This window comes from Microbaculum marinum (assembly GCF_037855135.1).
In the GTDB taxonomy this organism is placed as follows: Bacteria; Pseudomonadota; Alphaproteobacteria; order Rhizobiales; family Tepidamorphaceae; genus Microbaculum; species Microbaculum marinum.
On the sequence record NZ_JAZHOF010000004.1, the window covers coordinates 1 to 56,599 of the forward strand.

Sequence of the window (56,599 nt, forward strand, 5' to 3'; positions counted from 1 at the left end):
GGACATGACAAACTCCTTGCGGAGCTTGAATCATCCTTCACCCTGCGCCGCTACCGATTTATGAGTTTGCGTCCTAGTCGCCAATGCCGGCAGGACCGAAGGCCCGAACGCGCCCGCAATATCGGCCTCCCGGGAATGGAGGTTCTCCACGCGCGCTTCGTCGAGTTCATCAAGAACATCGAGACCTACCACCACGGTTACCGGGCCGCCTTCGACTATGACCGCGATGCCCGGTTTGCCGCGGTCGAGGCTCCGACGCTGGTAACCTGCGCCCGACCAGATTTTGCGTATCGGCATCTCGAAGTGATCGCAGCGATGTTCCCAACGCCGCACCTGCCGAAACTGCAGGGACGGCAACTCCGCAGCTTGCAGACGAGAGCGCGGCAATCCTGAGCGGATTCCTCCTGCGCGGTCGGGGCGGCTAGTCCGGAAGCCCGACCGATAGCCTGTCAGCCGAACAGCGACGCGTAGGCCATGGTCGCCGGCACCCCACGGCGTGCCCCCTCCTTCAGCGAAGACCGGCCCGAAACGTGTCAATGGTTCCGGTGGAGCTTTCAGTTGGCGTAGTTGCGAACGCCTATACTGCCGCCCCTATGGACCCGCCAGGACTGAACGGCGCCCGGAGCCCCCTTTGCTCCAGAAGCGGCATGACGCCGGGAATGAAGCGGCCTAGCCCGTCGTCGAAATCCACGAACGAGCACAGTATTCCGTCGAGGCCAGCATCGCACAGGTTGTGCATGGTCTCGGCGATCCGCTCGGCGTCGCCGACGATGATGTTGCCGCCGGCCCCCGCAGCGATCCGCTTGCGCATCTCCTTCATCTGCTCGCGCGAGGCGATCTGCGACTGGCCGCCAACTCCCGCAGACCAGGCGTCTATGCTCTCGGTGTCCTCCATCTCGACGGCATAGTAGTCAAGGTAGGCTTCCGCTTCCTCGTTGGTGTCGCGCTGGACCACCGGGCAGTAGGTCCAGACCTTCACCTCGCGTCCGAAGGATCGGGCCGTCTCCTTGTAGAGATCGATCTGCCGGCGCCATTCCGCCGGATCCTCCGACCTCAGGATGACGAAGCACATGTCGGCGTTGCGGCAGGCGAACTCCATACCGCGGGGCGAGCCGCCGGCGTTCATGATCGGCGGCGCGGGCTTCTGGACCGGCTTCGGCATAGAGGCGCCGCGCCGCACGGAGTAGAACCGGCCGTCAAAGTCGAACTCCTCGGTCTGCGTCCACATCAGCTTGATCACGGCGAGCCATTCCTCGAGCTGCTCGTAGCGCTCGTCGTGCTCGCGCAGCGGCGCGCCGAACATCTCCAGCTCGTGCCTGTTCCAGCCGCCGACGATGTTCAGGCCCAGCCGGCCGCCGGAGATGAGGTCGATGGTCGCGCACTGCTTGGCACAGGTGATCGGATGGATCGTCGGCGCATGCGAGGTCGGCATGATCGCCGAATAGCTGGTCGCCTGGGCAATGCCGGCGGACCAGGTGAACGGGTCCAGGGCGAGCCCGCTCGGATGGTCGGGCTTGCCCGGCATGTAGGCTTTCCACCGGGCATAGGCGACGATCGCCTCGAATCCCGCCCGGTCGGCGACCTGCGCGGTCCGCACCGAATTTTCCCAGGTAGGCTTGTAGAGCTCGGGAACACGCGTCTGCGAGCCGCCCTTGCCGTTGGTGCCGAAGATGCCGAGCTTCAGTCGATTGTCGTTGAACAGTGGATTGGTCATGCGGCCTCCGGTCGTCACGGGTCTTCGCCATAGTCGGGGATGTTGTCGAGCCTGCCGCCGAGCGAGGCGATGACGCGGCGCGCGATCTCGATTTCCGCAGCGGTATAGCCGGCAAGCTTCGCGGCTTCGGCGGACCGGGCGACTTCGCCCAACCGAACGTTCTGCCGCCGGCCCTCGGAAGTCAGTTCCAGCGTCCCGTCGACGCGGCGGCCGATCCATCCCCTGTCTTCGAGCGCCGAGACGCCGTCCTTGGCGGCGTCTACATCGAGAAGCGCAACACGCGCCAGATTCTCAAGCGTCAGACCCGGACTGACCGCAAGGTGATAGGACAGGCGGCTCTGGTTCATCGTGAAGCCGACGGCGTGCGCCTCCTCGCGAAACTCCGATGCTCGGTGCAGGAAGGCGCGGCGCAGCATCGTCAGGAAGGTGGGGCGATCCTCCGCCGAGGCGGCGGCGACTGCCTGGTCAATTTCCTCGTGGTCGATCGCAACGCTGAAGCGGCCCTGGGTGAACACCAGCGGACGCCGATCGAAACGGCTGAAACGTGTCACTTCTCCGACGACGATCAGGTGGTCGCCACCCTCGTACTCGTAGCGTCGCTCGCATTCGAACCTGGCTGTGACGTCATCGAGCAGAGGAGCGCCGGATGCCCCGTGACGCCAGCCGACCCCGCTGAACTTGTCCGTGCCCGACCGGGCAAACTGCGCGGCCAGAGTCGACTGCCCGACCGCCAGGACGTTGACGGCGAAGGATCGTGCCGCGGCAAACACCGGCCAGCTGGTGGACGTCTTCTTGACCGACCAGAGGATCAGGGGTGGATCGAGCGATACGGAGTTGAAGGAGTTGGCCGTGATACCGGCCAGACTGCCCCCCGCGTCCGCGGTGATGACCGTGACGCCCGTCGAGAAATGGCCGAGTGCACGGCGAAACGCATCGGTATCGATCGCCGCGGTGCCGCTCTCGATGGCATATTCTAGGTCCGTCCGCGTTATGTCGCCCTCCCCCGGCGCCGTCGCCGAAGCTTCGGAGTCCTGTGCCGTCCTGGTTGCGGATCAGACCGATGGGACTGCCGCTTGGCGCAGACGCTAGGGCGGGCGAAACAGCGAATCCAATACCGAATGCTTTCACCAGCAGAGAGTGAAATTTATAGCGGGACGAGACCGCCGGTGCCGGACCACGCGCTGCGCAGACATAAGCCAAACTCACACCACTCATATGCCGATTGTTCTAGACCCCGGGCCGCCGGGATAGGAGCGTTCCGGTGTGAACCCTCGATGAGCCCCTCATGCGGGCCGGGCAGATACTGGGATGGAAAATGACGAGTGAGGCTCCGATTGCTCCGTGGCAATGGCCGGACGAAGAATGGCGGCGGCTTGTCGGCCGCGTCCGCGCGGGACGACCGCTGCGGCCGAGCAAATGGAAGGATGGAGCCCGGCTCGCGGTGGCGCTGTCGTTCGATTCCGACCACGAGACGAGCGAACTTCGCGAGGGCGGCCGCTCGATCGGCCGTCTCGCCTGGGGTCAGTTCGGCAACCGCGTCGGCGTACCGCGCATCCTCTCCATGCTAGAGAAGTACGACGTACCGGCGAGTTTCTACGTACCGGCGGTGACTGCCTTGCTGCATCCCGACGAGCAACGGCGCGTGGTCGACTCCGGACACGAAATCGGCATCCACGGCTGGATCCACGAGCTGAACTCGGTGCTCGAGATCGACGACGAACGCGACCTCATGCTGCGCTCGCTCGATACGATTGAAGAGATCACGGGCAAGCGGCCAACCGGCCTCCGCTCTCCATCTGCAGACTTTTCGGAGAATACGCTTCGCCTGCTGTGCGAACTGGGCCTCGCCTACGATTCCTCGCTTGGCGCGGATGAGGACTGTTACGAGCTGTTGATGGACGGCAAGCCGACCGGGGTGGTCGAGATCCCGTTCGAGTGGGTGCGCGACGATGCGGTATATTTCATGATGAACCGCTTCGAGTCACTGCGACCCTACACGCCGCCGTCTCAGGTTTTCGACATCTTCAAGCGGGAGCTCGATGCCGCCTATGAACAAGGCGGCCTCTTCGAGCTGACGATGCACCCCCACATCATCACCTACCGGTCGCGGATCTGGATTCTAGAAGAGATCATCCGCTACGCACGAAGCCTGCCGGGGGTCTGGTTCGCCAGGCACGACGAAATCGCTTCGTATGCACTGGAAAACGCCGAGTGACATCCGTAGCCCGCCCCGACCACACCTCTCAACCGGACGACCGCTCCCGCGCGGTCGCACGAGCGGAATCACTGATCGACGACGGCTCACTGTTCGAGACGCTCCGCCGCCGGGTCGCCTATCGCACACAGAGTACCGCCGGCGGGGACAAGCTCTCGACATATCTCGACGAGGAGATCGCTCCCGAACTGGCGTCTATGGGGTTCGTCTGCGACGAGGTCGAGCATCCCGGTTCCGCCAACCCGATGCTGATCGCCCGCCGGGACGAACAGGAAGGCCTGCCGACCATCTTCGGCTACGGTCACGGCGACGTCGTGGAAGGGGCGCCGGAGACCTGGAGCGACGGACTGGATCCGTGGACGCTCACCGAGCGCAACGGGGCATGGTACGGCCGCGGCATCGTCGACAACAAGGGACAGCACTCGATCAACCTCACCGCCATGCGCACCGTCCTGAAGGAACGGGGCCGCCTCGGATTCAATGCCGTATGGCTCGTGGAGATGGGCGAGGAGATCGGGTCGCCGGGCCTTCGGGAGATTTGCCGGGCGGAGGCGGGGCGGCTGTCGTCCGACGTGCTCGTTGCTTCCGATGGGCCGCGCGTCAGCGCCGACAGGCCGACGCTCTATCTCGGCACCCGCGGAGCCGTGAACTTCACGCTCTCGATCGAACGTCGCGACACCGGCCACCATTCCGGCAACTGGGGGGGCCTGCTCGCAAATCCGGCGATCGAGTTGGCACACGCGATCGCCTGCATCGCGTCGGTCACGGGCCGCATAAGGGTGCCTGGATGGGCCCCGCCGTCGGTCCCGGAGACCGTCCGGGCGGCGCTGTCCACGATCCAGGTGAACGGTGGGCCGAACGGCCCGTCCATCGAGCCGTGCTGGGGCGAGCCCGGCCTCTCCGCCGCGGAACAGCTATACGGCTGGTCCTCATTCGACGTCCTGGCGATGACCAGCGGTGATCCTCAGCACACGGTGAATGCCGTGCCGCCGAAGGCGATCGCGAAGTGCCAGCTTCGGACCGTCGTCGGGGTCGAAGAGGACGAGGTCGTCGAAAACCTGCGAGCTCATCTCGATGCGCACGGCTTTTCGATGGTGGCCATCGAGAACGCCACGGTCGGGTTCCGGGCGACGCGGCTCGATCCCTCGGACGCCTGGGTCCGCTGGGTAGGCGACTCCATCGCCCAGACCACAGGCAAGCCGACCGCGGTCCTGCCCAACGTCGGCGGCTCACTGCCGAACGACGCCTTCTCGGAGATCCTCGGGATGCGGACCATCTGGATCCCGCATTCCTATCCAGGCGCGCAAAACCATGGCGGCAACGAACATCTGCCGGTTGCCGTCGCACGCGAGGCGTTGCGGATCATGACCGCCGTCTACTGGGACCTCGGCGACCCGGCGACCCATCCACCGCCCGTTTGAACCGACCCGATCGCAACCAACGGAGAAAGAAGGCACCCCATGAACGACGATGTGAAATCCCTACTCAATCGCTTCTCGTCCCGGCCGTCCCGGCGCGCGATCCTGCAGGGCCTCGCCGCCATCGGTGCCAGTGCAGCGACCCTCGATCCGCTGGCGCGGGCTCTCGCCCAGGCCTCCGACGAGGAAGTCAAAAGCATCACCGTACTGACCCAGGGCGGCCCGGTGGTCGATGTCCTGCGCGAGTTCGCCGAGCCGATGTTCGCGAAGGAAGTGCCGGACACGGCAGTCGAGCTGGAGGTCTCCTCCAACAGTGTCACCTATCCAAAGATGATCGCCACCCGTGACGATCCAATCGTGGCCGGCGGCATGTTCAACGACCTCTTCTCCGCCCGGGGCATCGTCGACAAATTGTGGACCCCACTAGAGTACGAGAACATGCCGAACGCCGAGGCGGTACCGGAGGAGATCCGCGCCGACGACGGCTTCACCAAGATCTTCCAGCAGACGCCGTACGGGATTATGTACAACCCCGACAAGGTCGAGAAGCCGACCTCCTGGAACGACCTCTACAAGCCGGAATACAAGGGCCGCGTGTCGATGTGGGCCTCGAATTTCGATGCCTACGCGATGGCCGGCGTCGCCGCCGGCAAAGGCTTCAGCGTCGCCGCCGGAATCGAGGCCTGGGTGCCCCACAAGCAGAATATCGGCGCCTGGGTTACCTCCCCGGTCGCGGAAGAGGATCTCGTGGCCCGCGGCGAGATGTGGCTCGCTCCGCACTGGGGCGCCTGGGCGGAACAGGCGCGCGCCAGTGGCAAGAACGTCGCCTTCACGATTCCCGAGGAGGGCGGCACGCTGTGGTCGAACCACGCCTGCTGCGTGACCGGCATGTCGCCGAAGAAGACCCAGCTCACGCAAGCCTACCTCAACACCTGGTTCGCCGAGGAGATCCAGCGCGAGTGGCTAAGCCGCACGTTCATCTCGCCGGCCGTCGGCACCGTCGAGATTCCAGAGGAACTCCTGTCCAATCCGGCGGTCGTCACGCCCGAGGAGGCCGCCAAGCTCTATCGCCTGCCGGCGGCCGAACTTGCCTCCGACTTCAAGCGCTACAACACCATGATCACCCGTCAACTGCAGAGCTGAAGGCGTGGCAGCCGGCATCGGAATCAAGGGGGACGGGGTTCCCGTCTCCATCGAGAAGGTATCGAAGTCCTACGGCAGCTATCTCGCCGTCCGGGACGTCTCGATATCCGTCGAGGCCGGCTCCATCGTCAGCCTGCTCGGACCGAGCGGCTGCGGCAAGACCACAGTCCTGCGGATGGTCGCCGGTCTCGAGACCCCCGATGCCGGCACCATCCGCGTCGGCGACCGCGTGCTCAACGACGTGCCCGTCTGGAAGCGGGGTGTCGGCATGGTCTTCCAGAGCTACGCCCTGTTTCCGCACATGAGCGTGGCGGAAAACATCGCCTTCGGGCTCCGCATGCAGGGAATGCGGGGCCCGGACGCGCGGGAGCAGGTCCGCCAGGCTATGGACCTGACCCATCTCACCGGCATGGCGGACCGCCTGCCCTCCCAACTTTCCGGCGGCCAGCAGCAGCGGGTCGCGCTGGCGCGCGCGGTCGTCAACTCGCCCAAGATCCTGCTGCTCGACGAACCTCTGGGCGCCCTGGACAAAAAGCTGCGCGACCAGATGCAGGTCGAGCTCAAACAGCTCCAGCGGCGCGTGGGCATCTCCACGATCATGGTTACCCATGATCAGGACGAGGCGCTGACCCTGTCGGACCAGGTGATCGTCATGTCCAACGGACACGTGGAGCAGGCGGGCACGCCGAAGGAAATCTACCGGCACCCCGGCAACGCATTCGTCGCAGACTTCATCGGCGCGGCCAACCTGCTACCGGCAGTAGTCAGCGAACGCACCGGGGAAGGCGCAACGGTGCGCATGCCGTCCGGCCAGGCGATCCGGGCAAGCGAAGCCGCGAACGACTGCCCTCCCGGATCAGACGTTCTGGTGATGGTCAGGCCGGAGAACATCCGCCTGCTCGCCGCACCGGACGCCGCTTGGAACACCCTTCCGGCACGTGTCACCAACACGCTCTTCTCCGGATCCAACACGACCTTCGTAGTCGACTGCGCCGGCACCGAGATCACCGTCGCCGTGCCCGGAGGAGCCGGCGCCACCGACGTCTCCTACGTCGTTGACGACCCGGTCCATCTCGCCTGGTCTGCTGAAGACACGATTGTTCTGCCGACCCGGCCGAAACAGTGAGGGAGGAGACCATGAGCGGCAAGATGACCGACCCGACGACCTTCAAACTGGGCTTGTTCGGCTACCTCCACGAGGGCGGAAACTGCTTCACCACGGTTCCGGAACGGTGGCCTGCAGACTGGGCGTCGATCGAACGCATGGCCCGGATGGCAGACAGGGGCGGCCTCGACTTCCTCATTCCGATCGCACGCTGGAAGGGAGTCCCCGGCGCCATGATGCAGCGCCTGCACTCCTTCGACACGCTTACCCACGCTGCCGCACTCGGCGCGATCACAGAGCAGATCCACATCATCTCGACGGTGCACACACCGATAATTCATCCGGTCGTCGCGGCGAAGGCGATGACCACGATCGACCACGTCACCAACGGACGCTGCGGCCTCAATATCGTGTGCGGCTGGAATGTCGACGATTTCGAGATGTTCGGCCTGCATCCATTGCCCCACAAGGTCCGCTATGCGCAGGCACAGGAATGGTACGACATCTGGTCCCGCCTCGTGGCGGGCGCGCCGGAGCCGTTCGACTACGACGGCGAGCACTTCGAGGGGCTGAAGCGGCTCTCGGCCCTCCCCGGCAGCGTGCAGAAGCCGCATCCGCTGGTGATCTGCGCGGCCGCCTCGCCGGAAGGCAGGGACTTCGCGCTCCGCACGTCGGACGTCCTGTTCACGCTGATCGACGAACTAGACAACGGCTCTGCCCAGATCCACCAGATCAGCGAGAAGGCCGCCGAAATGGGCCGGTCAGCGCCGGAAGTCTTCGCGGTTTCCTACGTCGTCTGCCGCCCGACGCGATCGGAGGCCGAGGAGTTCCACGCCTACTACGCTGAGGAAAATGCCGACCAGGGCGCCCTCGACTACTACTTCAAGGGCCGCAGCGGATTGGCCAGTCTGCCGTCGGAGGACCAGGCCAAGCTTAGGCTGCGCTTCGCGGCCGGCAATGGAGGCTATCCGCTGGTCGGAACCCCCGACGACATCGTCGAGCAGATCGTCGCCATGTCCGAGGCGGGCTTCGGCGGCGCCTCCATCACCGTCCTCAATTTCGAGAAGGACCTTCCGCCGATCGTGAACGAGATACTGCCGGCACTCCAGAAGGCCGGAATCCGCGGGAACACAGCGAGTGCGGCATGAGCGGAACGGCGATCATCACCGGAGGCGCGCAGGGAATTGGAGGCGCCACTGCCCTGAGGCTGGCGCGACGCGGATGGCACCTGCTTCTCGTCGACCTAGACGAGACAGCGCTTGCCGGCCAGGCGAGCGCCTGCGCGGAGGCCGGCGGCAGCGCCGAAACGCTCGTCGCCGACGTTCGCGACCTCTCCGCGGCCCACGACGCCTCGGAGCGCCTCATCGAGGTGCGCGGCGGCATCGACGCGCTTGTCAACGCCGCCGGCATCTCAATGCCCAAGACAATCCTCGAAATCACCGAGGAGGAATGGGATCGGGTCATGGACATCAACCTCAAGGGGGTGTTCACCTGGTGCAAGGCAGTCGCCGCGCACATGGCGAAGGGCCCCTCCAAGCGCATCATCAACATCTCCTCGGTGAACGCGCACACCGGCGGCAGTCCAACCGCCGTCAGCAAGTTCGCCTATGCAGCGTCTAAATCCGGCGTGCTCGGACTGACGCGCGGGCTGGCGCAGGAGCTCGGACCGGGGTGCGCCGTCAACTGCGTGTGCCCTGGCCTGATCGAGACCCGGCTCACCCGCGAACTGATCGGGCGCGTCAGATCGCAGATGGAAGAGGCGACCCCCCTCCGCCGCGTTGGCAAACCAGATGACATCGCCGTGGTCATCGAGTTCCTGGCTACGGTCGAGCCGAACTACATGACCGGGGAGATCATCGACATCGACGGCGGGCGCTGGGTCAATTGAGCGCGCGGCACGCCAAGAACGCGCTTGTCGCGGCCGCAAATCCGGTGAGTCGCCCCAACACGCGCCGGCAGCTGCTGATCGCCGGCCTGCTCTCGCCTGCCCTGGCTCTCGGCATCGCCGTCGCCCTGACCTTCCTGCTGATGGCCTACGTCTCGGTGCAGGAGCAGTTCCCGGGACCGGCCTCCTTCGCGCTCGAGCACTATCTGGCGTTCTTCTCCGATTCCTATCTCATGGAGGCGGCCTGGCGAACGATCGCGCTCGGGGCGGTGACGACGATCATCTGCGCAGTCCTGGGATATCCGGTGGCCTGGTATCTGGTGATGTTGCCCTCGCGATACGCCTACATGGTCTTCATCATCATCCTTACGCCGCTGCTGGTCAGCATCGTCGTGCGGACGATCGGCTGGACCGTCATCCTCGGCAACGAAGGGCTGATCAACGCCGCGCTGACCTGGCTCGGCATCGTCGAGGAGCCGGTCCCCCTGATGCAGAGCTTCTGGAGCGTCGTGGCCGGCATGGTCCATGTGCTGCTGCCGTTCATGGTTCTGTCGATCTCGGCAGTGCTGTCGCGCATGGACAAGGACGCGATCGAGGCCGCCCTGACGCTCGGCGCTACGCCGAGGACCGCGTTCCGCCTGATCATCCTGCCGCTGTCCATCCACGGCGTGGCGACGGGGTCCGTGATCGTCTTTTGCCTGACGGTCGGATCCTACCTCACGCCGCTGTGGCTCGGCCGGGGATCGGTGCCGGTAATGGCGCTGACCGTCCGTCAGCAGGTGCTCGACCTCGGCGACTGGCCGGGCGGCGCGGTCCAGGCCCTGATCCTCGCCGTCGGCGCACTGGGGCTGATCGGCCTGTTCTCGATGGCCGTCGCGCGGATGGCGAGGCGGTGAGGCGGTCATGAACAGCAGCGGCAACGGCCGGATGATACTGAACACCTACGTGGTGGCGGTGATGGTGTTCCTGTTGCTGCCGATCGTCATCATCGTGCCGCTCGCGTTCTCCTCCGACGCCTCGATGGCCTTTCCGCCATCGGGCTTCTCGCTGAAATGGTTCGAGGCGGCTCTGTCGCGTCCCGAGTTTCTCGACGCGTTCTACCTGAGCACCCGCCTCGCCGTCGTCACCACCGCGATCTCCCTTTCCATCGGCGGGCTCGCCGCCTACGCGCTGGTGCGGTTCCGCTTTCGCGGCCGGGCGCTCTGCGAGGCGCTGTTCCTGTCGCCGCTGATCATCCCGACGGTGGTCATCGCCATCGCACTGACCATGATCCTCGGCCAAATGGGACTTTTGCGGAATTTCTGGGGGCTCGTCATCGCCCACACGATCATGACCCTGCCCTACGCGGTGCGCGTCCTCGCAGCGTCGCTGTCCGAGATCGACCGCGACGTCGAGGAGGCCGCACTGGTGCTCGGCGCAACACCCGCGCGGATGCTGTTCCACGTCCTGCTGCCGCTTCTGCGGCCGGGCATCCTGGCGGCCAGCATCTTCGCTCTGATCATCTCGTTCGACGAATTCACGGTGACGCTGTTCGTGGCGGGGCCGGGCTACTACACCCTGCCGATCGAGATCTTCAACTACGTCGAGTTCTATTCAGATCCGACGATTGCCGCGATCTCGACACTGCTGGTGGCGCTGTCCTGCGTGGCGATCGCAATCATCGAGCGCATCGTCGGAATCCGCAACGTCTTCAAGTAGGCGCTCCGACTTTGGTAGGCGTCCTGTCTCGAGGCAGGCGCCGGTGCGTCAGACCTGGAGTTCGTGCGAGCCGGCGAACGCCGAGGACGGGGCTAGGTCCCGTTCCTCGCGGATCGCATCGTTGATCAGCTTCAGCACCTCGCCCTGGGCGTGGGATATCGGATGCGCGCGATGGCTGAAGACCAGCGCATGGCGCAGCAGATCCGGATCGACCACCCGTCGCGCAGAAAGCCGACCCTGCTGGCACTCCCTGCGGATAGATGACCAGGGCAGGATCGTCTCGCCCTTGCCGTCCTCGACCAGGAGCTTGACGACCTCGACGGAGGGGTGGACGGCGGTGATGGAGACCTCGCGTCCGGTCGCGAGCACCGCCGCCTTGATCTTCTTCTGCACGAGGCCGCTGCGCATCGGATCAGCGAGCAGGATCTGCCGGCCGGCGAGTGAGCGGAACGGTATCACCGCCTCCTCGATAGGCTTCGACTGCCTGCCGCTGCCGACAAGATAGAGCGCCTCGCTGAACAGCGACTGCTCGCGGACGTCGGGATGCGGTTCATCCTCGCAGCCCATCGCCAGATCTATCGAGCGTTCCGCGACCCATTGCTTGAGAAGCGGGCTGGTCGATTCGATGCACTCCAGGTCCACACCCGGCAGCCGCTTGGCGGCGAGGCTCATCAGCGGCTCGGCAAACAGCACGCTGAGGGACGGCGCCAGCCCGAGCCTCACCTTTCCGTGCGCCTCGGCCGAGCAGTCCCGCACCGCCTGGGCCAGTTGGTCCATCTCGGCGAGGATGTTACGCGCGCTCTTCAGGAGGACTTCGCCTTCGCGCGTCGGTTCGACACCGCGGGAATGGCGGACCAGCAGCGTGACGCCGAGTTCTTCCTCGAGCTTGCGGACCTGGAGCCCGATCGCCGGCTGCGAAATCAGCAGCGTCTCAGCGGCACGGGTGAAACTCCGGCTTTCGACGATCCGGACGAAGTATCGGAGTTGGCGGATATCCATGAGTCCCTCGCTCGATAGAAGCCAAGCTCACGGCCATTCTCACCAATTCCTACGGCAAATGCCAGAACGAGAAAACGAAGACGGGGTTCGTCGGTTGCCGTTCACTACGAAATCAGGACAACGTTGCCATCCGACAGTTGTCGCCTCGGTGGGCACCTCCCGGAAACAGTGCCGCTGGGCCGCGCCCCCCAGCAAAATTACTCTCGACAGTCCCGTGGCCTGCAGCATCGATTACATATGTGCGGCTTGTTTTGCGTGTCCGCGAAGCTCCCCCAACTCCTTGGGCGGCGCCGCAATCCATCCGCCGCTTTCAGGCGCGAAGCCGAACTGGGCTGAGATGCGAAGCATGATCTCGGGATGGCAGTTGACGATGGCGAAAGCCCATCGAACCGTGCCCTTTTCGGTCGGGTCAACAACCCATGGAGCCAATGTGAAACGTAAAGGCTGGCGGAGACGGAGGGATTCGAACCCTCGAGACGGGTTTACCCCGCCTAACGGTTTAGCAAACCGCCGCCTTCGACCACTCGGCCACGTCTCCGCGTGCCACCGAGATAGCCGACCGCGCGGCCCGGGACAAGGGGCTGCGGCAGAGGAGGCGCCTCTGCCCCGCCGGAATGACGGCGCTGCGCGGCCGATACCGGCCGGGGCGCTTGCTTTTGGCGGCCATGCCCGCGAACCTGTCGCCGAACCGCGTTCTTGAGAGGGACACCTTCTGCGATGCTGGATTTCACCGGCAAGGTGGTGATGATCACCGGGGCCGCACAGGGGTTCGGACGTGTGCTGGCGCTTGCCTTTGCCGACCGCGGGGCGCGGCTCGCCCTGTGCGACATCAACGATGCAGGAGGGCAGGAAACCCTCGACCTTGCGACCTCCAGGGGCGCGGAAGGCTTCCATCTGCATGTCGACGTCGCACGGGAAGCCGAGGTCGAGGGCTTCGTGGCGCAGACGCTCGTTCGGTTCGGCCGCCTGGATGTGGCCGTCAACAACGCGGCCAAGGAGATCGCCGGTCCGACCCTCGACCTGCCCTCCGGCGACTTCGACACGCTGATCGACACCAACCTGAAGGGCACCTATTACGGGATGAAGCATCAGGTGGCGGCCATGCGAAGGACCGGTGGCGGCGCAATCGTCAATCAGGCCTCGGTCACCAGCAGCATGACCGGAGAGCCCGACAACGGCCTCTATGGAGCCAGCAAGGGCGGCGTCATCGGGCTCACCAAGTCGGCCGCGTTGCAGGTCGCCGCCGAAAACATCTCGATCAATGCCATTGCCTCCTGCGCATTCGACATCCCCAACGACGTCTTCCTGCGCTGGATCGAGGACCATGACGTGTCGCGCGAAGAGGCGGCGGAAACGCTGCCCATCAAACGGCTCGGGCGGCCCGAGGAAATTGCCGCGGCAACTCTCTACCTGGCCTCGGACGAAGCGCGCTTCGTGGTCGGCTCGGTGCTGACGATCGACGGCGGGTTCACCGCCCGGTCGGCGACAGGCCAGTACTGTGCGGTCGCCGGCGATGATATGCTTCCCCGACGCGATGGCCGAAGAGGAGGCTTGCCGATGCGTATGATTGCGACGACTGCGGCCGCGGTCCTGCTGGCGATCCTCGCCGTACAGGAGCCCCTGGCAGCGGAGTTTCCGGAGGGCATCACCACCGCAAGCACGGCGATCGGGGACGTGCTGGTCGACGCCAGCGGCATGACGCTCTATTCGTTCGACGAGGATCCGGCCGGCGCGTCCGCCTGCTACGGCACATGCGCGGAGAACTGGCCGCCGCTCGAGGCGCCCGCCGGCGCCGCGCCGATCGGCGCCTTCGCGGTGATCGCACGCGACGACGGCAAGGCCCAGTGGGCCTATGACGGCAGGCCGCTCTACCTGTGGGTGCGCGACAAGGCGCCGGGCGACATCACCGGCGACGGTTTCCGCGGATGGCACGCGGTGCGGCCCTGACGGCGGCACAGACATCCGGCGACGGCGACCGCGCGGTCGCGCCCGGCGGCAGCCCGAGGCCCCAGCAAGGCAGACCGCGACGGCTCGACCTCCGGTGGCCGACGCTCGGCATGGTGCGATTGTGGACCGGGCTCATCCTGTTCGCCTTCGTCCTCGGTCATCTCATCAATCACGCGTTCGGCATCATCTCGCTCGATGCCCAGAACGCCGCCTCGCACGTCCTGCTGGCGCCGTGGACGAATCCGCTGGGCGGCCTGGTCCTGGTCACCGCGGCGATCCTGCACGTCATCGTCAACCTCTACACGCTGTGGCGGCGCCGGACGCTTCGCCTGAAGGCCTGGGAGGCGGTGCAGTACCTGAGCGGGCTGCTGATCCCCGTGCTGATGCTCGACCACGCGCTCGCCAACCGGCTGATGATCGAGCTCTACCAGGCGAACACCGACTACTATGTCGTGCAGGGCTTCTTCTGGCTCGCTGCGCCGACATACGGGATCAAGCAGGCGGCCGCCCTGATCATCGCCTGGACGCACGGCTCGATCGGCATCTGGCACTGGCTCAAGGTGCGCCGGTGGTTTGCGCGGGCACGCACGGTTCTGCTCGCCTCGGCCCTCATCATACCGGCCCTGTCGCTGGCCGGATTCGTGGCGTCGGGCAACGAGATCCTGCGCGAGGCGGCCAGGGACCCGGAACTGCTTGCCTTTCTTCTCGACGATGCCAACTGGACCCCGGAGAACCTCGCCCGGATCCATCAGATCTATCTCGACGCGCTCGTCGTCTACGGACTGATCCTCGGCACGATCGCGGTGGCCTGGGCGATCCGAAGGGCAAAGGCCGGCATCGGCGGGGCGCGGGTCACCTACGGGGAGGGACGTTCGGTACCGCTGCTGCCCGGCGCCACGCTCTTGGAGACGCTGCGGGCAAACGGCATCCCGCATCCGTCGGTCTGCGGCGGGAGGGCCCGCTGCACGACCTGCAGGGTGCTGGTGCGCCACGGCTTCGAGGACCTGCCCGCGCCGGAGCCGACCGAGGCCACGGCGCTGCACCGCATCGGCTTTCCCGACCATGTGCGCCTTGCCTGCCAGATCCGGCCGGAGACCTCGCTGTCGGTCGTTCCGCTGCTGTCGCCGCACGCGACGGCCGCCGACGGCAGGCGGCCCGGCCACCTTTTCGGCCGCGAACAGCTGGTCACCGTGCTGTTCGTGGACCTGCGGGGGTCGACCGGGCTCGGCGAAGCCCGCCTGCCCTTCGACACGCTGTTCATCCTCAACCAGTTCTTCGCCGAGATGATCCGGGCGCTCATGGCGACCGGCGGCCACTATTCCAACTTCACCGGCGACGGGCTGATGGCGCTCTACGGTCTGACCGGCCGGGTCGAGGACGGCTGCCGCGACGCACTGCGCGGCGCCGACGCCATGCTGGCCCGGCTCGCCGCGCTCAACGAGGCGCTGAAGACGGACCTCCCCGAACCGCTGAGGATCGGCGTCGGCATCCATACCGGCGAGGCGATCGTCGGCGAGATGGGTCCGCCCGATGCCCGCACGGTCTCGGCGATCGGCGACACCGTCAACATCACCGCCCGGCTGGAGGGCCTGTCGAAGGAACTCGGCGCGCCGATCATCGTGTCCGAGGAAACGATGACACGAGCGGCGACAACGCTGCAGGACCTGAAGCCAATTCGACGGAAGGTGCGTGGCCGCGTCGAGCCGATCGGGGTCTTTGCGCTGGCAGCCGTTCCCGCCGAGGTTCTCTAGCCGACAGCGCGCAGCCCCCGGTCTGATCGGCTTGCCCGCCTTCTGGCGCTGGACTAGCGTCGGCGTCAAACCGGCGCGGATCCCAGTTCAGCCGGGAACCGCCGGGAACGGGAGACGTCCAAGGGAGGACGACATGGGCTTTCGTACGCTTTCGAAACTGCTGTCGGGCCTGGCGATGCTGGCCGTCGTATCGGCAGGGCCCGCCAGCGCCGATCCGTCCGGCACCTGGCTGACGGAGAACGGGGATGCCAGGGTCCAGATCTCGAAGTGCTCGAACTCGTACTGCGGGACAATCGTCTGGGAGAAGACGCCTCGCACCGACACCAGGAACCCCGATCCGGCCAAGCGCGACCGGCCGCTGGTCGGCGTCCAGATGATCTACGGAATGGTGCCCGACGGCGAGAACCAGTATTCCGGCAAGCTCTACAATCCGCGCGACGGCAAGACCTACACGGGCAAGCTGACGATGCAGGGCGCCGAGACAATGAAGCTTGCCGGCTGCGTGCTGGGCGGGCTGATCTGCAAGAGCGAAACCTGGACGAGGTCGAACTGACCCGTCCAGGCCGTTTCTCCTGCCGGCCGGGACTCAGCGGGCGCGCTGGCCGAACAGGACCTTCTGGGCGTCCTTATCGTCGGCCAGGTTGGAACGCTTTTCTTCACCGATCCCGACCGCCTGCTGGACCGCCGGCCGGGCGGCGATGGCGTCACGCCAGCGGACGTAGTTCGGGAAGGCGGCCTCGTCGATGCCCTGGGCTTCCGGCCGCCGCACCCAGCTGAAGATCGCCATGTCGGCGATCGAATAGTCGCCGGCGACGAACTCCCGTCCCTCAAGACGCTTGTTCAGGACGCCGTAGAGCCGGTCGGCCTCGTTCTCGTAACGCTTGATCGCGTAAGGCAGCTTCTCGGGCGCATAGTTGCGGAAGTGGTGATTCTGGCCGAGCATCGGACCGAGCCCGCCCATCTGCCACATCAGCCACTCGTCCACCTTCACCCGCGCCCGCTCGTCGGAGGGATAGAACTTGCCGGTCTTGCGGCCGAGGTACTGCAAGATGGCGCCGGATTCGAAGACGGAAATCGGCTCACCCCCGGGCCCGTCGGGATCGATGATGGCGGGCATCCGGTTGTTCGGCGATATCTCCAGGAACGACGGCTCGAACTGCTCGCCCTTGCCGATGTTCACGTACTTAACATCGTAGGGAAGTCCGGCTTCCTCGAGGAAGATCGTGATCTTCCAGCCGTTCGGCGTGGGCCAGTAATAGAGTTCGATGGGTTTCGTCATTGAGCGGCGCTCCTCTCGATAGCCGGTTCGATGCCTGCGCCGGCGGGAACCCCGGGGGCTGGAACTCCGCCGGGGGGCCCGCACATCCGCGAAAGCGGCAATATGGCGCGAGCCGTCGCAGCGGCAAGTGAAGCGGCGGTCAGACGAGCGCCCGCTCGAGGATCAGCGCCGGGATGCCCGAATCCGCGGCGCCGCAATGCTCGGTCCGGCCGGTCTGCCTGAAGCCGCGTGCGACGTAGAAGGCGACGGCCGCAGCGTTGTCGAGCTCGACCTCCAGCCGTATCGATTTCGCGTCCGGATAGCTGTCGAGGATCTCCGCGAGCAGCATCGTGCCGATGCCCTGCCCCTGCCTGTCCGGGCAGACGTAGAGCTGATGCAGTGTCACCTGCCCACCGTCCGCCGAGGCGCCGGCAAAGGCGACACCGGCCAGCGTCGCGCCGTCGTCGGCGACGATGAACTCGGTCGACGGCCTGTGGAGGCGTGCCTCGAGGGCTGCCTGCGAATGCCATTCGTCGGTGATGGCGGTGACCCGGTCCGCGCCGTAGATCCCGTCGTAGGTCGCGTGCCAGGTCTCCACCAGCAGCTCGCGGATCGCAACAAGGTCGCGCGCACCGGCGGTGCGGACGAACATCACTCGATCCCGAGCTTGGCGCGCACCAGTTCGTTGACGGCCTGCGGATTTGCCTTGCCGCCCGTCGCCTTCATGACCTGGCCGACGAACCAGCCTGCCATGTTCGGCTTCGCCTTGGCCTGCTCGGCCTTGTCGGGATTTGCGGCAATCACCTCGTCGACGGCCTTTTCGATGGCGCCGGTGTCGGTGACCTGCTTCATGCCGCGCTGCTCGACGATATGGCGCGGGTCGCCGCCCTCCTCGAAGACGATCTCTAACAGGTCCTTGGCGATCTTGCCGGAGATCACCTTCTCGCCGATCAGGTCGATGATGCCGCCGAGCTGCGCCGCCGAGACCGGGCTTTCCTCGAGGCTCTTGCCGGCCCGGTTCAGCGCGCCGAGCAGGTCGTTGATCACCCAGTTGGCGGCGAGCTTGGCGTCGCGGCCGGCCGCGACTTTCTCGAAGAAGGCGGCCGTCTCCTGCTCCGCGACGAGGATGCCGGCATCGTAGGGCGTCAGCCCGAAATCCGCGATCAGTCGGGCCTTCTTCTCGTCAGGCAGTTCCGGCAGGCTCGCCGCGATGGCGTCTATCCAGTCCTGTGTCAGTTCGAGCGGCAGCAGGTCGGGATCGGGGAAGTAGCGGTAGTCGTGGGCCTCTTCCTTGGACCGCATCGACCGGGTCTCGCCCACCTTGGGGTCGAAGAGCCGGGTCTCCTGGTCGATGGTGCCGCCGTCCTCGATCAGCTCGATCTGGCGACGCGCCTCGTATTCTATCGCCTGGCCAATGAATCGGATCGAGTTGACGTTCTTGATCTCGCAGCGCGTGCCGAGCGGCTCGCCGGGCCTTCGCACCGACACGTTGACGTCGGCGCGCAGGGAGCCCTGCTCCATGTTGCCGTCGCAGGTGCCCAGATAGCGCAGGATCGAACGCAGCTTGGTGACGTAGGCGCGCGCCTCCTCCGACGAACGGATGTCGGGCTTGGAGACGATCTCCATCAGCGCCACGCCGGACCGGTTCAGGTCGACATAGGACTTCGAGGGATGCTGGTCGTGCAGGCTCTTTCCCGCGTCCTGCTCGAGGTGGATTCGCTCGATGCCGACTTCGATCTGTTCCCCGTCAGGCAGGTCGACGAGCACCACGCCCTCGCCGACAATTGGATGCTGGTACTGGGAGATCTGGTAGCCCTGCGGCAGGTCGGGATAGAAGTAGTTCTTGCGGTCGAAGACGGAACGCAGGTTGATGCCGGCCTTCAGGCCGAGTCCCGTCCGCACGGCCTGCTCGATGCAGAATTCGTTGATCACCGGCAACATGCCGGGCATCGCGGCATCGACCAGCGACACATTGCTGTTCGGCTCGCCGCCGAACCCGGTCGAGGCGCCTGAAAACAGCTTCGACTGCGAGGAGACCTGGGCATGGATCTCCATGCCGATCACCACCTCCCAGGCCCCGGTCATGCCGTCGATCAGCTTCGCCCTGGCGACGTCGCGCACCACTTCGTTCATCGTCTCGGATCCATCGGATGTACTTTGCGGTCGTTCTAGTACAGTTCGTCGCGAAATGGGAGGGGCGGCAACGCCAGGAGCCGGGGTCGCCGGTGACCGCGCGGCGTTCGCCGGCGCCAAGACAATCGCCCTTGCGGTTGCGGGTCGCGCGGCTGACGCCAGAGAAGGCTCGCAAGAGAAGCGTGGAACGGATTGCGCGAAGCGGCATCCGGGCTACGGATCGGGCGCGCTTGAACCGGACCGGATCCGCTACCCGCGTCCGTTTTGACGACCGTAAGACCTGGAAGCCGGTTTCAAACCGGAAGACGGCCGCAGCCAGTCAGGCAAGCATGTGGAAAACAACAGCGCCGACTGAAAAAAACCCCCGGAGCGGAAAACCGCACCGGGGAGTATCAGTCGGGAGGAAACTCAGGTCAGTGAACTGGCGTCAGTCGTTCGCGCCGGAATGCCAGCGCGCAAGTTCTTCGCGGGTCAGGCCCATCTCGGTCAGCGTCTGATCGCTGTAGGTCCAAAGCGTCGCGGCCATGCGCCGCTTCGCCTCCGCCTCACGCGCCCGGATCATGTGATCCAGAGCCCGCCGGAAAAGGCTGCGGTCCTGCCGCGCCTCAGTGGTGCCTATGTGGGCCGGAGAGAATGTCGTCGTGGTCATGAATGGCTCCGTGTGCTTGAGACCGTATCTTGAGGCTCGTGTCTCTCGCCGTTCTGAGCGGAAAGGTAAGAATTACTGACCTGATTGGAAGCCCGTTAGCCACATGACAGGCCTGCAGTTTTTGCATGCGCAAATTTTTTGCTGCACTGCACACAAGAGGAGCAAGCGAGCCCCGTCCTTGCGCACGCAGTGCGCATTCTTCGGCAGTAGACGAGGTACCGATCACGGATTGATCGGCGGATGCCTTCATTCTAGTTAAGAGCGATGTTCCAGACATTCGATGAAGTGGCTGATCCAAGCCACGGCGCAGAACGACTCAGCCGCCTCCAGGCCGAGCTTGAGCGGCGCGGTCTCGACGGCTTCCTGATTCCGAGATCCGACGAACACCAGGGGGAATACGTGCCGCCCTCGGCGGAGCGGCTGAAGTGGCTGACGGGATTTTCCGGGTCGGCGGGCATCGCCGTAGTCCTGAAGCACCGTGCGGCGATCTTCGTCGACGGGCGCTATACGCTGCAGGTACGCGACCAGGTGGACACGGAGGCCTTCGAACCGCGGCACCTGATCACCGATGGCTGGGACAAGTGGCTGGAAGAGCATCTGTGGCCCGATGCCAGGCTCGGCTACGATCCCTGGCTGCACACGATCGCCGGCGTCAAGCGACTGCAGAAGATCGCCGAGACGACGGGCGCCAGGCTGGTGGCAAGCACGGACAATCCGCTCGATGCGGTCTGGGCCGACCGCCCCGCGCCGCCGCTCGGCAAGGTCGCCATCCACACCGAAGCCTATGCCGGACGCACGGCACAGGAGAAGATCGCCGAGGTGCAGGCGATCCTGTCGAAGGCGAAGGCCGGCGCGACCGTCCTGACCCAGCCGGAGTCGATTGCCTGGCTGTTCAACATCCGAGGCTCGGACGTGGCGCACACGCCGCTGCCGCTGTCGTTCGCGGTGGTGCCGGCGGAGGGGCGGCCGACGCTGGTCATCGACGGACGCAAGCTGTCGAACGCGTCGCGCGACCATATCGAGGCGGTCGCGGACGTTGCCGAACCCGCCACCTTCGGCGACGTCCTCGACAGGGCGGCCGAGCATCACGCCGTGTTCCGCCTCGACGAGGCGACCGCGGCTCAGTGGATCTCCGACCGGCTCGAAGCAGCCGGCGCGCGCATCCTGCCAGGCGAGGATCCCTGCCTGCTGCCGAAGGCGACCAAGAACGCCGCCGAGATCGCCGGCGCCCGCTCCGCCCACCTGCGCGACGGGGCCGCCGTCTGCCGGTTCCTGGCCTGGCTCGACCGGGAGGCGCCGTCGGGCCACGTCGACGAGATCGCGGCAGCGACGAAACTAGAGGCGTGCCGCGCCGAGACGGGTGCGCTGAAGGAGATATCCTTCGACACCATCTCCGGCGCCGGGCCGAACGGCGCGATCGTGCACTACCGGGTGACGACGGCGACGAACCGGCCGCTGAAGCCGGGCGAACTCTACTTGGTCGACTCCGGCGCCCAGTACGTCGACGGCACCACCGACATCACCCGCACGGTGGCCGTCGGCGTGCCCAGCGACGACATGCGCCGGCACTTCACGCTGGTGCTGAAGGGCCATATCGCGATCGCCACGGCACGCTTTCCCGAAGGCACCTCGGGGGCGCAGATCGACACGCTGGCCCGCTACGCGCTGTGGCAGGCCGGCCTCGACTTCGACCACGGCACCGGCCACGGCGTCGGCAGCTACCTGTCGGTTCACGAAGGCCCGCAGCGGATCGCCAAGACCGGCAGCGCCGCGTTCAAGCCGGGCATGATCGTCTCCAACGAGCCAGGTTACTACAAGACCGGCGAATACGGCATCCGCATAGAAAACCTCGAACTGGTGACGGATCCCGTCGAGGTTCCCGGCGGCGAAAAGAAGCTCCTGTCCTTCGAAGCGCTCACCCTCGTCCCGTTCGACCGCCGACTCGTCGACCCGACGCTGCTGACGCCTGAGGAGATCGCCTGGCTCGACGCCTACCACGCCCGCGTGCGCGAGCTGATCGGGCCGCACCTGCAGGGTGACGACAGGGACTGGCTGATCGCGGCGACGGAGCCGGTATAGGAAACGGTGCTGGTCAGTCCGGCGCGGCGACGGTCAGGCGCATCGCCGCGGCCGTCTCCGGATCGGCAGGAAAGAAGGATTCGATGGCGAGCTCCGACAGCGCAATATCCAGCGCCGTCCCGAACACCGTCGTCGTGCCGAGGAACGACAGGACACCTCCCGGCGTGCGCAACGCGAAGGGGATCGCGATGCCGCCCAGCGCGGGGGCGGCGCCGGCGCCGTAGGGCTTCGCACCGGGGGGGACCGGGTACCCCTTCAGCTCTTCCATCAGCGCGATGAGCGTGCGATCCGCGGAATTTTCGATCTGCTGCGAGAGCCGCGCCAGAATGTGCGCCCGCCACTCCCGGAAGTTTGCGATGCGCGGCGCCAGACCCCGCGGGTGCAGGCTGAGGCGCAGCACATTCACCGGCGGTTCGAGCAGGCCGGCGTCGACACCGGCCAGGAGCGGCGCGACAGACCGGTTCATCGATACCAGCGTCCAGTGCCGGTCGACGGCCAGCGCCGGATGCGGCTCGTGGCCGGCCAGGATGAGGTCGACGGCATGGCGCGCCGCCGCAAGCCCCGGATCGTCGAGTGCGCGATCCCGGTAGGCCGGCGCGTAGCCGGCAGCGAGCAGCATCTCGTTGCGCTGGCGCAGCGGCACCGCCAGTCGCTCGGCCAGGTGCAAGACCATGTCGCGGCTCGGACGAGACCGGCCGGATTCGACGAAACTCAGGTGGCGCTGGGAGATCTCCGCCTCGACAGCCAGATCGAGCTGGCTCAGCCGCCGGCGCCGGCGCCAGCTGCGCACGAGGTCGCCGATCGAGGAGTCCGGTTCCGACATGAGGGCAGAATACGGGTCGGCGGCGCGCATGGCCAATTACCTCACAGGTAATCGACCCGCCGCCATCCGCCGTCAATGCTTGCGGGCATGGAACCGGCGTACCGCCGGCAACCGCAAGGAGACAACCATGCCGACATCGCTTACCTCACTGCCGCTGCGCGCAATCCTCGGCATCGACGCGGCGACCTGCGCCGTCATGGGCCTGGTGCTGATCACAGGTGCCGGATTCATTGCCGGCGTCACGGCCATACCCGCGGGGCTGCTGTGCTACGCCGGCCTCGCCCTGCTCCCGATCGCGGCCTTCATGGCGATCGTCGCGAGCCGGCCGACGCCGCCGGCGGCCGGCGTCTGGCTCGTCGTCACCGGCAACGTGCTGTGGGTCGCCGCCAGCCTGGTGCTGGCGTTCGGGGGGCTCATCGCGCCGAACGGGCTCGGGTGGGCCTTCGTCCTGGCCCAGGCGCTGATCGTCGCCGCCCTCGCCTGGCTCGAGTACGGCGCGCTGCGCGGAGCGGTGGTCCGGCTGCAGGCCGGCTGACACCTCCCTTCGGGAGAGCCTCCCCGGCCTCCCGAACCGCTCCCGGCACGCCGTCGCGGCGGCCGGGAGCGTCCGTTCGCACGGACGCCGTGGCGCCGCCACTCCGACGCTCAGTACATCAGCCTGCGCAGCAGGACCACGCAGACCACGCCGAGCGCCACCGTGACGAGGCGCGGCAGCTTCAGGCTCGCGGCCACCGTGATCGCCGCGGCAATCGTCTCGGCGGGTCCGGTGACCAGGACCATCGGCGTGATCACCGCCGTCAGCACGGCGGCAGGCACCGCCTCCATCGCCGCCAGCGCGCGTCCCGACAGGACCATCCGGCGGGTGGCGAGCCAGCCACCGACCCGGGTGGCGTAGGTGACAAGCGCCATGCCGGCGATCGCCAGGAAGGTGAACGGGTCGATCGCGACCGCGTTGGCGATGCCGGCACTCATTGCGCCGCCTCTGTGGCCGCCTCGTGCCGGGGACCGTATATCGCACCGGCGATGGCGCCGGCGACGCCGCCCGCCGCGATGTACCAGGGACCGTCGAACAGCAGGTGGAAGATCACCGCGACGACGGCGCTGGCGGCGATGGCGACGCCGGTGCGAGATCCGCGCCACAGGCCGACGATCAGGGTCAGGAACAACGCCGAGAATGCGAAGTCGAACCCGTAGCTGGACGGGTCGCCGATCAACGCCCCGATGCCGGCGCCGAGCGTCGTGAAGGCGACCCAGTTGACCCACAGGACCGCCCCCATCGTCACCATGTAGGAGAAGGTCACCTGCTTCCTTGCCGACCTCTGCTCGCACAGCGCCCAGGTCTCGTCGACCATGGTGAACAGGGCCAGCAGGCTCGGACCGGTGCCGAAGGAGCGGATCTTCGGAGCCAGCGAAGCGCCCATCAGCAGGTGGCGGAGGTTGATCAGCAGTGCCGTGACCGTCAGCAGCAGCCACGGCGCCGGCTCGGTCCAGATGTCGATGGCGATGAACTGGGCGCTGCCGGCGAACACCGTGGCGCTCATCAGCGCGACTTCGAGCGGCGAAAGCCCCTTCTGCGCCGCCAGCGCGCCGAGCAGGAGCCCGAACGGGATCACGGCGATTGCCGCCGGCACGACCGCCACCAGCGCCTCGCGGACTTCGTCGCGTCTGTCAGGCGGCATGACGGCCGGCGATACCGAGGCTCGCGTCGCGGAACCGGCCGGGCGTCACGCCGACCCGCGCCTTGAAGGCGCGCGTCAGGTGGCTCTGGTCGGCAAAGCCGCATTCCAGCGCCACCTCGCCCGGCGTCCGGCCCGCCGTCAGCAGCGGCCGGGCGGCGCGGATGCGCCGGTCGGTAAGCCAGGCGTGCGGCGTCAGGCCGGTTTCCTTGCGGAATGCCCGGATCAGGTGGAACCGGCTGAGGCCGGCGACCCCGGCGAGCGTGGCGAGGTCGACATCGTCGGCATAGTGGCCGTCGAGATAGTCGACGGCCCGAGAGACGGGGCCAGGCTCGGTCCCGAGCCGTGCCGGCGCGCCAAGCCGCGCATGGCGCTGCAGGATCACAGTCAGGGCCGCCACGAAACGCTCGTCCGCAGCGAGCGTGTCTGCGGAGCCGAGCGCGCAATGGGCATCGACGAACCGTGCGGCGCCGTCCGGATCGCGGACGATCTTCTCCGGAAAGTAAGGCATTTCCGTCTCCCGCCGCCCGGTCAGCCCGGAGGCGATGTCGCGCATCAATCCGGCATCGGGATATGACATCCGGTAGGCGTAGTGCCCGCCATGCGGTTCGCCGTCGTGGACGTCGCCGGGGTGCACGAAGCACAGGTCGCCGGGCACGGCATAACACCGCTCGCCGCACAGCATGAACGTCTCGCAGCCGGCCACGATCGCTCCGACGACGTAGGTATCGTGGGTGTGGGGGGCATAACGGTGGCTGACGAACCGCGCGGCAAGGCATTCCAGCCCGCCATAGCGTTCGGCGCGCCAGAATCGGGCGCGGTCGTCCGCGCCCAGGCCGGTTTCGGCCAGTGCCTGCATTTGATCGGTCACCTTCATGACCGCAAATCTAGCAGCCGGAGGCCGGTTCGTCTTGAACAGGATTGCTGTGCGGGCAGCCCGGGCGCCCGGCCGCGCCGGACGCCCGCTTCATCTGCTGCACCTGCAGTCTCGGTTGAGGGCCGGACTACGGCTGCGCAGGGGCCGGCGTGATCACGTAGGAGGTGATCGGTCCGATACCGACCGGCTCTTCGGAATAGGCGAAGATCTGACCGCACCAGCTGGCCTCACGGCCGGCGCCGCTGCAGTCGATGGGCGCGTGAGTGGCGGGGGTGAGCTTGTTGACCCCGAGCGGATACGGTGGCGCGGAATCGAGCTTGAATACGTAGAGTTCGCCGGTGTTGTCGATGAAGCTCAACGGGCACTGGTCGAGGTTCTCCGGCAGAATGGACAACCCGATGCTCGCGTAGTCCGGATTGACGTCCCGGTTCGGCACCAACGTGCATATGCCGTATTTGGTGAACCGGACGGCGTTCTTCTTGGAGTATCCGAAGTTGACATTGATCGGCGGCGCCGCCGGTTTCGGATTGGGCAGGCCGTTGGTGCCGCCGACCGCGATGATGAAGCCCGTTCCCTCCGCCTGGAGATTCCCGACGGCGTCGTCGACCGAATAGGCGTACACGTTTGGCGCGTTGATGTAGCCCTTGCCGTGGATGAGCTGGACATAGGGATCGAACTGACCGTTCGGCCAGTACTGAAGCTTGTCGAAGATGTTCTTGGTGGCGTGAAACCGGGCGCTACCCTTCGCGGCGTAGCCGGGTGTGTTCTCGAGCAGATTGATCGTCGGGTCCGCGCAGTTCTGGTTGAACGGCGTGAAGCCATAGACCTGCTGAATGAGAACCTCTTCGGTCAGCGCGATCGGCTTTTTGCTTGTATCGCAGTTCTTCGGATAGATGCTGACATAGTTTTTGTAGTTCGCGATGAACATTTCGCGCACAGTCTGGATATTCTGGCAGTAGGTCGATCCGCTGCTCGGTTTGATGCACTTGTTCCACTTGGCGGTGATGTCGTCCACCGGCGGCCAGGGCGGCGGCGTCATGTCCGGATCGCCAGCGAAGATGTGCAGGAGCGAGGGGACCTTGAGGATCTTTTCGCCCTGATTGTCGATGAACTGCGGCCAGCCGGCGTAGGGCGACTTCTTCGCAGTGAACTTGTTCAGTGCGGCGCGGAAATCCGATATCGGCTGCGGCGTCCCGACATAGCCGACCTGGGCAATCGGCGGCAGCATCGTGTTGTAGGGAGTGATCGCGGCCGGGAGATAGGCCGTATCGACGTATGAGATGTCGATGTCGACGTTCTGCGGGTCGAGGGTGACGGGGTCGGTGGTCTGATTGATCGCCCCCATGGTGTATTCGGTCAGCTGGGAGGGCTCGTTGTTCTTGAAGCCTCCGCCGGTGTCGCGGAAGACGATCAGCTCGTCCTTGCAGCCATCGCAAGTGGGGACCTGCGTATTCAGGATGGGGCTGGCGACCGTCTGGGTGGGCCGGTTGGTGTAGAGTTGCGTCAGGGCAACCGGCGGCTTGCCTGACGCGGCCGGCGCGTCGAAGATCTCGATCCGGCCGCCGCCCCACCAGTCGACGAACTGGTCCGTCTTCGTGGGATCTACCTTCCGGTTCGGCACCAGCTGAGTGAACAGCGGCACCGAAAGGGTGATGGACTTGCCGGGCGGGATGCCCTTGCCGGTCGGGTCTACATAGAAGCGGAAGCTGTTCAGCTTGGGATAGGGATTCTTCCCCATCTGGTCCTTCGGAACCATGAACCAGGCCTGCAGCCACAGGCTGCTGTTCGAGGTGCCAGTCGTCAGAACCGGATATATGTTGGTGTCCGGCGTGTTGTTGTAGATCTTGACCGTCATCACCGGCACCGGCGATGCAGCCATTGCCGACGGCGCGAGCGGCGCACCGGAAGCCAGAGCCACTGCAGTCAGAACACCGAGCGCACGCCGCGCCAAATCGGCCATCGCAAGTCCCTTTCCGGTAACGGATTCTGGAGGCCGCACCGTATCGCCCAATATTGTTCGCCGGCCGGGAAATCTTTGTCATTTCCAATGGAAATTCCGCTGGAAGCAGATACCTTCGTCAGCGTCCCTCGACCATGGACAGGAACCTCGGGTGCCACGGGATATCGATCGCAAACTGCGTGCAACCGCAGCGCTGCTCGGTGCGGCGACCTGCAAGGATCTGGCGGCAGAATTCCGGCGCGTGAACCCCAATACCGTGTTCGAGGTGTCGCGAGCCTACAAGTGGCTTCAGGGACGGGCACAGCCCCGGGATGCGAGGCTCTACCAGGATTGGGCCCGCGTAATCGACCTCGGCCGGCCGGGCTCCTGGATTTCCGACTGCACGTTCGAGGAGTTCGTCGAGGCCGTCCGTGCGCGACTTGGCCACGATCCCGACGCCGTGCGGGGCTGGGGCGACCCCTCCGGCAGGATTGCGGCGGATGTGCCGGGCGATTCGGGATCCTCCCTCGCGGGAACCTACGTGTGCTATTCGCACGCGTGGTCGCCGTATTTCTCGGGACGCATCATCAGAGGCGAACTGTCCATCGCGCAGCGCACCGGTCCAGGCAATCTGTTCGCATGCCTGTCCGAGTGCCTTCCCACGGGCACCGCCCGCCTCGAGGGACAAGCGACCATGGCCGGCTCCAGCCTGTTCATGCACATGCGCGAAACGGGTGGGCTCAGGCACGTGTTCTTCAGCCTGTTCGCTCCCACGCCTCCCGTCAGCGTCCTGGCCGGCCTGATGTGCGGAACGACGATCATCGATCCGGAGGCGCGACCGTCGGCGACCCGGATCGTCATGATCCGCCTGCCCGCCCCCAGCGGACGTCTGCGGTCGGAGGTGGCTTATCTGGCCGAAGACACTTCGATAGCCGCCGATCTGATGTCGCTCGGTGCCTCCATCGCCGACCCCGCGACGGCGGACACGCAGCTGACCGCATTCCTGGCCGGCGGCCGGGGCGGCGGCCTCGACCAGATCTCGGCCGCAGCCTACCGGGGGCTGGTCGACATCTTCGATCCCGCCTGGCTCGGACCGCTCCCGCCACCGCGGCGGGCGCCAGAGACGTTGGAATATCCGGTAACCGCTGCTGACGCGAAGGCGGCGGGATTGTAGCGGGCGTCAGCCGCCGTTCAGGAGGCTGGTCAACTTCCAGTCCGTATCGGCTCCGACCGTCTCGATCTCGTCGATCCGCCAGCGGCCGGATTCCTTCACGAAGGAATACCGGTATTCGCGCGGTTCCCCGAAATTCAGAAACCGCACGTCGAGATGCGCCTCGTCGCCACTCACCTGAGGCTTGCCGATCTGCAGGTCGGTAACCTGGAAATCCTGCCCGTCGACGAACACATCGAAGTCGAGCAGCCCGATCCCGTCGCTCTCGATCCGCTGATCTTCTTCCGCCAGCAGCGCCTGCAGCCGCGCGGAGAATATCTCGCGCATGCCCGGATCGGCCGGCGAAATGCCGAGGCCCTGCCCTTCGTAGGTGGCGTAGATCGATCGGACGACCTGGTCGGGCGTCTCCTGCGCGACCGCACCTCCGGAGAAGAGTAACGCCGCAAGCAGGCCAAAGGAAGCAAGGAGCCGACGCATGATGTACCTCAGACTATTCTGATGCCGCCAGTACAATCTGCCATGATTCTTGACTGATCGACATGCGGCTGGTTGCCCCGTCAGAACAACCGGCATGCGACGTGCAGACCTAGCCGGCCCCGATCCGTTCCAGCCAGGCATCCTCGTCGATGACTTCGATACCGAGTTCGGTCGCCTTCTTCAGCTTTGACCCGGCGCCCGGACCCGCGACGACCAAGTCGGTCTTCGACGACACCGAACTCGCCACCTTGGCGCCGAGGCGCTCGGCCATCGCCTTGGCCTCGTCGCGGGTGAACTTTTCAAGCGAGCCGGTGAAGACGACGGTCTGCCCCGAAACGGGGGAGTCGACGCCGCGCACCAGTTCCGCCTGCTTCGGCGTCGCACCTTCGAGCAGGGCGTCGATAACCTTCTCGTTGCGGGGCTCGCCGAAGAACTCGACCAGCGCCTCGGCGACGGTCTCGCCGATGCCGTCGATCGACAGGAGATCCTGGAAGGCCTCGGATTCCGGCCCCTCCCCGGCTGCCCTCATCGCCGAGCGGAATGCGTCGAAGGTGCCATAATGCCGGGCCAGCAGCTTGGCGTTGGTCTCCCCGACATGGCGGATTCCGAGGGCGAAGATGAAGCGGTGCAGGTCGATATTGCGGCGGTCGTCGATGGCGGCAAACAGGTTCCTGACCGACGTCGCGCCCCAGCCCTCGCGATCCTTGAGCTTCTTCAGGGCCTCCTTGTCGCGCGCCTCCAGCGTAAAGATGTCGGCCGGCGTCGCGATCAGGCCGTCCTCGTAGAAGGCCGTGACCTGCCTGGCGCCGAGCCCCTCGATGTCGAACGCGTTGCGGGAGACGAAGTGGATGAGCTTCTCGACCGCCTGCGCCGGGCAGATCAGGCTGCCGGTGCAGCGGCGGACGGCGTCCTCCTTGCCGGTGCGCGGATTGATCTCGCGGACCGCATGCGAGCCGCAGACCGGGCACTTGTCAGGGAACCGGTAGGGCACCGCGTCCTTCGGACGCTTCTCGAACACGACGCCGAGAATCTGCGGAATGACGTCGCCGGCGCGCTGCAGGATGACGGTGTCGCCGATGCGCACGTCCTTGCGGGCGATTTCGTCCTCGTTGTGCAGGGTGGCATTGCGGACGACGACGCCGCCGACGGTGACCGGCGTCAGCTTGGCGACCGGCGTCAGGGCGCCGGTTCGGCCGACCTGGATCTCGATGTCCTCGAGCACGGTCATCGCCTTTTCTGCAGGAAACTTGTGCGCGATCGCCCAGCGCGGACTGCGCGACACGAAGCCGAGCCTGGTCTGCCAGTCGAGCCGGTCGACCTTGTAGACCACCCCGTCGATGTCGTAGCCGAGGCTCGCGCGGCCCTCCTCGATCTCCCGGTAAAAGTCCATGACCTCGGCGACCGACTTTACCGTCCGCATCAGCGGGTTCGTGGGCAGGCCCCATTCGCGCAACGCCTCGTAGACGCCCCACTGGGTATCCGCCGGCAACGGTCCGGTCTCGCCCCAGGCATAGGCGAAGAACTTCAACGGCCGCGACCTGGTGATGTTCGGATCGAGCTGCCTCAAGGACCCGGCCGCGGCGTTGCGCGGATTGGCGAAGAGCGGCTTGCCGTCCGCCTCCTGGCGGGCATTCAGGCCCTCGAAGTCGGCGTGGCTCATGTAGACCTCGCCGCGTACCTCGAAAACGTCGCCGTAGCCCTTGCCCTTGAGGCGGACAGGGACGTCATCGATGGTCCGGATGTTGGCGGTGACGTCCTCGCCCTCCTCGCCGTCGCCGCGGGTCGCTCCCTGCACGAAGACGCCTTTCTCGTAGCGCAGCGACGCCGACAGGCCGTCGATCTTGGGTTCGGCGGTCAGCACCACCGCAGCATCGTCGTCGAGCTTCAGGAAGCGGCGGATGCGATCCACGAACGCTGCGACGTCTTCTTCATCGAAGGCATTGTCGAGCGAGAGCATCGGCACCCGGTGCCGGACCTTGGCAAATTTCTCGGAGGGGGAAGCGCCGACCCTGAGCGACGGGCTGTCGGGGCGCACCAGGTCGGGAAAGGCCGTCTCGATTGCGGTATTGCGCTGGCGTAGCGCATCATACTCGGCGTCGGAGACGCTCGGGGCGTCCTCCTGATAGTAGCGCCGGTCGTGTTCGCCGATCTCGTGGGCGAGCCGCTCCAGTTCGGCCGCCGCCTGCTCCAGCGTCAGGTCCTCGACGGCGCTGGAGCTCTTCCTTCCCCCGGCCATGCTCACTCCGCTCCCGCCAGCAGCTTGCCCGCGGCGGCGCGGGCCTCGTCGGTCACGGTCGCGCCCGCCAGCATGCGCGCGATCTCCTCGCGCCGCCGCGTCGGATCGAGCGGATCGACGCGCGTCACGACCTCGTCTGATGATCTGGCCCCGCCGTCCTTGCGGATCAGCAGATGGCGGTCGGCACGGGCGGCGACCTGTGGCGCGTGGGTGACCGTCAGCACCTGAACCCGATCCGCCAGGCGCTGGAGACGCACGCCGATCGCATCTGAGACGGCGCCGCCGACGGCGGTGTCGATTTCATCGAAGACCAGCGTCGGAGCGCTGCCCTTGTCGGCCAGCGCCACCTTCAGCGCCAGCAGGAAGCGCGACAGCTCGCCGCCCGAAGCGACCCTGAGCAGCGGGCCCGGATGAGTTCCGGGATTGGTCTGCACCCAGAACTGGACCCGGTCGCGGCCGTGCGGGCCGTCCTGGCCGGCATCCGTCTCGATGCGGGTCTCGAAGCGTGCCCGTTCCAGCTTCAGCGGCGCCAGCTCCGCCATCACCGCCCTGTCCAGCGCCTGGCCGGCTCTGGCACGGCCGGCGCTCAGTTTGGCGGCGGCGGCAGCATAGGCGTCGCGGGCCTTGCCTGACGCGGCTTCCAGTTCGGCGACGCGTTCGCCACCGGTCTCGATCCCGGCCAGCGCCGCACGCATCCGCTGGCGGACGCCGGGAAGGTCGTCGACGCCCACCTGGTGCTTGCGCGCCGCCGCCCGCAAGGCAAACAGCCGCTCCTCGGCGCTCTCCAGGTCGCGCGGGTCGAACGAGGCTTCCTCCAGCGCGCGGTCGACGGTGGTGCGGCTGTCCTCGAGCGCATTGAGCGCCGCCGTCAGCGCCGCCACGACCGGATCGAGAAGCTCCGGCAGGTCGGCCGCTCGCCGCTCCAGGCGCCTCAGCGCCGCCGAAAGGAGCGGCACCGGCGATCCGTTGCCGCCGACCGACTCGCCGGCCTCCTTGAGCTCCTCGCTGAGCTTCTCGGCCTGCATCATGATCTTCCGGCGCTCGGCCAGGTGCGCCTCCTCGCCGGCTGCCGGATCGAGCGCGTCGAGCTCCTCCAGCGAATGGGCGAGATAGTCGCGCTCGGACGCCGAGGTCTCCAGTGCGGCTCGCGCCTGGTCGAGATCCGCTTGCACTTGCCGCCAGACGCTCCAGGCGGCTCCGGTAGCGGCGACAGCGCCTTCCAGGCCGCCGAACGTGTCCAGCAGATCCCGATGGGCTGCGGGATCGACCAGTGCACGGTCGTCGTGCTGTCCGTGGATCTCGACGAGAGACGCGCCGAGCCTCGACAGGAGCTGTACGCTTGCGGGCTGGTCGTTGACGAAGGCGCGGGTGCGACCGTCCGCGGACTGGACGCGGCGCAGGATGAGGTCGCCGTCGGTCTCGAATCCGTGTTCTGTCAACAGCGTGCGAGCGGGATGGTCGCGTCCGACGTCGAAGACCGCCGTCACCTGCCCCCGATCGGCGCCCCGGCGCACAAGGGCGGCGTCGCCGCGCCCGCCGAGTGCCAGCGACAGGGAATCCAGCAGGATCGATTTACCGGCGCCAGTCTCGCCGGTGAGCGCGCTCAGGCCCGATTCGAATGCAATGTCGAGCTTGTCGATGATGACGATGTCGCGGATCGACAGGGCGACGAGCATTGCCCGATCACAGCGAACCGGTACTGGTGCGGAACAGCTTGCTCAGCCACGAGCCCTCGTTGACTTCCGGTTCGTAGCCGCCCGACGACAGCAGCGCGTAGGAGTCCTTGTACCAGGGACTGTCGGGGTAGTTGTGGCCGAGGATCGCCGCCGACGTCTGGGCTTCGGACACCAGACCCAGCGAATAGTAGGCCTCGGTCAGCCGGTGCAGCGCTTCCTCGATGTGGCGGGTCGTCTGGTAGTCGCTGACCACCGTCTTGAAGCGATTGATGGCGGCCAGATACTGATGCTTGTTGAGGTAGTAGCGGCCGATCTGCATTTCCTTGCCGGCGAGCTGGTCGCGCGCCAATTCGAGCTTGCCGCGTGCCTCGACCGCGTATTCGGATTCCGGATACTTCTCGATCAGCTCGCGATAGGCGACAGCCGCCTTCTCGGAGCGGGCCTGGTCGCGGCCGACGTCGGCAATCTGGTTGTAATAGGACTCGGCGATCAGGAACTGGGCGTAGGCTGCGTCTTCGCTGCCCGGATAGAGCGTCACGTAGCGCCTGGCCGACGTGATCGCGTCGGAATAGCGCTCCGATTCGTAGTTGGTGTAGGCCGACATGATCAGCGACTTGCGGGCCCATTCCGAATAGGGATGGATGCGCTCGACCTCGTCGAACTTCTCCGCCGCCTCCCGCATCGCGCCGGAATTAACGAGAATCAGGCCCTCGTTGTAGAGCACCTCGGCGGGTTCTTCCTCGATGACCGCATATTCGTCCTCGTTCTTGGAGAACAGGCTGTTGCACGCGGTTATCGACAGGCCGACGGCGACCAGCACGGCAAGGCGCAAGGCCTTGCCGCCCACCGAGGTACCCGCTTCGACGGTAGTTCCATTACTCAAACGCATGAGATCTCTTCGGCTCAGTCCAAATCGTGTCGCGCCCGGCAGATGGCGCGGACGGCGCGGACTGTAGCCCAACACCGCTTCCTAAACCAGTTTGGCTGACGCCTGATTCAAGCGAATTTGTGGCGGTGAGCCGAGGGCCGAGCCGACCGCGTGTCGGGCGGCCGAATTCGCCCGCGCGATACGGAGAAACCGCAAAATCCGAAGACCGGGGCAAACCCGTCAGGAAACGTCCGGTCCGAGCGCGGCGGCCGGCAGCATGGCGCCGACATCGGCCTGCGTCGCCTCGCGGCGGGCCGGCACGGTCGACCATTCCCAGGCGCTCTTGTCGGACAGCAGAGCCTCGACCATGGCACAGTTCAGCCGGTGGCCACCACGGTAGCTGCGGTAGTGGCCGAGGACCGGCGCGCCGGCCAGCGTCAGATCGCCGATCGCGTCGAGCACCTTGTGGCGCACGAACTCGTCCGCGAAGCGCAGGCCTTCCGGGTTGACGATCTGGTCGTCGCCGATCACCACGGTGTTCTCAAGCGAGGCACCGAGCGCATAGCCGTTGGCCCATAGCTGCTCGACGCTCGACATGAAGCCGAAGGTGCGGGCGCGGGCCAGGTCGCGGGCGAAGTCGCCGCTCTCGGCATCGTAAACATAGGCCTGGCGGCCGATAATGGCATCGGCGAAATCGATCTCCACCTCGAAGCGGCGGCTGTCGCAAGGCATCAGTTCGCCGACCGCATCGCCGATCTGCACCCGCACGGGCTTGAGCACCTTGATGTAGCGGCGGCGCGCCGGCTGCCGGCGAATGCCGACCTGCCTGATCGCATCGACGAACGCCTCGGCGCTGCCGTCCATGATCGGCACTTCGTCGCCGTCGATCTCGACGATGATGTTGTCGATGCCAAGACCGCCGATCGACGCCATCAGGTGCTCGACCGTCGCGATCGACCCGGCCTGGGTGCTTCCCAGGACGGTGCTCAGCGCGGTCGCCACGACGAAGCGGTGCGAGGCCGGGACTTCGATATCCGCAGCCGCCTCATCGGTATTCTTGAGGAAGATGATGCCGGTGTCGGGTTCCGCCGGATGCAGCGTCACCGTGGACGACGCCCCGCAATGAACCCCAACGCCACTCAGAGAAACGCGATCGTTAATAGTGGTCTGCGAATGCGCTTTCATTTGTCCCGCGCTTCTTGGTCCGGGACATCCGCCCCCGCGGTGTATGCCCCGAACTTGCGTTCAACCCTGATCGGCTCGCACAATCGTTTCGGTCAAACACAGGCGTTGTCGCCGCCCGCTGGTTGGCCGTACCACAATGAACGAGAGCCTGCTGGCTGAACCCCCTTTGTCCGCCGGGATTATTACTGGCGCGCCACAACTGGACCAAATCACGCTTTTTTACGGTCTGTTACGCGTACGCCCGGGTTTGTAACAATCCCGGAAATCGGAGGCCCGGCCATATCCGGCGGCCGGGCCTCCGAGCATTCTGAAGCCACCGTTCAGTTGGCCTGACGCCGCAGAAACGCTGGGATTTCGTACTGGTCATCGTCCACCGCGGCAGGCCGGCGAGGCGCGTTGGCGACCTGCGGCGCATGCCTCGGCTGTTCCGGCTGAGCGGGGCGCTGGGGCCGCTTCGCGTATTCGGAAACCGGCGGCTCCACCGCACGCGGTTCCGCGACCGGCCGCTCGTCGTGTTCCGATTCGCCCGAATCATCGCGACGGCCCAGGCCGACGGACGCGAGTCGCTGGAACAGCCCCGGACGGCGACGCTCGTCGCCGTGCTCATGCTCGGCCGCCGCGCGCGCCCGCATCTCCTTCTGGGCGATCAGGGGAAAGTCCTCGATCTGCGGCATGCGCGGCTGCTGATGCTCGGGGCGAGCCGCAGCCGGGGGCACGAACGCCTGCTCGTAGTCGGCCGTCGGTGCCTGCGGCCGGGGCTCTTCCCGGGCCGGGACCTGCGGCGCCGCGGGCGGCTCCATGCGGCTGATCTGGACACCCGCGTCGCGAACCGGCGCGGGAGCCGGCGCCGCCGGCGCCTGCTGACGCGCAACCGGTGCCGGTTCGGCGGGCGGCGCGACGGGCGCCGGCGCCGGCGCCTCTACCGGCTCCTCAACCGCGGATGCAACGGCGGCCTGCGCCGCACGCGCGGTGCGGGCCCGCAGGCGCGCGGTCAGATCGCTGATGGTGTCCTCCGCCGTCCGCTCGATGACGGTCGCCTCCTGGTCGATGCCGGTCGCCACGACCGACACGCGGATGACACCCTCGAGGCTCTCGTCGAACGTGGCGCCCAGGATGATGTTGGCGTCCGTGTCGACTTCCTCGCGAATGCGGGTCGCCGCCTCGTCGACCTCGAACAGCGTCAGGTCGTTGCCGCCGGTGATCGAGATCAGCAGGCCGCGGGCGCCACGCATGGAGGTCTCGTCGAGCAGCGGGTTGGCGATTGCCGCCTCGGCGGCCTGGATGGCGCGCTTGTCGCCAGTCGCCTCGCCGGTACCCATCATCGCCTTGCCCATGGCACGCATGACGGCGCGCACGTCGGCGAAGTCGAGGTTGATCAGACCTTCCTTGACCATCAGGTCGGTGATGCAGGCGACGCCGGAGTAGAGCACCTGGTCAGCCATCCCGAACGCCTCGGCGAAGGTCGTCTTCTCGTTGGCGATGCGGAACAGGTTCTGGTTCGGAATCACGATCAGCGTGTCGACGCACTGCTGCAGGCTCTCGATGCCCCTCTCCGCGACCATCATGCGGCGCTTGCCCTCGAAGTCGAAGGGCTTGGTGACGACGCCGACGGTGAGGATGCCCATGTCGCGTGCGGCCTGTGCGATGACGGGCGCCGCGCCGGTCCCGGTGCCGCCGCCCATGCCGGCCGTGATGAACACCATGTGCGAGCCGGACAGGTGATCGTTGATCTCGTCGGCGGCCTCCTCGGCGGCGGCGCGGCCGACCTCGGGCTGGGAGCCCGCACCAAGCCCTTCGGTGATCGCCACGCCCATCTGGACGATGCGCTCCGCCGACGACGTGGTCAGCGCCTGCGCGTCGGTGTTGGCAACGACGAATTCCACGCCCTGAAGGCCGGATTCGATCATGTTGTTGACGGCATTGCCGCCGGCGCCGCCGACACCGAACACGGTTATCTTTGGCTTCAGCTCGGTGAGATCGGGCATCTTGAGGTTGATGGTCATGGCGTCCTCGTGTCTCTAACTCTCGTTGCTACGCCCGACTCCGGGCAGTTACGTCGCGTATCCGCCCCGGAAGGCGACCCCTAAAAACTATCTCTTATCCAGCTTCCGACGCGGGCCAGATAGCCGTCGCCGGAGGCGGCAAGCCCCGCGCCGCGGGCGCCACGATCATGGCGTTCGATGCCGGCGAGCTGGGGATAGACGAGCAGCCCGACGGTCGAGGCGAAGGCCGGACCGCGACCGGAGTCGGGCAGACCGGACACCCCCAGCGGCCGGCCGATCCTGGCCTTGAAGCCGATGATCCGCTCCGCCAGTTCGACGACCCCGGGAAGCTGGCTGGCACCGCCGGTCAGCACCGCGCGCTCTCCGGCGAGCGCGCTGAACGGTGTTGCACGCAGGCGGTCCCGAACCAGTTCGAGGATCTCCTCGACGCGCGGCCGGATGATATCCGTGACGACGGAGCGGGGCACCTGGTTGGCGCCTGGAACCTCGCCCTCCCCGACCAGCGGGACGGAGATCATGTCGCGATGGTCGGAGCCGGCGCCGATGGCGCTGCCATACAGGGTCTTGATGCGCTCGGCGGCCTCGATCGAGGTGGAGAGGCCGCGCGCCAGGTCCATCGTGACGTGATGGCCGCCCAGGGCGATCGCATCCGTGCACACGAACCGCCCGTAGGCGAAGACGCCGAAGGTGGTGGTGCCGCCGCCCATGTCGATGCAGGCCGAACCGAGCTCGAGTTCGTCGCCGGACAGTGCAGCCAGACCCGACGCGTATGGACTGGCCACCACGGACTCGACCGTCAGATGACTGCGCTCCACGCACAGCACCAGGTTGCGCACGGGCGCGGCCTGAGCGGTAACCAGGTGCATGTCGATACCGAGCTGGCGGCCGACCATGCCGCGCGGATCACGGATGCCGCCGTTCTCATCCAGGGAGAACGCGATCGGCAACGAATGCAGCACGACCCGTTCGGCCTGGACGGTGTGGGCACGCCCGGCGTCGAGCACGCGGCGGATATCCGCGTCGCTGACCGAATCCCCCGAGACGGCGACCTTGGCCGCGAAGTGGTCGCTGGCCAGCCGGCCTGCCGAGGCGTTGACGACAACGCTCTCCACCGTGACCCCGGCCATGCGTTCGGCGGCGTCGACGGCGAGACGGATGGCGCGTTCGGCCGCTTCCATGTCGACGATAGCGCCGCGCTTGACGCCGGTGGCGCGCTGGTGGCCGACGCCGATCACCTCGATGGAGTGGGTGCGGTCGGCGCCCTCCACGCCTTCACGCTGCGGGCGCAACCGGGCGATCAGGCAGCAGATCTTGCTCGAGCCGATGTCGAGGACGGCGACCGTCTGGGAGCGTCCGGCAGGCAACGGCCTGGCGCGCGGCAGCCAGTGGGTGCTACGCGAATTCATGTGTCCTGCCCTTTCCGCACACTAGACCCACCCCGCGACTTGATCGTGGCGTCGCGCTGGACCGCAGCCTGTTCCGACAGGCGGACGACGACACGATCGTTCAAGCGAAGATCAACCAGAACGATATCCCGGGCCATCAGGCCCTTCTCGGACGACAGCTCGTCGAGGGCGAGCAGCGCCTCCTCGGCGCCGGTCTCCGGCAGGCGGACCTCGATGCCGTTGTCGAGCACCAGGTTCCAGCGCCTGTCGGCGACACGGACGGCTGCGCGCAGCCGAGTGGAGACCGACGGGTGCGGCCGGATCAGGGCCATCAGCTCGTCGACGCGCCTGTTGGCGCCGGTGCCCACCACCAGGGGCAGGCCGGCGAAGCGCTGGTCGCTGAGTTCGCCGATCACTTCTCCGTCACGGTCGATCATCGAAATGATGCCGCCGAGCTGCCACAGCGCGTAGGCCTCCCGCTCCACCAGATCGATGTGCAGCGTGCCCGGGAACAGCTTCTGCACCGTCGCGCTCTTGACCCAGGCGATATCGGACAGGCGCCGACGCGCCCACTGGGCGTTGAATGTCAGCAGCGAGGTATCCTCGCCGATTTCCAGGCCGCGCAGGACGTCGCTCTCGTGAACTTCCTCCTGCCCGGAGATCACGACCGTCCGAATGCCGAAGCCGGCCCGGGCCGTGACGTAATCGGCCGCGACGAAGGCGGCGTGGCGCATCGAGTCGAGGTGCCCCCCAAGAACGGCACCGTAGATGCCGACGGCGGCGAACAGTGCTGCGGTGGAATAGAGACCGACCCGGCGCGGCGGCGTCCAGCCCTCAAACGGCGCGATCAGGCGTGCGGCCAGGCCCCGGCGAGCCGGACGGCGCGGCGGCAGATTGGTGTACAGAATACGGCGCCGGCCGCCTGCTGCGCCGGCCGCCTCGCCTTCCGCCACTTTTCGCAGGCCCAGGCCTAGCGATCGCACGATGCGTCCTCCACCATCCAGCGAACCAGTGCGCCGAACGAATGTCCGGCATGGGCCGCCATTTCGGGCACCAGAGACGTTTCGGTCATGCCCGGTTGCGTGTTGACCTCGAGGCAAACCAGCCCCGAAGCCCCTTCGGCACGATCGTCGTAACGGAAGTCCGCCCTTGTAACGCCGCGACAGCCGAGAACCTGATGCGCCAGTAGCGCCAGCTTCCGCACCTCTTGGTAAATATTTGGTTTAATTTCCGCCGGCAGGATGTGTTTCGACCCGCCAGGCCTATATTTTGCGTCGTAATCGTAAAAGCCCTGGGTGGGCACGATATCGATGACGCCGAGCGCCGTGTCGCCCATCACGGCGCAGGTCAGTTCCTTGCCCTCGACGAATCGCTCGACGAGCACATCCTCGCCGTAGGCCCAGTCCGCCGCGTAGAGCTCCTGCGGCGGATGCTGCTGGTCCTCGCGGACGATGAAGACGCCGAAGCTCGATCCCTGCGCCTCCGGCTTGATGACGTAGGGCGGCTCGTAGACATGGGCCTCGGCGGCCTGCAGCCGCCTGACGACCTTGCCCTCCGCGATGGGAATGCCGGCGGCCTGGAAGATCGTCCGGGAATGCGCCTTGTGCATGGCAAGCGCGGAGGCGAGCACGCCGGAATGGGTGTAGGGGATGCCGAGGATTTCCAGCAGTCCCTGCACGGTGCCGTCCTCGCCGTAGGGGCCATGCAGGGCGTTGAAAGCAACATCTGGCTTGAGATCGGCCAGCACCCGGGCGAGATCCCGGTTCACGTCGACCCGGGTGACGCGGTAACCCTCGCCTTCCAGCGCATCGGCGCAGGCCTTACCCGACGACAGACTGACCGGCCGCTCCGCGGACCACCCGCCCATCAGCACGGCGACGTGCTTCGTCATGCCGCGTTTCCCCCTTCAGCCTGGCCGGCCGGCACCCCGATCCGCCTAATTTCCCAATGCAGTTCGACGCCGCTCGTCTCCCTGACCCTGGCGCGCACGGTTTCGCCCAAGGCCTCGATGTCGGCGGCGGTGGCGTCGCCGGTGTTGATCAGGAAGTTGCAGTGCTTCTCGGAGACCTGCGCGCCGCCGAGCCTCAGTCCGCGGCAGCCCGCCGCATCGATCAGTTGCCAGGACTTGCCGCCGGGGGGGTTCTTGAAAGTCGAGCCGCCGGTGCGGCTCTTGATCGGCTGCGAGGCTTCGCGGCGCTCGGTGATGGAGTCCATCTCGGCGGCGATCTCGTGCGCCTTCCCCGGCCGGCCCTGGAACAGGCCTTCGGTGAAGATCCAGTCCTCCGGGGCGCCGGAATGGCGATAGGTCATGCCGAGTTCTTCGACGGAGGCGATGTGGATGTCGCCGCCCCGGTCGACGGCGCGGACCTCGATCAGCGCATCCCTCGTCTCGCCGCCATAGGCGCCCCCATTCATGCGCAAAGCCCCGCCGATCGAGCCGGGGATGCCGCGGAAGAATGCCAGGCCGGCGATGCCGGCATCGGCGGCGGCACGGGCGACCTTGACGTCTGGCATCGCAGTGCCGGCGCGGACCCGGCAGTCTTCCTCGACCGTGATCGTGCCGAAGCCGCGCCCCAGCCGGATGACCACTCCCGGCACGCCGCCATCGCGCACGATCAGGTTGGAGGCAAGCCCGATGACGGTCACGGGCAAGCCGGGATCGACGTTCTTCAGGAAGTAGGCCAGGTCTGCCTCGTCCTCCGGCGTGAACAGGACCTGGGCCGGCCCGCCGACCCGGAACCAGGTGATCGGCGCCAGCTCGGCATTGGCGCGCAGGCGTCCCCGCAGCTCCGGCAGCCGCGCCTTCAGGTCCTCGACGATGTCGGGAAAGCTCATGTCGCGTCTCCCGCTCCCAACGCCTCCAGTTGCGCCGGCAGAGAGTAGGCCCACTGGCTGATCGATCCGGCGCCCAGGCAGATCACGATGTCGCCGGGCCGCACGGTCGACGCGATCTCGCCGGCCAACGCATCGGGCCCGGACAGCGCACGGGCGTCGGGATGTCCTCTCGCCTTCAGGCGGCCCACCAGTCCGTCCCTGGTGGCGCCCGATATCGGGCTCTCTCCCGCCTCGTAGACATCGGCGATGTAGACGGTATCGGCATCGCCGAAGCAGCCGGCGAATTCGTCGAACAGGCTGGAGAGGCGGGTGTAGCGATGCGGCTGCATCACCGCGACGACGCGACCCCGCTCGCCGCCCTGGCTCCGCGCGGCGTCCTCGACCGCGCCGCGGGCAGCCTGCAGCACCGCCGCGATCTCGACAGGATGGTGGCCGTAGTCGTCGTAGATGCGCACTCCGTTCCATTCGCCGACGAAGGTGAAGCGCCGCTTCACGCCGCCGAATCCGGCCAGCGCCGCCCTGACGACATCCGGCGAAATGCCGATCCTGCGCGCCACTGCAATCGCGGCAGTGGCGTTCAGCGCGTTGTGGCGTCCGGGCATCGGCAGCGTCAGGCCGTCGATCCGCTCCTCGCCATCGACCACGGAGAAGGTGGTGCCGGTCCCCTCGTGGGAGAAATCAACGAGGCGCACGTCGGCGTCCGGGCTCTCGCCGTAGGTGACAACCTTGCGGTCGAAGATTCCCGGCAGCACCTCGCGGACGGTCGGGTGGTCGACGCACATCACCGCGAAGCCGTAGAACGGCAGGTTCATCACGAAGGCATGGAAGGCATGCTTGATGGCGTCGAAGGTCTTGAAGTGGTCGAGATGCTCCGGGTCGATGTTCGTGACGATGGCGATCTCGTTCGGGAACCGGAGAAAGGAGCCGTCGGACTCGTCCGCCTCGACGATGATCCACTCGCCGTTGCCGAGCCGCGCGTTCGAGCCCCAGGCGTTGATGATACCGCCGTTGACCACGGTCGGGTCGTAGCCGCCACTTTCGACCAGCGTCGCCATCATCGTTGTGGTGGTGGTCTTGCCGTGCGTGCCGGCGATCGAGATGCCGCGATTGCCGCGCATCAGCTCGGCCAGCATTTCCGAACGGTGAATGACCGGGATGCCCCGCTCGCGCGCGGCAATCAGTTCCGGATTGTCGGCCTTGATGGCTGTCGATACCACCACGACGCCGGCGTCGCCGAGATTGCCTGCCTCGTGTCCGACATGGACGCTCGCCCCCTTGTCGCGCAGGCGCTGGACATTGGCGTTGTCGGAGATGTCGCTGCCCTGCACGGCATAGCCCTGGCCGAGCAGGATCTCGGCGATGCCGCTCATGCCGATGCCGCCGATGGCGATGAAATGGATCGGTCCTGTCTCGCCGGGCGATTTCATGCGGCGCTCGCCCCGGCGGTTTCCGCCGGCATCGGCCGGCCCTCGGCGAGCGCCTCGACGACGTCGGCAAGCGTCTCTGCGGCGCGCGGATTGCCAACCGCACTGGCGGCTTGCGCGGCATTGGCCAGCATCTCGGGAGCGTCCATCCGCGCCGCAAGCTCTTCGGCGAGCCTGTGCGGCGTGAAGGCCGGCTGGGGCAGCAACCAGCCGCCCTTGGCCTGTGCCAGTGCGGTGGCGTTGAGGAGCTGATCGTTGTCGATCGCGTGCGGCAGCGGCACCAGAACCGCCGGCCGGCCGATCACCGCAAGCTCGGCGACCGTGGACGCGCCCGACCGGCAGACGACCAAGTGGGCATCGGCGATGCGCTGCGGCAGATCGCTGAAGAACGGCGCTAGTTCGGCGTCTATCCCTATCGCCTCGTAGGCCGAACGTACCCGCTCGATGTCTTCCTCCCGGCATTGCTGGACGAGGACGAGACGGCCGCGATGGGCCTCGTCGAGGCGGGCGATGGCGCCCGGCACCACGTCGGAGAATATCCGGGCGCCCTGGCTGCCGCCGAAGACCAGCAGGCGGAAGTCGCCGTAGGGCTGCGGCGGGTCGTACGGCGCCACGACGTCGAGGACGGCCGCGCGTACCGGCGCGCCGGTCCGCACCGCCTTGCCGGCGTTCTTCTCGCCCAGCATGTGGACCTTCGGAAAGCTCGTCGCCACGGCATCGACCCGGTCGGCGAGCAGCCGGTTCGCCCGCCCCATAACGGCGTTCTGGTCGTGGATGATCGTCTTCACGCCGCCACCACCAAATCCGGGCAGGCTTGCAGCAATGACCGGCGACAGCGTCGGATAGCCGCCGAAGCCGACGACCACCTTCGGCTTCAGCCGGCCGATCAGTAACCAGGCACGCATCACGCCGATGCCGAGAACCCACGACGTCTTGAGATAGGTCAGCGGGTTGCCGCCGCGCACAGTCGCGGCCGGGATGATGTGCATCTTCTCGGCGGGGAACCTGCCGCCGTACCGGTCGCCGCGCTCATCGGTGACGAGGTCGACCCGCCAGCCGCGCGCTATCAGCACCTCGGCCAGCGCCTGCGCCGGGAACAGGTGCCCTCCCGTGCCGCCCGCGGCGAGCAGGATGAGTCCGCGCGAACCGGATGCGGTCGTCATTCCGCCGGCACTCCGACCGGGCCGGTCAACTCCGTCAATACCGGCTTGGTCTGCGGCCGCCGCCGCGTCAGCCCGAGCACCATGCCCATGCCGTAGGCAAGCGACAGAATCGACGATCCGCCATAGGAGATGAACGGCAGCGTCATGCCCTTGGCGGGCATGAGATGCAGGTTGACGGCCATGTTTATGGCCGACTGCAGGCCGAACAGCACGATCAGACCCGTCACCGACAGGCGCAGGAACGGATCCCGCTCCCTGAGAGCATGAGCCAGCCCTCGCAGAACCACGAAGGCGAAAGCGGCAACCAGGATTAGGCACACGACAATCCCGAATTCCTCCGCCGTTACCGCGAAGATGAAGTCGGTGTGGGAATCCGGCAGGCTCTGCTTGACGGTGCCCTCCCCGGGGCCGCGGCCAAGCCAGCCCCCGCGGACGAAGGATTCGATGGCAGTGTCGATCTGGAACGTGTCGCCGGACTCGGGATCGAGGAAGCGGTCGATACGCTCGCGCACGTGAGGGACCATGGCGTAGGCCGCAGCAATTCCGCCGACGCCCAGTCCGCCGAGCGCGATGATCCAGAGCCACGACATTCCTGCGGCAAAGAACAGCGCGCCCCAGACCAGCACGGCCAGCATCGTCTGACCGAAGTCGGGCTGCGGCACCAGAAGCCCGACGAAAGCCGCCAGCATCAGCACAGCGAGCATGTTGCCCGGCATGTCGGGCCGCTTGATGCGTTCGGAAAACGCCCAGGCCACAAGCACGACAAAGGCCGGCTTGACGAATTCCGAGGGCTGCAGGACGAAACCCGCGATCGAGATCCAGCGTCGTGCGCCTTTCACTTCGGCCCCGAACTGCAGCGCCAGTACCATCAGGCAAAGCCCGGCGATGAAGACGACGAGTGCGCTGCGGCGGATCTGGCGCGGGTCCATGAGCGAGACCCCGATCATCAGCGCGACAGCCGGGACGACGAAGATGGCGTGGCGCTTGACGAAGTGGAAACTGTCGAGGCCGAGCCGGTCGGCGACGGGGGGGCTGGCCGCCAGCGACAGGACGAGACCGCCGAGGATCAACGCCAGGACGGCGCCGAGCAGGACCTTGTCGACGGTCCACCACCAGCGCGCGATCACCCGTTCATCGGTGCGCGAGAACATCAGGCGGCCTCCCTTGCGATAATCGATATGCCGTCGAGTCCGGCGACGAGGCTTCGAAAGGCATCGCCGCGCGCTTCGAAGTCCGGGAACTGGTCGAACGATGCACAGGCCGGCGCGAGCAGAACGGTGGGCTCCGGCGCGGGATCTGCATCCGCGGCGCGGGCCGCCGCGGCAACGGCCGTGGCGAGATCGCCGCAGTTGTCGTGCGGCACCTCACCGCCCAGGGTCGCTGCGAACTCGGCTGCTGCCTCGCCGATCAGGAATGCCCTGCGGACCTTCGGGAAGTAGTCCCGCAGCGGCTCGATGCCGCCGGCCTTCGGGCGCCCCCCGGCGATCCAGTAGACAGTCTCGAAGCTTGCTAGAGACCGTGCCGCTGCGTCGGCGTTGGTCGCTTTGGAATCGTTGATGAACAGCACACGGTCGCGACGACCGACGATCTCCATGCGGTGCGCGAGGCCGGGGAAACTGGCCAGTCCGGCGGCGATCTGTGCAGCGCTCAGGCCAAGCGCCAGCACTGTCGCCACGGCAGCCGCCGCGTTCTGCGCGTTGTGCTCGCCGCGCAGGGATTCGATCCCGGCAAGGTCGGCGATGGTCTCCTCCCGAGCGTTTCCCGCAAGCACGATGCTCGATCCGCGCGCGAACACGCCCTCGGAAAGGTCGGAGGTAGCCGACACCCGCGTGACCGCTTTGCCGCGTGCTCCGGCAGCGTCCGCGATGCGCCGCGTCCAGTCGTCGTCGACGGCGATCACTGCGGTATCCGCATTCTCCGCGATGCGCGACTTGATCGCCGCGTAGTTTTCCATGGAGCCATGCCGGTCGAGATGGTCCGGCGTCACGTTGAGGAGCAGTCCCACGGTCGGATCCAGCGTGGGCGTCAGGTCGATCTGATACGACGACATCTCCAGCACGTAGGCGCGTTCGCCGTCGAACGGCTCGAGCCCCAGAACCGCCTTGCCGATATTGCCGCCAACGGAAACCGACCGACCGGCCGAGCGGAGCAGATGCCCGATCAGTGCGGTCGTCGTCGACTTGCCGTTGGTGCCGGTGACGGCGACCACCGGGGCGTTCGGGTTGCGAGCGCCACGCTCGCGAAAGAAAAGTTCGGTGTCGCCGATGATTTCGACGCCGGCATCGTTTGCCCGCTCGACCGTCCAGTGCGGCTTCGGATGGGTCAAGGGAACCCCCGGCGACAGCACCAGTGCATCGAATGCGGACCAGTCCGCCTGGCGCAGATCGGAGACCGGAAAGCCCTGCTCGCGCGCCTCGTCCGCTTTCGGCCCGGAATCGTCCCATGCCACCACCGTCGCCCCGCCCGCCATCAGCGCGCGCACGGCATCGAGCCCCGATCGGGCGAGGCCGAACACGGCGACCGTGCGGTCCTTGAAGGTCGTGACGGGGATCACCGTGTCACCTCGCTTACCGCAACTTCAGGGTCGACAGGCCGATCAGCGCCAGCACGACCGATATGATCCAGAAGCGGACGACGATCTGCGGCTCCTTCCATCCGAGTTGCTCGAAATGGTGGTGCAGCGGCGCCATACGGAACACGCGCTTGCCGGTCAGCTTGAAGGAGACGACCTGGACGATCACCGAGACCGCCTCGAGCACGAAGAGGCCGCCGACGATGGCCAGCACGATCTCGTGCTTGATGGCAATGGATATCGACCCCAGCATGCCACCGAGTGCCAGCGATCCGGTGTCGCCCATGAAGATCGAGGCGGGCGGCGCGTTGAACCACAGGAAGCCCAGGCCGGCGCCGATCATCGCGCCGCAGAGAACGGCGAGCTCGCCCGTTCCCGGCACGAAATTGATCTGCAGGTAGTCGGAGAAGACGGCGTTGCCGACCAGATAGGATATGACGCCGAACGATGCCGAGGCGATCATCACCGGCACGATGGCGAGCCCGTCGAGCCCGTCGGTGAGGTTCACCGCATTGCCGGCCCCGACGATGATGAAGGCGCCGAACACGACGAAGCCCCAGCCAAGGTCGATCAGAAAATCCTTGAAGAACGGGAAGGCCAGCGACGTCGAGAACGGCGGCGAGCCGACGCGCGACACCGCGTACACGGCGAGGCCCGCGATAACCGCCTCCAGAAGCAGCCGCTCGCGGCCGCCGAAGCCCTTCGCCGACGTCTTGGTGATTTTCAGATAGTCGTCGTAGAAGCCGATCAGTCCGAAGCCGACCGTCACGCCGAGCACGATCCAGACATACGGATTGGTAAGGTTACCCCACAGGAGCGTGGCGACCAGGAACCCGGTGAGGATCATCAGGCCTCCCATGGTCGGGGTGCCCTGCTTGGTGATCAGGTGACCTGCCGGCCCGTCGGGGCGGATCGGCTGGCCGCGGCCCTGACGCACGCGCAGCGAACGAATGATCCAGGGGCCGAACAGGAACACGAACGCAAGCGCCGTCATCATCGCGCCGCCGGTGCGGAACGTGATGTACCGGAACACATTGAGCAACGGAAATGCTTCGCCGAATTCGCCGATAAGGTACAACATGCCTCAGCCCCGCCCCGCCTTGAACTTCATGCCGCGCCCGCCTCCGCTGTCTCGCCGCCGATTTCCGCGAACCGCCGGCGCAGGGCTTCCACGACCGGCCCCATCCGGCTGCCCAGCGATCCCTTGACCATGACCACGTCGCCGGGCCTGACCTCGTCGAGCAGCGCGGCGACGAGGCCGTCCGAAGCCTGCGAATACCGGCCGCGCCTGAGCGTCGGGATTTCGTCGTACAGGGCCTGCATGTGCGGCCCGGAGGCGAACAGCAGGTCGACATTTGCGTCGGCGACCGGCCCGGCCAGTTCGCGGTGCAGGTCGCGCGAGGCCTCGCCGAGTTCCAGCATGTCGCCGAGAACGGCGATGCGCCTGCCGCGAAGGCCCGGATCGGCCTGCCCGAGCAATGCCAGCGCCGCGCGCATCGAGGCGGGATTGGCGTTGTAGCTTTCGTCGATGACCGTCACGTCGCCGCCGGCCACCGACAGCCGGAACCGGGCGCCCCGTCCCTTTGGCGCCGTCATGTCCGCGAGCGCCAGCGCCGCCAGCGCCAGGTCCGCGCCGGCGAGCTTCACGGCGGCAAGCACCGCCAGAGAATTGCCGACAAGGTGCCGGCCAGGCGCGCCGAACTTGTAGGCGACCTCCATGCCGAGGATGTCCGCGATGACGCTGGAGCCGTCCGGACGCAATGACACCCGCTTCAGCCGCGCGTCGGCCCCGTCCGCCTCGCCGAACGTGACGATGCGCGCTCCGCACGACCGCGCGGCTTCGGCCAAGCGGCCGAATTGCGGATTGTCGGCATTGAGAACGGCGATGCCGCCGGGCCCGAGGCCCTCGAATATCTCCGCCTTGGCGTCGGCGATCTTCTCGACGGTGCCGAAGAACTCCAGGTGGACGGGCTCGACGGTGGTGACGATGGCGATCTCGGGCCGGACCTGCTCCGTCAGCGCGGCGATCTCGCCCGGCGCGTTCATCCCCATCTCGAAGACGCCGTACTCGGTGTCGGCCGGCATGCGCGCGAGCGTCAGCGGCACGCCCCAGTGATTGTTGTAGGACGCCGCGGAAGCATGCGTCCTGCCGGACCGAGACAGCGCGAGCCTAAGGGCTTCCTTGGTGCCCGTCTTGCCGACGCTGCCGGTGATGCCGATGATCTTCGCGCCCGTCCGTGCCCGTGCCGCCTGGCCCAGCCGGCGGAGCGCGTCGAGCACGTCGGGCACCACGACGAGCGCGCCGACCGCCGTGTCGAAGCGTTCGGCATGCTCTTCGTCGACGACGGCGACGGCAGCCCCCTTTTCGATGGCGCCCGTCACGAAATCGTGGCCATCCAGCCGGTCGCCGCGGATCGCGAAGAAGGCATCGCCCTTCTCCAGCGTGCGGGTATCGATGGAGACGCCGCCAATCGGGGCAATGTCCGTGCCGACCGCGCGGCCGCCGACCGCGGCGATGAAGTCCTCGGGCGTCCACAACACGCTCATGCCACGGGCTCCCCCTGCAGAACCTCGGCCACCACGTCGTGATCGGAGAACGGCAGCACGGTGCCCTTCACGATCTGGCCGGTTTCGTGCCCCTTGCCGGCCACCAGCAGGATGTCGCCGGCCTGAAGGGCGCCGACCGCCGCATGTATCGCGCCACGCCTGTCGCCGATCTCGATCGCGCCCGGCGCTTCGGAGAGGATCGCCGCGCGAATGTCGGCCGGCTCCTCGCTGCGCGGGTTGTCGTCGGTGACGTAGACCACGTCGGCATTGTCGACGGAGGCCCTGCCCATCAGCGGTCGCTTGCCACGATCGCGGTCACCGCCGGCGCCTATGACGATGGAGAGGCGACCGCGAGTGAATGGCCTGAGCGCCTGCAACGCGTTGACGATCGCGTCGGGCTTGTGGGCGTAGTCGATGAAGATCAGCGCCCCGTCATGCGTCCGGCCGACGAGCTCCAGCCTGCCCTTCGCGCCGTCAAGTCGCTCGAGCGCGGCAAGCGCCGTGTCGGGCGCGGATCCGGTACCGATCGCAAGCCCGGCGGCCACCAGCGCATTGGACACCTGGAAGCCGCCGACGAGCGGCAGCAGGATCTGACGCGCGCCGTCGCCGGCATCGACGGTCAGCCGCTGGCGGAAGCCGTCCGGCTCCGCCGCCAGAAGCCGGATCGCATCGCCGCTGCGGCCGACGTTCATCACCGTCAGCCCCCGCGATCGGGCAATGTCGGCGACCCGCACGGCATCGGCCGTATCGGCGTCGATCACCGCCGGCACCCCGTCCGGAAGCAGGACTTCGAACAGCCGCATCTTGGCGGCGAAGTAATCCTCCCGGGTCGGGTGGTAGTCGAGATGGTCGCGGCCCAGATTGGTGAAGGCGCCGGCTGCGAACCTGACACCGTCGAGGCGCCTCTGGTCGAGCCCGTGGCTCGACGCCTCCAGCGCCGCATGCGTGACGCCACCGTCCGCCAGTTCGCGCAGGACACGATGCAGTTCCACGGGATCGGGCGTGGTCAGCGATCCGTAGACCGTGCCGTTCGGCGAAACGACGCCGATGGTGCCGAGGCTCGCCGCCGCGTATCCCTGGAACTCGAAGATCTGCCGGACGAAGGATGCTACCGACGTCTTGCCGCTGGTCCCGGTTACCGCGACGACCGTATCGGGCTGGCCGCCGTAGAACCGGGCGGCCGCAAGCGACAGCGCGCGGCGCGGATCGTTGACCCGAATGACCGGAATCGCCACGTCGAGATCAGCATCGCGCGCAGCAAGGATCGCCGCTGCGCCCGCAGCGGCGGCATCGCCCGCAAAGCGCGCGCCGTCCGTCTCAAGACCGGTGAGCGCCGCAAACAGATAGCCGGGCCGCACCTGCCGGCTGTCGGCGGTGAGCCCGGAAATCTCGATGGCGCCCATTCCGTCAGGGGCGTCCGGTGCAGCCTCGAAACCTACTAGCGCATTGAGCTCCATGAAATCGGCCGGTCTGTGATCGTGTGCGTAGTCATCCTGGTATTCCAACTGTCGAATTCGGGCGGATTCTGGTCATATCCCCCAAACCCGTACTGTCTGCTCCGCCTTTCCGCGAATTCGCTCGTTCCTTCAAGGGCTAATAGGAGACGCTGAGCGGGCCGTCGGACGCGACCGGGGCCAGTTCCGGGACAACACCGAGAATTGGCGCGACGCGAGCGATGATATTCCCCGCCGTCGGAGCGACGTTCCATCCCGACGTGCGGTATCCGTAGGTCTCCTTGATGCCCTGAGGCTCGTCGAGCATGACGAAGACGAGGTACTTCGGATCGCTTGTGGGAAAGGTACTCAGAAAAGTCGTCAGAACCTTGGTGCTCGAATAGCGTCCGTTGACGACCTTTTCCGCGGTGCCGGTCTTGCCGCCGACCTCGTAGCCGGGAACATTCGCCTTCTTGGCCGTGCCTTTGGTCACGTTCAGCCGCATCAGATAGCGCATCTTGTCGCTGGTTTCCTGGCTGATCACCTGCTCGCCCATCATGTCGGCCAGTTCGACCGGCCGCGGGACGAAGGTCGGCGGAATCATCCGGCCACCATTGATCAGCGCGGCCCCGGCGGCGACGGCCTGGATCGGAGCGACCGACATGCCGTGGCCAAAGGCGATCGTCATCGTGTTCACCTCCCGCCAGCGCTCCGGCACGATCGGCGCGCCGGATTCGGGAAGCTCGGTCGTCATGCGGTCGAAGAATCCCAGCTTCCTCAGGAACGCCTTGTGCCCCTCGACGCCGACGGCCATGGCCATCCGCGCGGTGCCGATGTTGGAGGAATGGATGTAGATGTCCTCCACGGTCATGATCCGGTTCTCGGCGTGGTAGTCGCCGATGGTGTTGCTGCCGACCCGGATCGGCGAACGGGCGTCGAACGTCGTGTTGATACCGATACGACCGGTTTCAAGCGCCATCGCCGTCGTGAACGCCTTGAAGGCGGAACCCAGTTCGTAGACGCCGGTGGTCATCCGGTTGATGCGGTCCTTCTGGAGCGCCTCCACCGGCCGCTCCGGATCGAAATCCGGCAGCGACACCATCGCCAGCATTTCGCCGGTATGCACGTCCATGATCGCGCCGGCAGCCGCGATCGAATGGAACTTGTCCATCGCAGCCATCAACTCGTCGCGCATGGCGTGCTGGGCGCGCAGATCGATCGACAGGCGGACCGGCTCGAGCGGCGTGTTGCGGGCCAGCCCCGCGTCGTGCAGCGCGCCAAGCCACTCGGTGTCCAGATGCTTCTCGAAGCCGGCGATGCCCTGATTGTCGATATTGACGTAGCCAAGGATGTGCGAGGTTATCGGACCGGCCGGATAGACGCGCTTGTTCTCCTCCATGAAGCCGATCCCCGGGATGCCGAGCGCATGGATGGCCGCCTTCTCGGAGGGGGTGATCTCGCGTTTCACCCAGACGAACTGCTTGTCGCTGGACAGCTTCGTGCGAAGGTCGGCCGGATCGAGATCCGGCAGCACCGTCCGCAGTTCCTCGATCGCGTCGTCGATGCCGAACATCTTGACCGGTTCGGCGTAGACCGACGGGACGTTGATGTCCGTCGCCAGCACGTTGCCGACCCGGTCGAGGATGTCGGGGCGGGCATGGCTGACCTGTTCGCCCGGATTGAGGTAGTGGATCGGCGTCGACGGCGTCATGGTCGCGAGCAGCACGAGGCGGCCGGAAATGACCAGATAGACCGCAGCGAACGCCGTCATCGCCAGGATGAGGCGGTTTCGCATCTGGCGCTCGCCGCGCTCGCGGTCGGCTGCCGACGGCTCGGATCTGCCAGGCTTGCCGCTATCTTTGCGACGGAAATTGGGAATACGCATTACTGGATGACCCTGTCCTGGGTTCCGTTCGTCTCGCCGCCGGCGAAGCCGCCGAGCGGATCCACCGTCGAGGGATTGATGTCGATCGGCCGCATCGGCAGGTGCTCGACGACCGAGATCTGCTCGACCTCCAGCCTCGACAGATCGAGATAGCGCTCCGCGAGTTCCTGGATCCGGCTCGGCTGATCGAGGTAGTTCCATTCCGCCCGCAGCACCGAGATCGTCTCGCGCTCCTCCTGGATCTGCGCGCGCAGTTCCGCGATGTGACGGGCGCGCTCCTGGGATTCGCCCTTGAACCGGTAGAGCCCGACGGCGGCGGCGACCACGAGGACGATGGCGAGCAGGCTGACGATGCGGCTCATGACGGTCGCGCTCCCGACAGGTCCGGAAGCTTCGGCACGCCGAGGAAGGCCGGATCGATCTCTCTGGCCGGGGCATCCGTGCGTTCGGCGCCGCGAAGCCGGGCCGAGCGGGCGCGCGGGTTGGCGGCGACCTCCTCCTCGGTTGCGGTTACCGGATGCCTGGCGATCAGCCGGAACGTCGGCGCAGCAACCGGCATGTCCGGCAAGTGGCGCGATCCGTGCGTGACCCTGGAGCGCTCGTTGAGGAAGCGCTTCACGATCCGGTCCTCGAGCGAATGGAAACTCACCACGGCGAGGCGGCCGCCCGCCTTGAGGATACGCTCGGCCGCCGCCAGACCTTCGGCGAGTTCGGACAGTTCGCCGTTCACGAAGATCCTGAGCGCCTGGAAGGTGCGGGTGGCGGGGTGCTTGCCGTCGCGGCGGTTGCCGACCGCGCGCGCGACGATCTCGGCAAGCCGTCCGGTGGTCGATATCTCTTCCTCGTTGCGCGCCTGCCCGATCGCCCGTGCCACCGCGCGCGATTTCTTCTCCTCGCCGAGTATGAAGATCAGACGGGCCAGATCGCCTTCCGGCATGGCGTTCACGACGTCGGCAGCGCTTGGCCCCGCATTGCCCATGCGCATGTCCAGCGGACCGTCCTGCATGAAGGAGAAGCCGCGAGCCGCCTCGTCGAGCTGCATCGAGGACACGCCGACGTCGAGGGTGATACCGTCGACCTCGTCTGCGTCATTGGCGCGCGCAATCGCATCAAGCCCGGAAAAACGTCCCTCGACGATCGTAAGCCGCCCCGGATAACGATCGACGAGTGTCCTGCCGGCGGCGATAGCAACGGGATCGCGGTCGATGGCAATCACCCGGCAATCGGCCGCGTCCAGTATGGCGCTGGTGTAGCCCCCGGCCCCCAGAGTGCCGTCGACATAAACCCCGCCATCGCGTGGCGAGACGGCTTCCAGGACCGGGGCGAGCAGGACCGGAATGTGGCGGGCCGGTCCGCCAGCGGTCCCCTCGAGAGGTATGCCGCGGCCCGCCATCATTCCGTCACTCCACTACCAGCCGGCACGCCGTCCTGGCCCGCGGCCCCCGCGGTCGCCGACATGCCACTCATGAACCGCTTCAAATCGCGCACCTTGGATCTGGCCTCTTCCTGGCGCGCGGCGAAACGGTCCGGCTCCCAGATCTGGAACTTGTGGCCGAGGCCGACGAACGCGACACGGTCTTCGATCTGCGCCCAGTCCTTGAGCCGGTCGGACAGGGAGATCCGGCCTTCCGCGTCGAGCCTGACGATCTCGCTGTCGCCATAGAGTGCGGTCGACAGAAGGTCGTGCTCGTCGGAGTACCGGGGCATGCGGTCGAGCAGCCCGTTGATCTCCTCCACCAGCCGGCTCCCGCCCGCATCGAGCGCGGACAGTCCGAGAGCCGGATAGACATAGACGCCATCGAAGCCGTCCCGTGCGAGCGTCGCCCGGAACGCGGCCGGAACCGAGACCCGCCCCTTGGAGTCGATCCTGTTCGTGAAAGAGGACACGAACCGATCCATGGAGCTTTCCGCCTCCCGACCTTTACGCACACAAGCCGTCCCAGATCCGGGACCCTGTCCTTGCCGGGGAACTCGGCGGATGAACGCGCCGACACGCGTCGCGCCATCGACGATTTGGAGACCGGATGGATCGGATGTCCCCGAAAAGAGAGATGCCCCGAACTACCGGCCCGTTCGCCGCACCGCGCCCCCGCGGCCTGGACATCCCGTGCCGCCCGACGCATCAGGAACATGGGATGTAATGGGATAGCATGGGCATTCATGGGGGTCAATGTGCAAGCCCGCTGTTCGTCGTCGCCTGACCGGCTTCCGGATCGCGTGATTCGTTAACCTTGCCGAAGTGTTGACGTGACGCCTTAAGATCCGGTTGATTCGGCAAAAGCGGCGTCGTTTCAGTGGCTTGTGAAGCCCGTCAGCTTGCGGACGGCACAGCCGCCTGCATCCAGGGGAGTTCCTTTGCTCACTGCGGCGCGGCACAACCGACGCAAGATCGGCAACGCCATCAGTTCGTTTGGGAAATAGAAGCGCCAGCTGGCCTGTAAGCCGGGTTCTGTACGCGGTCCCGACGGATCGGGACCGCGTGACGACCATTCATCTGGGACGCCCGTTGCCGGACGCCTCGTGCAACCAACCCGGACGGCGGCCCGGAGATGCCTGGACCGCCCGAAGGCAATCCGTGCCGTCCCTATTCGGTTTTGCTCCCGGTGGGGTTTACCGTGCCGCTTCCGTTGCCGGTCACGCGGTGCGCTCTTACCGCACCCTTTCACCCTTACCGCTCGGTCCGTCGCCGGACGAGTGGCGGTCTGCTCTCTGTGGCACTTTCCCTGGGGTCGCCCCCGCCGGGCGTTACCCGGCACCGTTTCTCCATGGAGCCCGGACTTTCCTCTCCGCGGGGGAGCGGCCGTCCGGCCAGCTGGCGATGACCGAGAATAAGGGGGCGACCGGCGCAAAGGTCAAGCACCGGCCCTTCGTTCTGGCCGGCCAACGTCGGACGCGGTTCATAAAGGGACGCTAATGGTGCTAGTCTCATCGACCGTCCCGCGCCGTCCGGCGCGGCCACAGAGGGAGGCACTGCAAATGCGGACCTGGATCATCGCCATAATTGCATTGGTCGTCGGCGCGGCCATTGGCTACTACTACGAAAGGGGCACGTCGGACCGGCTTTCCGCGCAGCTGTCCGAACTTGAGGCCAAGATTGAATCGGAAACCGAGAAGACCGAGAGCGCAGCAGCTGAAATCGAGGCCCTGAAGGCCGACGTCGAGGCAAAGGCCAACGAGATCGCGGAGCACGTGGCCCGGATCACCGATCTGGAGTCGCGGCAGGGAGACGCGGCAGCGCCTGCGGATTCTACCGCGCCGGCGGATGCGACCCAGCCAGCGGATACGACCCAGCCGGCGACCAACCAGTAACCCGGGCTGCAGGTCTTTCCGGCCGGTCCGATGGCTTCGGGCCGGCCGGCTTCCGCAAGTTCATGCCGATGATCGCGCGGGGCGCCTACTCCAGCACCACGCCGCGGCTTGTGAACGCGAAGGCCTGGGTGCCCCGAGAACCGACCATCACGGCCTCGAAGAGCGGCTGGGCGGCCGGACCTCCCGCGCTCCATTCGACGACCACGTTGGCGCCTACGTCGCCGCTGAAATCCGTCTGCTTGATCAGCACCTGCGTCGAGCCGAACGGCGCCAGCGTTCGAGGAGCCTCGAGCAGATCGGTGATCTGACGGCCGTCCGTGTCGTAGTAGAGCGCCGACTCGATCGTGATCGGCATCCTCTCGTCCAGGTTCCTGAAGCTGAGCGTCACGGCGACGTCGACCTTCTCCTGCGAGGCAAATCCGATCGCCGAATAGACGGCAAGGTAGACGCGCTGCCCGGCGGATATCTGCTCCTGTCCGGACGCGGTGGCGGACAGCAGACACGCCGCCACCGCCGCCAGTCCGGGTGCGGCGGATCGCGGCCATGAGTGTCCGGCGCCGAGCATCTGGTGTCCCTCCGGTTCCGATCCCGAAAGGATTAAGGAGGACCGGAACCGATAGCGTCAAGTCAACCAGCTGCGGCCGGTCACCAACGCCGCCCGTCGGGGTCAGGCAGCCGGCAACCGCGCAAAACAAAGGCGGTGCCGTTGCGGCACCGCCTCGTGTCGACGAAAAAGGCAGGTCTCGGCCGTCAGGCCCACTTGCCCGCCATGTGGTTCTTCACCTTGGAACAGTAGGCTGCGGCGGCGCTGGACATGGAGCGGGCATAGTGTCCGCCCTGATAGCGCATGATCGTGCCGCACGTATCGCCGCCGGCAAGCTTGTAGGCTCCGGCGAGATATTTCATGCCCCACTGCAGGTTGGTGTTCGGATCATAGAGCGCCGCAGTCGAACCGCCGAAGCCCATTCCCCGCGCGGTGCGCGGCTTGATCTGCATGAGGCCGACCTCGCCGGCACGCCCACGGCTGCGCGGATTGTAGTTGGATTCGACACGGACCACCGCCATCGCCAGCGCGACCGGCACGCCGTTGGCGCGCGCGTGCTGCGCAATGAGGTTGGCAT

51 protein-coding genes, 1 tRNA gene and 1 other RNA gene (1 of these 53 cut by a window edge) are annotated in these 56,599 nt (G+C 66.7%); 16 read left to right on the top strand and 37 right to left on the bottom strand.

Going from position 1 to position 56,599, the window contains the following annotated elements:
- On the top strand, nt 1–393 hold a 393-nt coding region (locus V3328_RS10025; RefSeq protein WP_340329515.1), incomplete at its 5' end, for a hypothetical protein.
- Between the two features lie 184 nt (nt 394–577).
- On the opposite strand, the gene V3328_RS10030 is transcribed toward V3328_RS10025, so the two are convergent.
- Nucleotides 578–1,714: an LLM class flavin-dependent oxidoreductase gene (locus V3328_RS10030; protein ID WP_340329516.1), complete on the bottom strand. Its 1,137-nt coding sequence runs from the start codon at nt 1,712–1,714 to the stop codon at nt 578–580.
- A gap of 14 nt (nt 1,715–1,728) precedes the next feature.
- Nucleotides 1,729–2,706: a flavin reductase gene (locus V3328_RS10035; protein ID WP_340330047.1), complete on the bottom strand. Its 978-nt coding sequence runs from the start codon at nt 2,704–2,706 to the stop codon at nt 1,729–1,731.
- Nucleotides 2,707–3,029: 323 nt separating this feature from the next.
- Between V3328_RS10035 and V3328_RS10040 the strand changes: the two genes are divergently transcribed.
- From V3328_RS10040 to V3328_RS10075, 8 genes are read left to right on the top strand one after another with little or no spacing between them, the layout of a single operon-like run.
- Nucleotides 3,030–3,929 carry a polysaccharide deacetylase family protein gene (locus tag V3328_RS10040; protein WP_340329517.1) on the top strand — a complete coding sequence of 300 codons (900 nt, stop codon included), beginning with the start codon at nt 3,030–3,032 and terminating at the stop codon, nt 3,927–3,929.
- Nucleotides 3,926–5,350: a M20 family metallopeptidase gene (locus tag V3328_RS10045; protein ID WP_340329518.1), complete on the top strand. Its 1,425-nt coding sequence runs from the start codon at nt 3,926–3,928 to the stop codon at nt 5,348–5,350. Before V3328_RS10040 ends, V3328_RS10045 begins: the two co-directional genes overlap by 4 nt.
- 39 nt (nt 5,351–5,389) lie before the next feature.
- A complete protein-coding gene (locus V3328_RS10050) occupies nt 5,390–6,490 on the top strand; it encodes an ABC transporter substrate-binding protein (protein WP_340329519.1) in 1,101 nt (366 codons plus the stop codon).
- 4 nt (nt 6,491–6,494) lie between these two features.
- Nucleotides 6,495–7,616 carry an ABC transporter ATP-binding protein gene (locus tag V3328_RS10055; protein ID WP_340329520.1) on the top strand — a complete coding sequence of 374 codons (1,122 nt, stop codon included), beginning with the start codon at nt 6,495–6,497 and terminating at the stop codon, nt 7,614–7,616.
- Between the two features lie 11 nt (nt 7,617–7,627).
- On the top strand, nt 7,628–8,743 hold the full coding sequence (locus tag V3328_RS10060) for an LLM class flavin-dependent oxidoreductase (RefSeq protein WP_340329521.1): 1,116 nt from the start codon (nt 7,628–7,630) through the stop codon (nt 8,741–8,743).
- Entirely contained in the window at nt 8,740–9,483 is a 744-nt protein-coding gene (locus V3328_RS10065; protein ID WP_340329522.1) for an SDR family NAD(P)-dependent oxidoreductase, read from the top strand. Before V3328_RS10060 ends, V3328_RS10065 begins: the two co-directional genes overlap by 4 nt.
- Nucleotides 9,480–10,376, top strand: coding sequence for an ABC transporter permease (locus tag V3328_RS10070; protein WP_340329523.1), 897 nt, complete (start codon nt 9,480–9,482; stop codon nt 10,374–10,376). The genes V3328_RS10065 and V3328_RS10070 overlap by 4 nt, the downstream gene beginning before the upstream one ends.
- A 7-nt stretch (nt 10,377–10,383) precedes the next feature.
- Nucleotides 10,384–11,178 carry an ABC transporter permease gene (locus V3328_RS10075; protein ID WP_340329524.1) on the top strand — a complete coding sequence of 265 codons (795 nt, stop codon included), beginning with the start codon at nt 10,384–10,386 and terminating at the stop codon, nt 11,176–11,178.
- Between the two features lie 48 nt (nt 11,179–11,226).
- Here the strand turns inward: V3328_RS10075 and V3328_RS10080 are convergent, their stop codons facing one another.
- Both V3328_RS10080 and V3328_RS10085 read right to left on the bottom strand, forming a co-directional pair.
- Entirely contained in the window at nt 11,227–12,177 is a 951-nt protein-coding gene (locus V3328_RS10080) for a LysR family transcriptional regulator (protein WP_340329525.1), read from the bottom strand.
- 445 nt (nt 12,178–12,622) lie between these two features.
- Nucleotides 12,623–12,715, bottom strand: a tRNA-Ser gene (locus V3328_RS10085).
- Between the two features lie 179 nt (nt 12,716–12,894).
- On the opposite strand from V3328_RS10085, the gene V3328_RS10090 reads away from it, so the two are divergent.
- The 3 genes from V3328_RS10090 to V3328_RS10100 all read left to right on the top strand — a co-directional run bounded on the left by V3328_RS10090 (nt 12,895) and on the right by V3328_RS10100 (nt 16,428).
- Nucleotides 12,895–14,124, top strand: coding sequence for an SDR family oxidoreductase (locus tag V3328_RS10090; RefSeq protein ID WP_340329526.1), 1,230 nt, complete (start codon nt 12,895–12,897; stop codon nt 14,122–14,124).
- On the top strand, nt 14,103–15,875 hold the full coding sequence (locus V3328_RS10095) for an adenylate/guanylate cyclase domain-containing protein (protein WP_340329527.1): 1,773 nt from the start codon (nt 14,103–14,105) through the stop codon (nt 15,873–15,875). The genes V3328_RS10090 and V3328_RS10095 overlap by 22 nt, the downstream gene beginning before the upstream one ends.
- Nucleotides 15,876–16,008: 133 nt before the next feature.
- Nucleotides 16,009–16,428 (top strand): DUF2147 domain-containing protein, encoded by a 420-nt coding sequence (locus tag V3328_RS10100; protein WP_340329528.1) that lies wholly within the window; start codon nt 16,009–16,011, stop codon nt 16,426–16,428.
- A gap of 33 nt (nt 16,429–16,461) precedes the next feature.
- On the opposite strand, the gene V3328_RS10105 is transcribed toward V3328_RS10100, so the two are convergent.
- The 4 genes from V3328_RS10105 to V3328_RS10120 form a co-directional block, all read right to left on the bottom strand.
- Nucleotides 16,462–17,154, bottom strand: coding sequence for a glutathione S-transferase N-terminal domain-containing protein (locus V3328_RS10105; protein WP_340329529.1), 693 nt, complete (start codon nt 17,152–17,154; stop codon nt 16,462–16,464).
- Nucleotides 17,155–17,293: 139 nt separating this feature from the next.
- Nucleotides 17,294–17,785, bottom strand: coding sequence for a GNAT family N-acetyltransferase (locus tag V3328_RS10110; RefSeq protein ID WP_340329530.1), 492 nt, complete (start codon nt 17,783–17,785; stop codon nt 17,294–17,296).
- On the bottom strand, nt 17,785–19,266 hold the full coding sequence (gene gatB, locus V3328_RS10115; protein ID WP_340329531.1) for an Asp-tRNA(Asn)/Glu-tRNA(Gln) amidotransferase subunit GatB: 1,482 nt from the start codon (nt 19,264–19,266) through the stop codon (nt 17,785–17,787). Before gatB ends, V3328_RS10110 begins: the two co-directional genes overlap by 1 nt.
- Before the next feature lie 427 nt (nt 19,267–19,693).
- Entirely contained in the window at nt 19,694–19,915 is a 222-nt protein-coding gene (locus tag V3328_RS10120; protein WP_340329532.1) for a hypothetical protein, read from the bottom strand.
- Nucleotides 19,916–20,179: 264 nt separating this feature from the next.
- On the opposite strand from V3328_RS10120, the gene V3328_RS10125 reads away from it, so the two are divergent.
- A complete protein-coding gene (locus V3328_RS10125) occupies nt 20,180–21,994 on the top strand; it encodes an aminopeptidase P family protein (protein WP_340329533.1) in 1,815 nt (604 codons plus the stop codon).
- A gap of 13 nt (nt 21,995–22,007) precedes the next feature.
- Here V3328_RS10125 and V3328_RS10130 read toward each other — a convergent pair whose 3' ends face one another.
- Entirely contained in the window at nt 22,008–22,817 is an 810-nt protein-coding gene (locus tag V3328_RS10130; protein WP_378759552.1) for a helix-turn-helix domain-containing protein, read from the bottom strand.
- 127 nt (nt 22,818–22,944) lie between these two features.
- Here V3328_RS10130 and V3328_RS10135 point away from each other — a divergent pair, with 127 nt between their 5' ends.
- Nucleotides 22,945–23,352, top strand: a complete 408-nt coding sequence (locus V3328_RS10135) for a hypothetical protein (protein WP_340329535.1) — start codon at nt 22,945–22,947, stop codon at nt 23,350–23,352.
- 110 nt (nt 23,353–23,462) lie between these two features.
- On the opposite strand, the gene V3328_RS10140 is transcribed toward V3328_RS10135, so the two are convergent.
- From V3328_RS10140 to V3328_RS10155, 4 genes are all read right to left on the bottom strand, one after another.
- Complete coding sequence (locus tag V3328_RS10140; RefSeq protein ID WP_340329536.1) at nt 23,463–23,789, bottom strand: AzlD family protein; 327 nt, start codon at nt 23,787–23,789, stop codon at nt 23,463–23,465.
- Nucleotides 23,786–24,496 (bottom strand): AzlC family ABC transporter permease, encoded by a 711-nt coding sequence (locus tag V3328_RS10145; protein ID WP_340329537.1) that lies wholly within the window; start codon nt 24,494–24,496, stop codon nt 23,786–23,788. The genes V3328_RS10140 and V3328_RS10145 overlap by 4 nt, the downstream gene beginning before the upstream one ends.
- Nucleotides 24,486–25,370 carry an AraC family transcriptional regulator gene (locus V3328_RS10150; RefSeq protein WP_340329538.1) on the bottom strand — a complete coding sequence of 295 codons (885 nt, stop codon included), beginning with the start codon at nt 25,368–25,370 and terminating at the stop codon, nt 24,486–24,488. The genes V3328_RS10145 and V3328_RS10150 overlap by 11 nt, the downstream gene beginning before the upstream one ends.
- Before the next feature lie 127 nt (nt 25,371–25,497).
- Nucleotides 25,498–27,330: a hypothetical protein gene (locus tag V3328_RS10155; protein ID WP_340329539.1), complete on the bottom strand. Its 1,833-nt coding sequence runs from the start codon at nt 27,328–27,330 to the stop codon at nt 25,498–25,500.
- A gap of 151 nt (nt 27,331–27,481) precedes the next feature.
- On the opposite strand from V3328_RS10155, the gene V3328_RS10160 reads away from it, so the two are divergent.
- Complete coding sequence (locus V3328_RS10160; protein ID WP_340329540.1) at nt 27,482–28,483, top strand: hypothetical protein; 1,002 nt, start codon at nt 27,482–27,484, stop codon at nt 28,481–28,483.
- A gap of 6 nt (nt 28,484–28,489) precedes the next feature.
- On the opposite strand, the gene V3328_RS10165 is transcribed toward V3328_RS10160, so the two are convergent.
- From V3328_RS10165 to rnpB, 22 genes are all read right to left on the bottom strand, one after another.
- Nucleotides 28,490–28,957 (bottom strand): DUF3828 domain-containing protein, encoded by a 468-nt coding sequence (locus tag V3328_RS10165; protein WP_340329541.1) that lies wholly within the window; start codon nt 28,955–28,957, stop codon nt 28,490–28,492.
- Between the two features lie 109 nt (nt 28,958–29,066).
- Nucleotides 29,067–31,193, bottom strand: coding sequence for an NAD-dependent DNA ligase LigA (gene ligA, locus V3328_RS10170; protein ID WP_340329542.1), 2,127 nt, complete (start codon nt 31,191–31,193; stop codon nt 29,067–29,069).
- Nucleotides 31,194–31,195: 2 nt separating this feature from the next.
- Nucleotides 31,196–32,869: a DNA repair protein RecN gene (gene recN, locus V3328_RS10175; RefSeq protein WP_340329543.1), complete on the bottom strand. Its 1,674-nt coding sequence runs from the start codon at nt 32,867–32,869 to the stop codon at nt 31,196–31,198.
- Between the two features lie 7 nt (nt 32,870–32,876).
- On the bottom strand, nt 32,877–33,758 hold the full coding sequence (locus V3328_RS10180) for an outer membrane protein assembly factor BamD (RefSeq protein ID WP_340329544.1): 882 nt from the start codon (nt 33,756–33,758) through the stop codon (nt 32,877–32,879).
- Between the two features lie 219 nt (nt 33,759–33,977).
- On the bottom strand, nt 33,978–34,922 hold the full coding sequence (gene lpxC / locus V3328_RS10185) for a UDP-3-O-acyl-N-acetylglucosamine deacetylase (RefSeq protein ID WP_340329545.1): 945 nt from the start codon (nt 34,920–34,922) through the stop codon (nt 33,978–33,980).
- A 320-nt stretch (nt 34,923–35,242) separates the two neighbouring features.
- Nucleotides 35,243–36,925, bottom strand: a complete 1,683-nt coding sequence (gene ftsZ / locus V3328_RS10190; protein WP_340329546.1) for a cell division protein FtsZ — start codon at nt 36,923–36,925, stop codon at nt 35,243–35,245.
- 80 nt (nt 36,926–37,005) lie between these two features.
- Nucleotides 37,006–38,331 carry a cell division protein FtsA gene (gene ftsA, locus V3328_RS10195; RefSeq protein ID WP_340329547.1) on the bottom strand — a complete coding sequence of 442 codons (1,326 nt, stop codon included), beginning with the start codon at nt 38,329–38,331 and terminating at the stop codon, nt 37,006–37,008.
- Nucleotides 38,328–39,293, bottom strand: coding sequence for a cell division protein FtsQ/DivIB (locus V3328_RS10200; protein ID WP_340329548.1), 966 nt, complete (start codon nt 39,291–39,293; stop codon nt 38,328–38,330). The genes ftsA and V3328_RS10200 overlap by 4 nt, the downstream gene beginning before the upstream one ends.
- Nucleotides 39,281–40,201 (bottom strand): D-alanine--D-alanine ligase, encoded by a 921-nt coding sequence (locus V3328_RS10205; protein WP_340329549.1) that lies wholly within the window; start codon nt 40,199–40,201, stop codon nt 39,281–39,283. The genes V3328_RS10200 and V3328_RS10205 overlap by 13 nt, the downstream gene beginning before the upstream one ends.
- Nucleotides 40,198–41,145 carry a UDP-N-acetylmuramate dehydrogenase gene (gene murB, locus V3328_RS10210; RefSeq protein WP_340329550.1) on the bottom strand — a complete coding sequence of 316 codons (948 nt, stop codon included), beginning with the start codon at nt 41,143–41,145 and terminating at the stop codon, nt 40,198–40,200. The genes V3328_RS10205 and murB overlap by 4 nt, the downstream gene beginning before the upstream one ends.
- Nucleotides 41,142–42,572, bottom strand: a complete 1,431-nt coding sequence (gene murC / locus V3328_RS10215) for a UDP-N-acetylmuramate--L-alanine ligase (protein ID WP_340329551.1) — start codon at nt 42,570–42,572, stop codon at nt 41,142–41,144. Before murC ends, murB begins: the two co-directional genes overlap by 4 nt.
- Complete coding sequence (gene murG / locus V3328_RS10220; protein WP_340329552.1) at nt 42,569–43,732, bottom strand: undecaprenyldiphospho-muramoylpentapeptide beta-N-acetylglucosaminyltransferase; 1,164 nt, start codon at nt 43,730–43,732, stop codon at nt 42,569–42,571. The genes murC and murG overlap by 4 nt, the downstream gene beginning before the upstream one ends.
- Complete coding sequence (gene ftsW / locus V3328_RS10225; RefSeq protein WP_340329553.1) at nt 43,729–44,883, bottom strand: putative lipid II flippase FtsW; 1,155 nt, start codon at nt 44,881–44,883, stop codon at nt 43,729–43,731. The genes murG and ftsW overlap by 4 nt, the downstream gene beginning before the upstream one ends.
- Nucleotides 44,883–46,286, bottom strand: a complete 1,404-nt coding sequence (murD, locus tag V3328_RS10230) for a UDP-N-acetylmuramoyl-L-alanine--D-glutamate ligase (protein ID WP_340329554.1) — start codon at nt 46,284–46,286, stop codon at nt 44,883–44,885. Before murD ends, ftsW begins: the two co-directional genes overlap by 1 nt.
- A gap of 13 nt (nt 46,287–46,299) precedes the next feature.
- On the bottom strand, nt 46,300–47,385 hold the full coding sequence (gene mraY / locus V3328_RS10235; protein WP_340329555.1) for a phospho-N-acetylmuramoyl-pentapeptide-transferase: 1,086 nt from the start codon (nt 47,383–47,385) through the stop codon (nt 46,300–46,302).
- 26 nt (nt 47,386–47,411) lie between these two features.
- Nucleotides 47,412–48,851 (bottom strand): UDP-N-acetylmuramoylalanyl-D-glutamyl-2,6-diaminopimelate--D-alanyl-D-alanine ligase, encoded by a 1,440-nt coding sequence (locus V3328_RS10240; protein ID WP_340329556.1) that lies wholly within the window; start codon nt 48,849–48,851, stop codon nt 47,412–47,414.
- Complete coding sequence (locus V3328_RS10245; protein WP_340330048.1) at nt 48,848–50,254, bottom strand: UDP-N-acetylmuramoyl-L-alanyl-D-glutamate--2,6-diaminopimelate ligase; 1,407 nt, start codon at nt 50,252–50,254, stop codon at nt 48,848–48,850. The genes V3328_RS10240 and V3328_RS10245 overlap by 4 nt, the downstream gene beginning before the upstream one ends.
- 190 nt (nt 50,255–50,444) lie before the next feature.
- Nucleotides 50,445–52,079, bottom strand: a complete 1,635-nt coding sequence (locus tag V3328_RS10250) for a peptidoglycan D,D-transpeptidase FtsI family protein (RefSeq protein WP_340329557.1) — start codon at nt 52,077–52,079, stop codon at nt 50,445–50,447.
- Between the two features lie 89 nt (nt 52,080–52,168).
- A complete protein-coding gene (gene ftsL, locus V3328_RS10255; protein ID WP_340329558.1) occupies nt 52,169–52,531 on the bottom strand; it encodes a cell division protein FtsL in 363 nt (120 codons plus the stop codon).
- Nucleotides 52,528–53,565: a 16S rRNA (cytosine(1402)-N(4))-methyltransferase RsmH gene (gene rsmH / locus V3328_RS10260; RefSeq protein ID WP_340329559.1), complete on the bottom strand. Its 1,038-nt coding sequence runs from the start codon at nt 53,563–53,565 to the stop codon at nt 52,528–52,530. Before rsmH ends, ftsL begins: the two co-directional genes overlap by 4 nt.
- A complete protein-coding gene (gene mraZ, locus V3328_RS10265; RefSeq protein WP_340329560.1) occupies nt 53,562–54,068 on the bottom strand; it encodes a division/cell wall cluster transcriptional repressor MraZ in 507 nt (168 codons plus the stop codon). The genes rsmH and mraZ overlap by 4 nt, the downstream gene beginning before the upstream one ends.
- Nucleotides 54,069–54,591: 523 nt before the next feature.
- Nucleotides 54,592–54,985, bottom strand: an RNA gene (gene rnpB / locus V3328_RS10270) — RNase P RNA component class A.
- Between the two features lie 160 nt (nt 54,986–55,145).
- Here rnpB and V3328_RS10275 point away from each other — a divergent pair.
- Nucleotides 55,146–55,478 (top strand): Z-ring associated ZapG family protein, encoded by a 333-nt coding sequence (locus V3328_RS10275; protein WP_340329561.1) that lies wholly within the window; start codon nt 55,146–55,148, stop codon nt 55,476–55,478.
- Between the two features lie 85 nt (nt 55,479–55,563).
- Here V3328_RS10275 and V3328_RS10280 read toward each other — a convergent pair whose 3' ends face one another.
- Both V3328_RS10280 and V3328_RS10285 read right to left on the bottom strand, forming a co-directional pair.
- A complete protein-coding gene (locus V3328_RS10280; RefSeq protein WP_340329562.1) occupies nt 55,564–56,043 on the bottom strand; it encodes a DUF3124 domain-containing protein in 480 nt (159 codons plus the stop codon).
- A 185-nt stretch (nt 56,044–56,228) separates the two neighbouring features.
- Nucleotides 56,229–56,599, bottom strand: partial view of a lytic transglycosylase domain-containing protein gene (locus V3328_RS10285; RefSeq protein WP_340329563.1) — the 3' end only. The gene runs 442 nt beyond the window's last position; the window shows 371 of its 813 coding nt (coding positions 443–813); its start codon lies beyond the right edge, outside the window — the gene reads right to left on this strand; the stop codon is at nt 56,229–56,231.

Excerpts from the sequence above, each read along its gene's own strand:
- V3328_RS10030 (WP_340329516.1), bottom strand. The coding sequence starts at position 1,714 with ATGACCAATCCACTGTTCAACGACAATCGACTGAAGCTCGGCATCTTC.
- V3328_RS10040 (WP_340329517.1), top strand. The coding sequence starts at position 3,030 with ATGACGAGTGAGGCTCCGATTGCTCCGTGGCAATGGCCGGACGAAGAA.
- V3328_RS10050 (WP_340329519.1), top strand. The coding sequence starts at position 5,390 with ATGAACGACGATGTGAAATCCCTACTCAATCGCTTCTCGTCCCGGCCG.
- V3328_RS10060 (WP_340329521.1), top strand. The coding sequence starts at position 7,628 with ATGAGCGGCAAGATGACCGACCCGACGACCTTCAAACTGGGCTTGTTC.
- V3328_RS10065 (WP_340329522.1), top strand. The coding sequence starts at position 8,740 with ATGAGCGGAACGGCGATCATCACCGGAGGCGCGCAGGGAATTGGAGGC.
- V3328_RS10075 (WP_340329524.1), top strand. The coding sequence starts at position 10,384 with ATGAACAGCAGCGGCAACGGCCGGATGATACTGAACACCTACGTGGTG.
- V3328_RS10080 (WP_340329525.1), bottom strand. The coding sequence starts at position 12,177 with ATGGATATCCGCCAACTCCGATACTTCGTCCGGATCGTCGAAAGCCGG.
- V3328_RS10090 (WP_340329526.1), top strand. The coding sequence starts at position 12,895 with ATGCTGGATTTCACCGGCAAGGTGGTGATGATCACCGGGGCCGCACAG.
- V3328_RS10095 (WP_340329527.1), top strand. The coding sequence starts at position 14,103 with ATGGCACGCGGTGCGGCCCTGACGGCGGCACAGACATCCGGCGACGGC.
- V3328_RS10100 (WP_340329528.1), top strand. The coding sequence starts at position 16,009 with ATGGGCTTTCGTACGCTTTCGAAACTGCTGTCGGGCCTGGCGATGCTG.
- V3328_RS10105 (WP_340329529.1), bottom strand. The coding sequence starts at position 17,154 with ATGACGAAACCCATCGAACTCTATTACTGGCCCACGCCGAACGGCTGG.
- V3328_RS10110 (WP_340329530.1), bottom strand. The coding sequence starts at position 17,785 with ATGTTCGTCCGCACCGCCGGTGCGCGCGACCTTGTTGCGATCCGCGAG.
- gatB (WP_340329531.1), bottom strand. The coding sequence starts at position 19,266 with ATGAACGAAGTGGTGCGCGACGTCGCCAGGGCGAAGCTGATCGACGGC.
- V3328_RS10120 (WP_340329532.1), bottom strand. The coding sequence starts at position 19,915 with ATGACCACGACGACATTCTCTCCGGCCCACATAGGCACCACTGAGGCG.
- V3328_RS10125 (WP_340329533.1), top strand. The coding sequence starts at position 20,180 with ATGTTCCAGACATTCGATGAAGTGGCTGATCCAAGCCACGGCGCAGAA.
- V3328_RS10130 (WP_378759552.1), bottom strand. The coding sequence starts at position 22,817 with ATGTCGGAACCGGACTCCTCGATCGGCGACCTCGTGCGCAGCTGGCGC.
- V3328_RS10135 (WP_340329535.1), top strand. The coding sequence starts at position 22,945 with ATGCCGACATCGCTTACCTCACTGCCGCTGCGCGCAATCCTCGGCATC.
- V3328_RS10140 (WP_340329536.1), bottom strand. The coding sequence starts at position 23,789 with ATGAGTGCCGGCATCGCCAACGCGGTCGCGATCGACCCGTTCACCTTC.
- V3328_RS10145 (WP_340329537.1), bottom strand. The coding sequence starts at position 24,496 with ATGCCGCCTGACAGACGCGACGAAGTCCGCGAGGCGCTGGTGGCGGTC.
- V3328_RS10150 (WP_340329538.1), bottom strand. The coding sequence starts at position 25,370 with ATGAAGGTGACCGATCAAATGCAGGCACTGGCCGAAACCGGCCTGGGC.
- V3328_RS10155 (WP_340329539.1), bottom strand. The coding sequence starts at position 27,330 with ATGGCCGATTTGGCGCGGCGTGCGCTCGGTGTTCTGACTGCAGTGGCT.
- V3328_RS10165 (WP_340329541.1), bottom strand. The coding sequence starts at position 28,957 with ATGCGTCGGCTCCTTGCTTCCTTTGGCCTGCTTGCGGCGTTACTCTTC.
- ligA (WP_340329542.1), bottom strand. The coding sequence starts at position 31,193 with ATGGCCGGGGGAAGGAAGAGCTCCAGCGCCGTCGAGGACCTGACGCTG.
- recN (WP_340329543.1), bottom strand. The coding sequence starts at position 32,869 with ATGCTCGTCGCCCTGTCGATCCGCGACATCGTCATCATCGACAAGCTC.
- V3328_RS10180 (WP_340329544.1), bottom strand. The coding sequence starts at position 33,758 with ATGCGTTTGAGTAATGGAACTACCGTCGAAGCGGGTACCTCGGTGGGC.
- lpxC (WP_340329545.1), bottom strand. The coding sequence starts at position 34,922 with ATGAAAGCGCATTCGCAGACCACTATTAACGATCGCGTTTCTCTGAGT.
- ftsZ (WP_340329546.1), bottom strand. The coding sequence starts at position 36,925 with ATGACCATCAACCTCAAGATGCCCGATCTCACCGAGCTGAAGCCAAAG.
- ftsA (WP_340329547.1), bottom strand. The coding sequence starts at position 38,331 with ATGAATTCGCGTAGCACCCACTGGCTGCCGCGCGCCAGGCCGTTGCCT.
- V3328_RS10205 (WP_340329549.1), bottom strand. The coding sequence starts at position 40,201 with ATGACGAAGCACGTCGCCGTGCTGATGGGCGGGTGGTCCGCGGAGCGG.
- murB (WP_340329550.1), bottom strand. The coding sequence starts at position 41,145 with ATGAGCTTTCCCGACATCGTCGAGGACCTGAAGGCGCGGCTGCCGGAG.
- murC (WP_340329551.1), bottom strand. The coding sequence starts at position 42,572 with ATGAAATCGCCCGGCGAGACAGGACCGATCCATTTCATCGCCATCGGC.
- murG (WP_340329552.1), bottom strand. The coding sequence starts at position 43,732 with ATGACGACCGCATCCGGTTCGCGCGGACTCATCCTGCTCGCCGCGGGC.
- ftsW (WP_340329553.1), bottom strand. The coding sequence starts at position 44,883 with ATGTTCTCGCGCACCGATGAACGGGTGATCGCGCGCTGGTGGTGGACC.
- mraY (WP_340329555.1), bottom strand. The coding sequence starts at position 47,385 with ATGTTGTACCTTATCGGCGAATTCGGCGAAGCATTTCCGTTGCTCAAT.
- V3328_RS10240 (WP_340329556.1), bottom strand. The coding sequence starts at position 48,851 with ATGAGCGTGTTGTGGACGCCCGAGGACTTCATCGCCGCGGTCGGCGGC.
- V3328_RS10245 (WP_340330048.1), bottom strand. The coding sequence starts at position 50,254 with ATGGGCGCCATCGAGATTTCCGGGCTCACCGCCGACAGCCGGCAGGTG.
- V3328_RS10250 (WP_340329557.1), bottom strand. The coding sequence starts at position 52,079 with ATGCGAAACCGCCTCATCCTGGCGATGACGGCGTTCGCTGCGGTCTAT.
- ftsL (WP_340329558.1), bottom strand. The coding sequence starts at position 52,531 with ATGAGCCGCATCGTCAGCCTGCTCGCCATCGTCCTCGTGGTCGCCGCC.
- rsmH (WP_340329559.1), bottom strand. The coding sequence starts at position 53,565 with ATGATGGCGGGCCGCGGCATACCTCTCGAGGGGACCGCTGGCGGACCG.
- mraZ (WP_340329560.1), bottom strand. The coding sequence starts at position 54,068 with ATGGATCGGTTCGTGTCCTCTTTCACGAACAGGATCGACTCCAAGGGG.
- V3328_RS10275 (WP_340329561.1), top strand. The coding sequence starts at position 55,146 with ATGCGGACCTGGATCATCGCCATAATTGCATTGGTCGTCGGCGCGGCC.
- V3328_RS10280 (WP_340329562.1), bottom strand. The coding sequence starts at position 56,043 with ATGCTCGGCGCCGGACACTCATGGCCGCGATCCGCCGCACCCGGACTG.